Origin of the sequence: Marinomonas phaeophyticola (genome assembly GCF_026966905.1) — a bacterium.
In the GTDB taxonomy this organism is placed as follows: Bacteria; Pseudomonadota; Gammaproteobacteria; order Pseudomonadales; family Marinomonadaceae; genus Marinomonas; species Marinomonas phaeophyticola.
In genome coordinates, this window is record NZ_JAPUBN010000010.1 from 173014 (window position 1) to 230684 (window position 57671).

Genomic DNA, 57671 nt, shown 5'->3' on the forward strand with positions numbered 1-57671 from the left:
CGTCTTCTCCCATGCAAATTGCAGCTGTAATAGCGGCTAAATTAAATGCAAACCCACCAAAAGGCGCGAGTAACATACCTGTAATTCCCGTCCAACTAATAAGTGGTGATGAAGATGTTTTATACCCATGGGATCTTAATACGGCTAACCCAGGGACATTTTGAGAAGCCATGGTGACGATAAATAATGGTATGCCAATACCTAGAATACTTTCTATTGAAAAGGTGGGGTTGATCCATATAGGGCTTGATAACTGTAATGTTATGCCTTCATAGATGACTAAATCTTGGCTTGATGCGATGACTACTCCGATGATCAAGACAACTGGAATAGCATAAATAGGCCAAAACTTTTTTAAAATAAAAAAGGTCAAAATCATAGAGCCTATTAATGATGTATGAGTACTGAGTGCACTAAAACCATTTAAAGCAAAGGGAAATAAAACACCGGCTAACATGGCGGAAGCAAGAGTATGAGGCACATAGGACATGACTTTTTCAAAAATGCCTGTTACACCACAAAGGGTAATTAAGGCGGAGCAAAAAATGAATATCCCGATTGCTTCTTCTATATTTGTGCCTGCTAATCCGGTTGCAAGCAATGCCGCACCAGGAGTTGACCAAGCTGTAAGAATGGGGGTCTTATAATATAGAGATAATCCAAAGCTGGTTGTTCCCATACCTACTCCTAAAGCCCATAGCCAAGAACTAATTTGGTCACTGTTTGCTCCAGCCGCTATTGCCGCTTGAAAGATAATAGCGACTGAGCTTGTGTATCCAACTAAAACAGCCACAAAACCAGAGGATATATGAGAAAGTTTTGGTGTATCCATAAAAAGTCATTGTTTCCTTTAATAAATGAAGTCTAAAGGTTATAAGTTGTGTACGCTATAACAGTTGAAGTGATATTAGCACTTGTGCGCAATAACGCACAATAAAAAATAGTATTAATAAATGTATTAAATAGAATGTTTGAGAGTCATTTTGAAATTAATAAATCAATATTTAGCGTCTAAGTTAAAAGAAGAGCGAGCTCGACGGAAATGGAGTTTAGATAAAACCTCTCTTGAAACCGGTGTCAGTAAAGCGATGTTAGGCCAAATAGAAAGAGGGGAGTCTAGCCCTACAGTGGCCACGCTCTGGAAGATTGCTACGGGCTTTCATTTGTCTTTAAGTCATTTTTTAGCGCCTATTCATGACGCTTTAGATCAGAAAGAAAATAATGCCACAAAAGAAGCTTTAAATAAGGTGCATGAAATATCGAATGAGGGGCTAAGTATAAAAACCTTGTCTCCATACGAAAAGCAATTGGGCTTTGAGTTATTTGAATTAATATTGCAACCAGGGTTTGAAAGTATATCTGCGCCGCATGATAAAGGCGTTATTGAATTAGTAACTGTGATTACTGGTGTCATGGAAATTTGTATAGACGGGAAATGGACCTCTCTGTCTAAAGGTGAGGTGGTGCGGTTTTCAGCAGATAAACCTCATGGGTATAGAAATAAATCGATGGATATAACGATATTTCATAATATTATTCATTACTCATAACGTTATGACCGCAATTGATAGTTGGACATTTAAGGATATTTTCTTGGAAAAGCTTAACACTATAATAAAATGTTAATCATGGACTATGCTTAAAATCACCTCTTTTTTAAATTTGAGCGACTGCTTTCGGAGCATAAGGTCATAAGATGAATGGAAAATCTGCCGCAATAGGTAAAAATAAGTTTGCAATTGCCTGTCTAGTTTTGGGACTTACTTTAACCTTTGCTAGCGCTTTAAGTGTTTCAAAAAAAATAAGCAATACATACTCGATGCGGCTCATGAAGCGGCAGATAAACGAATGGAATCAACTTTAACTCGGATTCAACTGTATGAATACGGTTTAGCCGGAGCGCGAGGCTCTTTGATCGTTGTTGGTAAGGAAGCAATGACACGTAATGCTTTTAAAATGTACAGCCAAACTCGTAATGTTGATAAGGAGTTTCCTGGGGCAAGAGGGTTTGGTTATATAGAAAGAGTTCTACCTAAAGATGAATTACGTTTTGTAGATGAATCAAGAGTAGATGGGTGGCCAGACTTTACGGTAAGGGAATTAAACGACAATAGTGATGAGCGATTTGTTATTAAGTACATCGAGCCAGTCGTTCGAAATATGAGTGCGATAGGATTAGATATTGCTTCAGAAAAGCATCGAAAGGAAGCCGCATTGAGTGCGGCTATTTCAGGGAAAGTTCAAATAAGTGCACCTATTACGTTAGTCCAAGCAACGGGTAAGCCTCAGCAATCTTTTCTTATTCTAATGCCGCTTTATGAAGGGGGAGACTCCTGATTCTGTTGAAGAGCGAAAGGAAAAAAGTTATGGCTGGAGTTATGCGCCTTTGATAATGGAGGAAGTATTAGCGGACCAAACGATAAACCAAGAGTTTGAACACTTTTCACTTAGTGATGTAACGATCCCAAACTCCCCGCATGTTTTTTATGACAGTGATTTAAATGGTGGGGAACAAAATTTTGTATCTGTCATTAAGAAAAAAATGAAGTTTTTGGTCGTATTTGGGAGAGCGAATACGCAATAAAACCTGCTTTTGTTGATGCTATGCATTTAAGTTCTCCTAACGTGGTTGCGTTTGTTGGTTTGCTTTTAAGCTTTTTGATCTCCGCATTAGTTGGTGCAATGAATCAAACTCGGCAAAATCGTAATCTGGTGATTCAAGAGCAAGCCAAGTTAGCTTCAATTATTGAAAGCACATTGGATGCGGTGATCGGTCAATCATTGGAGGGTTCTGTTACGAGTTGGAATAGGGGGGCTCGTGAGCTGTTTGGCTATAAAAGGGATGAAGTTATTGGTAAAAAGCTAATGGATCTTATTGTTACTCCATTAGATAAAAAAGATGAGTTAGACAATATTGAAAAAATTTCTCAAGGTAACAGTATTACTCACTTTGACGCTGTTAGGCAAAGAAAGGATGGTACTTTAGTCGACGTGTCAATTGCGGTATCCCCCATTACAAATGAGAACGGAAAAGTGATTGGCTCCTCTGTTTCCTGTAGAGACATTACGGATCAGAAACAGAATGAACAGATGATTTTAGAAATCAATAACAATTTGGAGCAACAAGTTGAACAAAGAACATCAGAACTGGCGGCGGCAAGTAATCATTTATTAATGGCGGCGGAAGTGGCGGAACTGGGGATTTGGACGTGGGAAATCGCCTCTAATAAGATCACCTGGAATAATAAAATGTACGAAATTTATGGGTACGATGTTTGTGAACTTCCAGAGAATTTGAATTATGATCATTGGTATTCTCGGTTGCATCCAGAAGATTCTGTTGAAGCGGAAATCGCTTTGCAGGAAGCTGTTTCTGGTCATGGTGTATTCAATCCTGTTTTTCGGATTATTCAGCCTAATGGAGAGGTGCATCACATTCAAGCTGGAGCTTATATAGAAAGGTGCAAAGATGGGTCTGCTATAAAGGTAACAGGTATTAATCGTGATATTACCTCTCAGGTTGAATTGGAGGCGTGGCTGCGCCATGCAAAAAAACAATCTGATGACGCGAGTAAGGCAAAATCAAACTTCCTTGCAAATATGAGTCATGAAATAAGAACGCCAATGAATGCTGTCTTGGGGATGCTGAACCTTATACAGCGTACAGAACTGACTCGTAGACAAAAAGATTATGCTATTAAAGCCACTTCGGCTGCGAGTTCGTTACTGTCATTGTTAAACGACATATTAGACTATTCTAAAATTGATGCTGGTAAGTTGGAACTGGAAACACATTCGTTTGAGCTTGAATCTGTTATGCAAGAGCTCTCAACTATTTTATCTGGTAACCAATCGGATAAAGCCGTAGAGATTTTGTTCGATTTACCTATCGATATCCCCGCGACTCTGATCGGTGATCAGTTACGGTTACAACAAGTACTGATCAATTTGACTAGCAATGCTTTCAAATTCACAGAGGAGGGAAACATTGTCTTGAAAGTAGAGGAGCTACTTAGAACGAATACTAGTACCACTTTACAGTTTTCTGTTACCGATACTGGCATCGGTATTCATCCTGAGCAAATGGATAAAATATTCCATGGATTCAGTCAGGCCGAAGCATCAATTGCTAGAAAATTTGGCGGGTCGGGTCTTGGTTTGGTTATTAGTAAAACGCTGATTGAATTGATGGGAGGAGAATTAAAAGTAGAGAGTGAAATAGGTAAAGGAAGCACCTTTAGTTTTTCCATTACTTATCAGTGTGATAAATATTCAGTTTATGAAAAGCATAAAGAATACTTAGATCATCAACTGGACGTTCTGATTGTTGATGATAGTCAGGTTGCTCTCGATGTTCTGGCCAATATGGTTAGAAATCTAGGATGGCATGCGGATGTTGCAAATAATGGCGTACAAGCATTAGATTTAATTCGTAGCTTATCAGATGAAAAGCGTGCCTATGATGTGATTTTATTAGATTGGCAAATGCCTAACATGTCAGGAATTGATATGTTAGACGTCTTGATGAAAACAGAGGGTGAGGCATTCACGTCAAAAGTGATTCTTATTACTGCATTTGCACAAGGCGCCTTGTCAGAAATAAAAAATCTTAATAAATTGCCAATTGCTGATGTGATTAATAAACCATCAACACCTATTCAATTATTAAACTTAGTGCATTCTGTATTAAATGATCAAACATTGTCACCCGATTCTATCGTCATACCATTCAAGCAAGAGTCAAAATTAGATGGGATTAATGTGCTATTGGTTGAAGATAATGCTTTAAATCGTCAAGTAGCGACAGAGTTATTAGTAATGGAAGGGGCGAATGTAGATATTGCCGAGGGTGGTATTGAAGGGGTTGTAAAAGCCACTGCAGAAGGTTCGACTTATGATGTCGTGCTAATGGATATGCAGATGCCTGATATTGATGGGCTTGAAGCCACGAGAAGAATTCGAGAAAATTCTCGTTTAATAAACTTACCTATTTTAGCTATGACAGCTAACGTTTCTTCTGTTGATATCAAAGCTTGTTTAGATGCAGGTATGAATGATCATTTAGGTAAACCAATAGAAATTCAATTTGTTGTAGAAAGAATTTTATTTTGGACTCAAGAGAAAACCAACGAAATGGTTTATTCGTTTATTGCTGAGGACATTGATGATGACGATATAAAAACGGAATCATTACAAGCGTTGTTGCAACGATTCTCTGGTAACAAAGTATTATTTAAAAAAGTCATGGCTACTTTTGAGGAAGATGCAGGGTCTCTCTTTCAGCAACTTAGAGACGCAAATAACTCGAGTAATAAAGAGCAAATAAGTGCAGTGTTACATACTTTTAGAGGAGCCGCGAGCACGATAGGTGCTATAAGCGTAGTTGAAAAGCTCAAGTATTTAGAACTTACTATGATGAAGACGGGTGAAAAAGAGGTCTGTCCATTCGAGGACTCAGAGCTGGATGACTTAGAGGTGATGATTCAATTAAGTTTGTTTAAGCTTAATTCACTTTAATAAAGTGAATTAATAAACGCAGAATTTTTGAATTGAGCACGAAAAAAGCGGTGAAAAGATCTATTGGCAGATGCTCACCGCGCTAGATTTACTTTATACAGAAAGGCCAATAGGGCAAGATACCCCTGTTCCTGATAGACCGCAATAACCAGTAGGGTTTTTGTGAAGATACTGCTGATGGTATTCTTCTGCATAGTAGAAGGTGTCAAGAGGTTCTCTTTCTGTGGTGATCATAGACATACCGGCATCAATTAAGCGTTGTTGATAAGAGGCAACACTCTTTTCAACAATCTCGGTTTGATCTGGACTTGTTGTATAAATGACTGAGCGATACTGGCTACCAATGTCGTTTCCTTGTTTCATACCTTGTGTTGGGTCATGATTTTCCCAAAAAACTTGCAGCACTTCTTCTAGAGACGTAATCGTTTTGTCATAAATGACTTTAACGACTTCAGAATGACCAGTTTGACCAGTACAGGTTTCTTCATATGTCGGGTTTTCAGTATGTCCGCCAGCATACCCTACAGCGGTTACCTTAACGCCTTTAGTATTCCATAATTTACGCTCTGCACCCCAAAAACAGCCCATGCCTAACACTATCATGGCTTCACTCTTTTCTGGCTGACGAGTCATATCATCTTTTGTTATAATGTGAATACCTGTGATTTTTATTGCTTCTTTTCTTCCAACTATGGCTTCTTCTTTAGATGGTATAGCTGACTTTTTAAGTATTGCATTAATTGACATAAATAATCCTCTTAATGGAAATTTTTTAAACGTATCATACAGCAAGCTTTTTGCAAGATATTGTGAAAATGAACAAAAAAACTGTTAAGTCAGAAATCACCTACTATAATTAAAAAATATCTTTCGAGAATGGAATAACATGCATAATGTGATGTTAATTTGGGATGCACGTGGTGCAACGAGTTCGTTGAAGAGCTTTATACGTGCTTTTGATAAGAAAAGTGCTGACTTTCAGGTGCGTTTAAATATTACGCAAATTGATTGCGAGCACGACATTCGTGCTGGAAAAATTCGATATGGAATGAGGCCTTTGCTTGATCAAGTTCATAGAGTTAGTCCGGATATTATTATTGCATTTGGGGCCCATGCAAATGTATTAGTAAAACTGTTAAAACCTGCTCTAAAAGTCCCTGTAATTTGTAACTCGCTTCCGGATTACTTAGATTCTGTTGTTTGTACTTCCGCTGTGATTGACAAATATACTCAAAAATTTTCTGAGCACTTTAAATGGAAAGCCTCAGAAGAAACGTTACATTTTATTCCGACAATGTCTGAAAAAATAAAATTTTTTGGTAAAGTGGGCGTTATTTCTGATGATCCTAATGGCCCTGTTTTAGCCACCATTATTAAACAATATCATTCCAGTGTTCGTTCTTTAGAGAAAGCGTCTATTCTATTGCACGGCTATAATGAACTCGAAGATATAGACCTTTTAGTCTTTTCCAGTCGAATTTGTCATGATGGACGGCTTATTCATTGCGCTAACGCTTGTGGTATCCCTGTCGTATTTGTTTGTAATTCTCCGATTTCTCAGATAGTTAAGGAAAACTACAATGGTTGGCTCATAACCACAATAGAGGACTCAAGTTTAGTTCGTTGTCTTCAGCATTGGGGAAGGATGCCTAAGGATGCAAAACAAGTTTTATCCAGCTACGCTCAAGAGATGCAATCTAAGTCTAATGGCATTCATCACTTTTTTAAGATGATTGGTTTAAAAGAAGTCCCCCAACAACTATCTTCTAATAATATAGACATATTTCATAGAAGTGCTTGACTCTGATTATCCTATCTATATAATACGCACCTCGTTGAGACAGCAAGTAGCAAATGACCAGTTTGTATTTATTTGCCAACGAAAGATAATTAGTCGCGGGATGGAGCAGTCTGGTAGCTCGTCGGGCTCATAACCCGAAGGTCGTAGGTTCGAATCCTGCTCCCGCAACCAATTCATCAAATGAAATTATCACTAAAGTAAGCAGAATTAATTTGTCGCGGGATGGAGCAGTCTGGTAGCTCGTCGGGCTCATAACCCGAAGGTCGTAGGTTCGAATCCTGCTCCCGCAACCATTTATATTAATTTAGCCACATAATTTCTCTAGCACTAAAAGATAAAATCTAAACTATATCAATACTTTAGTATGGCGCGGGATGGAGCAGTCTGGTAGCTCGTCGGGCTCATAACCCGAAGGTCGTAGGTTCGAATCCTGCTCCCGCAACCAATACTAAATATTAATTCAGTTACATTTCTTATCTTTATATTTTGAATAATAAACTATATTAATCAATAGTTTAATCAGTCGCGGGATGGAGCAGTCTGGTAGCTCGTCGGGCTCATAACCCGAAGGTCGTAGGTTCGAATCCTGCTCCCGCAACCATTTCTTATTTCCTCTCTCTTTTAAGGAAAGTAGCTCAATCTGAGCTAGGATTCTTTTTTAATTCATTCAAAGATTGATGTTAAAAAACATATTACAAGATCTCCTTATTAATCTTAGTACTTAATTGAATGAACGTTTCTGACCTAATTACTCCTTCAATCTTACCGATATAATCCAGCTCCCTATCTAATGTCTCAGTCGAGTCTACTCGTAGAGTTACTTGCAGGTCAAATGTTCCCGATAGCGTTACGACTTTCTGAATATATTGTGATTTTTTTAGACTAGAAAATACTATTGTGGCTTTTTCTTGGCTCATTTTTATTAGCACGGTAGCCGTTAACCACCCACTATATTCAGTAGAGCTTAGCTTTAATGTATAACGTTCAATTACCTTTCTTCTTTCTAGTCGCTCAAGTCGATTATTTACAGTCGTTCGAGCTACATTCATTTTTTTAGCTAACTCTGAAACAGGGGTTCGTGAATTTTCTGATAACAAATTTATAAGTTCTTGATCAATAGAATCGAGAGTTTTCATCAAAATGACCTTTTATGGTTTTTTTGTATATATGTTAAATCAATATTGGATAGCTTATCTGCTCTATATGACAAGTCTAATTGCTATCATCTTAAGACGCTAACTAAATAAAAGGAAACAATGTATGAGTTCTAGCTCTACAAAAATATATTTGTTAGGTCTTCCTCAAGATAATAATTCTAGTTATCTAAGTGGCCCAGCAATGGCTCCTGCTCGAATTAGAGAAGCCTTCCATTCTTCATCGGCAAATATGTTTACAGAGACAGGTGTTGATTTAAATGATAGTGATATATGGTGTGATGCCGGTGATGTAGAGTTAAATGGTTTAAAAGGCTCTATAGCTTATGACACAATTAAGCAAAGCGTTAAGGACATCATTGATGATAGTCAAAATAAAGTATTAAGTTTAGGGGGAGATCATTCTGTAGCGTTTCCTGCTATAGCAGCACATCTTGAAAAGTATCCGAATTTAAGTATTTTACACTTCGATGCCCATCCAGATTTATATGACAATATGCAAGATAATCTGTTTAGTCATGCTTCCCCTTTTGCTCGTTTGATGGAAACAGGAAAAGTAAACCGCTTAGTACAAGTGGGTATAAGAACTCTAACGAAGCATCAAAGAGAGCAGGCGGCACGTTTTAATGTAGAAATTCATGAAATGCGAGACTTAAATGGTGTTGGAAATCTTTGTTTTGATGGCCCTGTTTACCTCTCTTTTGATTTGGATGCTTTAGACCCTGCGTTTGCCCCTGGTGTTTCTCATTATGAACCCGGTGGCTTAAGTGTTCGAGACGCTTTAAACATCATCCATAACTTTAAAGGCACGCTTGTTGGAGCAGATTTAGTTGAACTAAACCCATTACGTGATCCTTCAGATATAACTGCTATGGTGGCGGCTAAAATCAGCAAAGAGTTAATTGGGCGACTCCTAATGGATAACGCATAAATATACTTAGCTTAATAGTTAGGCTGAATATATCTGTCACTAACTTAACAATAATACCTTTGGTGATTATCAAAGGTATTAAGTGCGTATTAAATAATGCTGTTGTAGATATCGGTTAAAGTGAGTTTCCAAATTTACTTACTGCCTCAACGACTTCACTCGATCCGACTTTGATTTCAGACATCACTTTTCCAGATTCAGTAGAGAGCTCTAAGCCTTCATTAGTAATAACCATGCCCGCTTGAATTAAGTTCACAGCATTCTGAGTAAGCGATTTATTTTCTGTTACAACAGCAATTATTTCTTCTGTAGAGGAGGTTGTGCGTGATGCTAAGTTTCTTACTTCATCCGCCACTACAGCAAACCCACGCCCTTGCTCTCCGGCACGTGCGGCTTCAATGGCTGCATTCAAGGCGAGTAAGTTCGTCTGATCGGCAATGCCACTTATGTTTGAAACTAGGTCGCTAATTTTGTCAGACTGCTCGTTTAGGCGTGCTATGCCATCGCTAGCGGCTTCCATTTGTTCAGTAAGTTCTTTCATTTTCGTAATGGTTTTATCGATTACGGAGCTTCCAGCAATGGCATTTTGGACCGTGTTTTTAGAAATGTCATTGGCTATCTGAGATGCTTCATTGATAGCAATTTCACGATTCACTAAATCGGTGATCACTGTGGCAAACTTAATTACTTTATACAGACGTCCATTCTGGTCATGTATTGGGTTATAAGATGCCTCTAACCAGACGCTATTACCTGAAGCGCTTATTCTTTCAAACCTAGAAGAAACGAATTTTCCAGATTGAAGGTCCTTCCAAAATGATTGATATTCTGGAGATTTGGCTTCTTCTTGAGTGCAGAACATTCTATGGTGTTTTCCAACGATATCCTTTAGAGGATATCCCATAGATCTGATGAAGTTATCATTCGCCGTAATGATTGTCCCATCAAGGTTGAACTCTATTGTGGCTGTAGATCGGTTTAGGGCAGTAACTAGATCTTTCATTTCGTACGACTGAGATATCGTCTTTGTAAGCTCAGCTGAATACACTTTAAACTGAAATTCGCTTGAATTAGGTTTTGCAATTGGCTGCACAATGGACCTAAGCCAAATTCTATTTCCATTCTTAGAATCGATCTTAAGCGCACCATGCCAGTGTTTTTTTCTTGAAACAGCACCAGTTACGCCCTCAACATTTTTCTTATTGTCTTTTGATGCTGGTAACATGTCTGATAATGATAGGCCTTTAAGTTCTTCAAGAGTGTATTCTGTCGATTTTAAGAAGAGACTATTAGCATTTGTTATTGCCCCGTTCTGATCTAATGAAAAATAGAGCATATTTGATTGCAAATTTTCTTCTACTGATTGAGACTCAGCCAATCTTTGCTCTAGCTCAATAATACGAGCCTGTAATTTTTTTTTGCCAAAAAACATGTGTTAACCTTATATGGAAGCTAGAAAAATGGGTTGTTCGATACTTTAATCTAATTGGTTGTATTAGAAAATGAAAATTACAGTGAATGTTTAAGTGTTTTATGGGGATATACTTTCATTACGGAACAATACTTTAGAATGCTTACTTCAAATTAGCTCTTTAGGGCGCAGTACTTCATTAGGACGTCGCTCGACCGATACAATTAACATGTGACTTAGGTTAATTTGAAATAGTGTGGTTTTGCATTAAATAGATAGGTTGAGAAGTAGAAGATCAATAAAACATCAATAAAATGATGGACGTTTTATATTATCTTTGTATTGCCTGCCTCTGTCTCGTATCATCTTAAATAATAAATACAGACTTCCCATTTTATTCCATACGACCTAGACTAAATTCAATTGCCAAAGAGGATTACAGGTGTGAAAAAAGTTGCCGATTTAATGATAAAAAACGTGACAACGCTAAAAGAAGATGATTCTTTAGCTGCAGCGAAAGCATTAATGCATGAAAAAAATATTAGAAATATCCCTATCGTCAACGATAATGGGGAATGCGTGGGAATGCTGACACAAAGGGAATATTTGCGTCACGCATTTTATCTAGTGAGCCAATTTGGCACACAGAATATCAGCATAAAAGAAGAGCAAACGCCTATTTCTAAAGCAATGAACAAAGATATACTCACCATCGCACCCAGCATAGATTTAAGTACAGCGGCTGAATTTTTTATCGAAAATAAATACGGTTGTCTGCCCGTTGTTGAGAACGACAAACTTATAGGTATACTCACACCAGTAGATTTTGTAAAGTTTGCTCACAAAATGCTAATTGAAACAGATTAAGTACCAAATAAAACCTATCACTGGAATAAGAGGCTGGCGACAGAGCCTCTTATTCTATTTTAATTTTTAATAATCCAACGCCATTTTTGCCATTTTCATTGTATTTTCAAACGAGGCACAGCCTGCGATAAATAAACCGTTATGACAGAACATGGCATCCTCTAAACCGGTTACGTCTTGTAATTCTTTTGCAGACAGTCCTGCCCAAGATTCGGGAAGTTTTTTACGGTCTTCAAACGAGCCTAATTCGACTGGCACGGTTTGTATGCGCCACTCTCCTGTTTGGGATGGATAAATCATAAACAAGGCGTCTTGCGAGAACTTAAGCACCGTGGTCTTCCATGGCGTGTATTGTTCTAACACAATTACTCTTGGATCTGCCGCTTTTTCGATGGCCGTGGCGACGATGGTTTTTGCGTTTACGCCACCACTTGCTGCCGCAATGAATCGAGTTAATATGCGTGATGCGAAGATCACGGCTTCATCAAAACAGGCGTTTAGATCGTCTTTTTCTTGCCATGTAGGATTAAACATTGAGATGGTTTGACTCAGGCTAATTCCTGTTGCCACACCTTCTACATGTCCACAATCTATTGCGTCGATGGCGGAGACTAAATTTTTATCCAATGAGTGGGCGACTTCTTGGTTGCCTGCGCATATTTCTAGACCGTATTTTTTCCACATGAGCCCAAAAGATGAAAATGGGATGCCGTTCTCACGTGCGCCTGCTCCTCCTTTTTGGTGATGATCAAAGCGGTTTTTTTCGGCGTCGTATATTCCACCGACATCTAGCACAATATCGGCTTTGGCTATGACGTCTAAGTCACGTGTGCGTATTAATTCTACAGAGGGAAAAATATGTTTAAGTGCGGCGACAGCAAAGACGTCATCTGCATGAAAGTTGCCATTGTGCGTTGCGATTACTTGAACTTGTTTGGTCATTCTAAAGTCTCTTTTATGAATATCATTTCACTTAACAGCACTCAGGTACTAAAAAACAGAATTTTACGGGGTTTTAATCTTGGGTGACACCGTTCATTTGAGAAAATCTAAGATAGGTCTCGTTAAGAGGGATATTTTTGGCTAATGGTATTGAAGTACGGGACAGTGACTTAATGAGTAGTCCTTCATCCTATTTAGTTTCATTTTATCCGCTAATTAAGGTGTTATTGCTATTTAGATTATCTCTATATCGGAATAGACTGAGCACATAACAAGCATGTTAATTATAAGCCGCTAACGTTTAGCATTGAAAGCGCCTCATCTTTTGATAGATAGCGTTCCATGATTGTTTGTAGACGGCCATTTAATCGAAGCGTCTCAATAACTCGTAACCAATTTGCTGTTTGTGCACTTGAAAATCTATGTTTAGCTAACATTAATGAAACGGTAGTCGGAGTCCCAGGAGAGATGTCTGCTATCCTTAAAGGTAACGGCTCTTCTCCTTTTGCAAAGAATAGGCGGTATACTAGCGGTACGCTCAATGTGGCATCGACTTCTCCATTTAATAGTGCGACGACGGTTTTTCCGTAATCAGGATAGCCTCGTACCATCCCCAATGATTCCATTTCTGATAGGTGGTAATTGAAATAGGTTCCATACCCACTTCCTGTTGCTCGAGCAATACTGACCCCTTCGAGTTTTTTGAATTGTTCTAAACTTGATATAACAGGCAGTCTATTTTCATTGGTCAATAATAAAATTCTGACCTCATAGTAAGGGATAAACCAAGCAAATGATTCTCGATGCGGCTCTCGAGTTGTGCTAGGAACTAAGTCTATTTTTCCTTGCTCCACTAAATGGAAAGCATTTTCTCGTGAGATGAGCTTTAGATGGAACTCACAGAGAGTAATTTCTCCTAACAGTTGAATCAGATCAGCGTCTATACCTTTCCCGTCATGATACATGACACCTGAATCCGTGACCCCAACAGTAATTATTTTGCCATTGCATCCAAATTGATCTGAATTAGTAGCGGAAGCGTCCGTAATGCATACCAAGAATAATACACAGGTTAGAAGGAGTGACCGCATAGAAAAGCCCTTACAGCTATCAGCTAGAAAGAATAATAATCCAGATTTTGTAAAAAATAGTCAAATAATATTGGTTTTTTGTGCATACTAAGATAAGAAATAGAAATGCAGTCAATCAGAAAAAATTCACTATTTAGGTAATTAAAATAAAAGGACTTTTTGTTCCCATGTCAAACCGTAAGCCGACAAAGTTGCTTGTTTCTATTCAGACGTTACTTATTGCCGCCAGTGTTACTCTAGCTCTGGCTATTGGAGGTACGATACTTTCTCTTGGGTATAAGGGCGTGAATGATGCTCTGACAGCCGCACTGGAAGAGCAATTTGAGACGATTGGCATGATGGTTCGTGAGCGAGCTCGAAGATTAATTGACCCCGTCCAATCGCAACTGGGTATCCTAGTTCATGATCAAATTACGATTGCGTCGGATTTAAGTACTCGTTTATCTAGGTTACCTGTATTAGCAGACGCACTTAAAAGCAACCCTACCATTAGAAACATTTATGTTGGCTATACAAATGGAGAGTTCTTTCTTATCAGGAAAATAGATAATGACGAGCTTCGGTCGTTATTTCAACTGAAACATAGCACGACGTACCTTGTTCAAACGATTACTCTAGGTGTGGATAGTAAGAGGATAGGAGAATACAGGCTGTATGATTCAAATCTTCGATTACAAGAGGTTCAGTTAAAATCAGACTATGCTTTTGATCCTCGTGAGCGGTCTTGGTTTCAGGCTAGCGAGAGTAGTCTAGAGTCGACTATGAGCCCACCGTACGCATTTTTTACTACTGGAGAAATTGGCGTTACGATTTCACAACGTTCAGTGAGTGCTTCCTCCATTGTAGGCTTTGATACCACGGTAGGTCAGTTAACATCCGAAGTACAAAACTTTAGATTGACACCAGATTCTGAAATTGCGATTACAGAAGGCGATGGTACTTTGATCGCGTATCCAGATCTTTCTCAAGTCGTTAAGCAGGCTCAAACCGGAAAAGTAGTTCGCCAGAATATTTCGAACTTAGAGTCGCCTATTTTAAATAAAGTAGCTCAGGAAATAGGGCTTTCTGGACCCTACAAACACGGTGTGGTTGAGTTGATGGGGAGGGAGTGGATTGTTTCCAGCAGGCCTTTAGATTTTGGGATGGAAACAGACGTTCGTTTATTGCTTGCGGTACCCGCGGATAATTTGTTTGCTACCACGAGAAAGGTCATTCGAGATCAAAGCATTGTAATTATCGTTATTCTGCTTCTCTCTATCCCATTTGGCATTCTAATCATTCGCCAAATTACTAAGCCTTTGAGTCAGTTATCTAGTGAGGTTCAGAAGTTTGCCTCCTTTGACTTTACTAATCCTATCGCCGTGCGCTCTAGGGTTAAGGAAGCATCTGAATTAGCCTATGCGATTGAACGATTGCGGGTTACGGTATCTCGTTTCCTAGAAATCAATCGTACTATTGCGGCCGAGGAAGATTTTAATACTCTTCTAGTAAAGATATTGGATGAAATAATCGCTACTACAGAGACTCAAGCAGGCGTCCTTTATTTGACGGATAATGATGAGACCATGTTGGTTCCATTTGCTTCTCGTATCGCCAAGGGAAAATCACTTGAGGTAAAAATACCCACAGTACCACTTTCTTTAAGAGATTCATTGCTTGTGCGAGCAACCACAAAAAAAGTGGCAGAGAACATGGAAGTGTCACGTGAAGAGCTTGACAATATGGGGTTAGGGGAGTTACGGGACGCTTTGGAGGTCTCGCCATCGCATTTGCTGGCAACCCCCTTATTTAATAGAACGAATGAGCTTATTGGTGTCATATTGCTTTTTGAAAGGGTCAATATAGACCCTGCTTTAGTGCGTTTTACTGAAGCTCTTTCGGGGTCGGCCGCTGTATCAGTTGAAGCTCGACGTTTAATTGCGGCTCAACGTGAGCTATTTGAAAGTTTTATTCAACTTATCGCTGGTGCTGTTGATGCAAAAAGCCCTTATACTGGGGGCATTGCGCTCGAGTCCCCGAATTAACCAAGATGATTGCAAAAGCGGCTAATGAAGCTGACGATGGGCCGTTCAAAGACTTTCGCTTATCTCGCGATAACTGGGAGGCGATTCATGTTGCCTCTTGGTTACATGACTGTGGGAAGGTAACAACCCCAGAATTTATCGTCGATAAGGCAACGAAGTTAGAAACCATCTACGACAGAATCCATGAGATTCGTATGCGGGTGGAAGTGATAAAACGCGAAGAAGAAATTCGTTTTTTACGTCAAGCGCTCAATATAGCTGCTATTCCGCTTAATGAAGAGTCATTAAATGTAGCGCTTTCTCAACTCGATGATGATTTTGAATTTATTGCTAATCTGAACCAAGGGGGGTATATTTAGATGAAAGTAAGCAGGGTCGTATGAATGATATTGCTAAAAAAACATGGACTCGAACCCTAGATGACCGTGTTGGAATTTCTCATGAAGAATTAGAAAGAAAAAGTAAAGTGCCTGCTTCTGCATTACCTGTTGAAGAGCCTTTGCTGGCAGACAGAATTGAACATATTTTTGAGAGACCAGAATCTCAGAAGTTACCAGAAGGGAATCAATGGGGGTTCAAGATGGAGGTTCCTGAGCTCCTCTATAATCGTGGAGAAATACATAACCTTTCAATACAGCGAGGAACGTTGACCCCTGAAGATCGCTATAAAATAAATGAGCATATCGTTCAGACCATAAAAATGTTAGAGAATCTGCCCTTTCCCAAACATTTGAGAACCGTCCCTGAGCTTGCTGGTGGGCATCATGAAAAAATGGATGGTACAGGATACCCTAAACGTTTGACTCGAGATGAGATGTCTCCAGTTGCTCGAATGATGGCAGTGGCCGATATTTTTGAGGCATTAACGGCCGTAGATAGACCTTATAAAAAAGGGAAAATGCTTTCTGAAGCAATTAAAATCATGTCCTTTATGGTAAAAGATCAGCATATTGATCCAGAAATATTTCGATTGTTTTTAGAGTCTAAGACTTATTTGATTTATGCTAAAGCATATATGAACTCTGATCAGATTGATGATGTACAAATTTCTGACTATCTTACATAACGGTAAGTTTTACTCTTTGCAGGGTGACAAGAAGGACTTTTCATCCTCTTTCATATTTAAGTTTAGAATGGTTACGTGCTTGCCTTCGATATATATACATTCTTTTTTGTGTAATTTAGTCATCGCACGACTTACTGTTTCAACCGTCAACCCAAGGTAGTTTCCAATTTCGTTTCGGGACATCGGCATTTTAAAAGGGTGTCCTATACCATTTTGCCTTTCGTACCGAGAGGCGACATTTAATAAAAATGAGGCAATGCGTCTTTCCGATTGCACTTTTCCTACCTGGCTAATGACGTGTTGATTTTCATGTATCTGATGGCTCATGATTTTAAATAGATTATTTTTTAAGTTTGGTGTTTTTCTGTCCAATTCTTCTAGCTGGTTAAAGGCGATTTTATAAAAAGAGGTTGTTTCGAGTGCTTTTGCAAAGTCTGGGTAAGTGTCAGAATCAATCGAATTTAAGCCAACAAGATCGTTTGGATAGTAAAAGGAGGTGATTTGTTCCTCTCCAGATTGGCTTATCGTGTAGGTTTTAACGGTTCCAGAAAGGATGATATAAATGTACTGAAACGCTTCCCCTTGACGAAAAATCATCTCCCCTTTTTTTATTGTCTGTTTTACTTCTATTATCTTTTCTAGATAAGTACTCTCGTTACCACCTGAATGGCTGTTTGGGCATAGTATGCTTGGATAATCGTCATGGTGGGTATTATGTGATGAATCAGATATTGCTATTTTGTTCGTCATGTAATTTCTATCGATCCTTTAAATACGAGTAATCTGAGGTTTTGCTATCATAATGATGATTATTGGAGTGCTAGGTGCCTTATATTCATAGATTGACTCTTTTGGACAGGTCTTGAAAGGCTTGGTATTGAGATAGATACACTTTTCCACTTAGGTGCTGTAGGAGGCCGCTGTATTCTAAATGATCCATTACTGGGCCTTTTACTTCAGAGAGGGACAGGCGGACATTTAAAGTGGCAAGTTGGCTATTTAACGCTTCCAACATCTCTAAGGCACTAAAATCAATTTCATTTACTGCGCTGCATTGAATCACCACGTCAGTAATTTCTTTTCTAAGGTTTATGCTGTCTATTATATGATCTTCTAAGAAAGCGGCGTTCACAAAGAATAAGCTCTCATCGGGACGTAAATTCAGAAGATGGGGATAGGTCTTCACATCGTAGCGTTTTACATTACGAAAATGTTCCGTACCTTCTATTAAGCCAACCTCTGCCACATGGGGTCTTGATGTTCTAGATAAGTGAAGCAAGATGGATAAACCAACGCCAGAGGCGACTCCTATTTCAACTCCTAACAATAAGGTAATCACTATGGTGGCTAACACAGCGTAAAAATCACTGCGGGAGAAGGCCCATGTTTTTTTAAGAATGGAGAAATCAATTAAGCTTGTTACGGCGACAATTATAGTCGCGGCTAATGTTGCTTTCGGGAGAAAAAATAGGATAGGGGTCAATACCAGAGAGGCTATCATTATACCTATTGCCGTCATGACACCAGCAAGTTGTGTTACGGCTCCTGCATCGAAGTTAACAATAGAACGTGAAAAGCCGCCAGTAACAGGGAACCCACCTGAGATACTAGATGCAATATTAGCCGCCCCTAAACCAATTAATTCTTGGTTAGGCTGTACCTTTTCCCGTCGCTTTGCCCCTAGAGTTTTACCTACTGAAATGGATTCGACATAACCAATGATGGATATCATCAAGGCAGGTAAAGCGAGGTCACGAATTAATTCAATTGATGGGAAAGTCAGACCTAGCTGCGGCAGGCCAGCGGGAATATTTCCTGTAATTGCCACTCCGTGAGATTGAAGGTTATAGGCATAAACAATCGCTAAACTGGATAGCACACCAATAATAGGTGCTGTTTTTGATAAAGAGGTGGCATAGTTTTCAGGTATGTTGAGCATCAGTAATAATTGTTTCGCATAACGTCGTGCTAATAAAAGAAATAAGACGACAGATATTCCGACCGCAAAGGTTACTGGTTTGAACTCCCCAATGCTCTCTAACATACTAAGAGATTGAGTAATGACATTGTCTCCATGGGCTTGAATACCCAAAATATGCTTGAGTTGGCTGAGAGCGATAATAATGCCTGATGCAGAGATAAAACCAGAAATGACTGAGTGGGATAATAGATTAGTGACCATGCCAAGCTGCATCACTCCCATCATAATGAGCATACAGCCTGATAGTAGGGCTAAGGTGATGGCCCCAGTTAAATAACTGACTGTTCCTTGGTCTGCAATGGCGGCCAGTGAGGTTGCTGTCATTAATGAAGCAACGGCAACTGGGCCAACAGACAAGGACGTACTGGTACCAAAGAAGGCATAAAGTACTAATGGTAAAATACTGGAGTATAAGCCCACTTCAGGAGGTACTCCAGCCAACATGGCATAAGCGAGAGATTGAGGGATCAGTAACATGGTTACAATGAACGCCGCCGTTGCATCTTGGCCAAATTGTGTTCGTGTATAGCTTTTTAGCCAAGACAGAGCTGGAAATATGCGATCAATTGTCATCTTTAGAATTCCATTATTTACGCGTTTCAATATATATTAAGAGTTTATTTAAACGCATTTAAGGGGATTTTTAAGTAAACTAAGCCGTTATCTTCCGCTTTAGGCATATGTCCAGCACGCATATTAATCTGTAGTGAAGGGAGGATCAGCCTCGGCATAGACAGCGTTTTATCACGAGCTTCACGTACCTTCACAAAGGTTGATTTATGGATATCGCTTTTTACATGAATATTTTCTTCTTTCTGTGTTTTTACGGTTGTTTGAAACTCCAATTTACGGCCATTTGGGCAATAGTCGTGACACATGAAAATACGATAATCATCAGGTAGTGCTAAAATTTTCTGGATGGAATCGTAGAGTATTCCCGCATCGCCACCAGGAAAGTCTGCACGAGCGGTGCCCGCATCAGGCATAAACAAGGTGTCGCCCACAAATACGGCATCCCCTAACACATGGGTAAAGCAGGCGGGTGTATGTCCAGGTGTGTGAATAGCAATACATTGCATTAAACCGATATCGTATAGCTCTCCATCTTTGAATAAATGGTCGAATTGAGCCCCGTTAGCTTTAAAATCAGAACCTTCATTAAATATGTGACCAAAGGTGCCCTGTACTTTAGTAATGTGCTCACCAATTCCAATTTTCCCACCTAATTTTTTCTGTAGGTAAGGTGATGCGGAAAGATGATCTGCGTGAACATGAGTTTCAATTAGCCATTCAACTTTTAGTTTGTGAGTGACGACATAATCTATGATCTCATCAGCACTGGTATTCGTCGTGCTACCAGAAGCGTAGTCAAAATCTAAAACGCTATCGATGATGGCGCAGCTGAATGAATGAGGATCCTTCACAACATAAGAAAAAGTATTAGAGTCTTTATCAAAAAAAGCAGCGACATTGGGTTTGATTACTGTATTAATCATTATTTGTATCTCTCTATTTTGTCTTATTACTATGTAAGAGCTGGATTGTTCTATGATTTAAATATAGCAGTAAGCATGCCAATAACTTCTAATATTTTAAGTTGTTGAAATATTAGAAGTTATTTTTAATTTTTTGATCTCTTCTTTAATTAGTTTTGACTAATGTTGTTTTTTTTGACAGATTTGGTTTTTGATTTGACATTGGCGACAAAAAACTATGAATATCATTGCATCGGATTACCCTTCACATGAAGGGTTGGTAGGTATGCTAGAGGGGTATGATTGTCCCGCTATTTTGGTTTCAGTGGATTATCAAATTTTAGCAACCAATCAGCTTTATCAGAATGAATTTGGCGCGATGACCTTAGATAGAAAACATCGCTGCTATGAAGTGTCTCATGGCTATTCTGTTCCTTGTGACGAGGCTGGGGAGGATTGTCCATTATCTACGGTTCTTAAAACAGGCCATAAAGAGCGGGTGCTTCACATACATCAAACACCGAGGGGAAAAGAGCACGTAGATGTAGAAATGTTGCCTATTAATGACTCTCAAGGCCGGCTACTTTTTTTGTTGAACTGCTGAAAACCATTAACGTGGCCAGTGCTGAGAGTATGGGTGATAAACTCGTGGGGACAAGTAAGCGCTTTAACCAAATGCTAGAAAAGATTGCTCGAGTGAGTCGAAGTGAGGCGTCTGTTTTATTACTAGGGGAGTCGGGGAGTGGTAAGGAGTTAGTCGCAACAGCGATACATCAAAGCAGTAAGAGAGCGAACAATGCCTTAGTTACATTAGAATGCGCAGGCCTTACGGACTCATTATTTGAAAGTGAGCTATTTGGGCATATTAAGGGCTCGTTTACCGGAGCGAATAATAATCGAACAGGATTGGTTGAACTGGCGAATGGCGGTACTTTGTTTTTGGATGAGATAGGTGATGTTCCTCTTTCCATGCAAGTGAAGTTATTGCGTCTTATTGAAACTGGTTCTTTTCGCTCTGTTGGATCGTCTACGGTTAAGCATACTAATTTTCGCTTAGTGTGTGCGACCCATAAGAATCTCATGCAAATGGTAAAAACCGGCGAGTTTCGGCAGGATTTATACTATCGCATTAATGTATTCCCTATTTCTGTTCCCTCGTTACGTGAACGCAAAGAGGATTTGTCTGTGCTTATAGAAAGCTTATTACGTCGAATTAGTGAGAAAAAAGAGTACCATCTGACCAATTCCGCTTTTCAGCTGTTAACCTTATATGATTTTCCAGGAAATATTCGTGAGCTTAGCAATCTACTGAATAGAGCGATTATTTTAACGGATACCAACCTGATTGAGCGTAGAACTATTCAAGAATGTTTGAGTATTGATCATGAGCAAGAGAAAGCATTTCGTTTTTCAGAGCCCCAACCTGTTTCTAAACAAAGTCATAAAAAAGAGGCTGAATGGGTTGATTTAAAAACCGCGGAAAAACGCTACTTGTTAGATCTTATGACGTTCTATGATAACGATAAAGAAAAAGTAGCGCAGATAGCGGGTGTGAGTTTACGGTCTTTATATCGTAAATTAGGATGACTTTTACGCGTTAATGGTATGGAAATAGAAGGAGTCAGATGAATGAAATTTCTCGTTTTTTTAGGCACTGTTCGTGATAGTACACCGCCAAAACCTGCTCGTTTAGGTCTAAGAGTATTGAAAGCGTGCCTTGCTTGTTTGAATACTAGATATATAGGCCATGAAGTGGAATTTGTGGATGCCTTAGATTACCCATTAGACAATGTATTTAAACCGCATTTTGCTTATCAAAAAGGCAAGGCTCCCTCCTCATTGAATGCGTTGGCCGAGAGAATAGAGTCCTCCGATGGATTTATTATGATAAGCCCCGAATACAATCACTCAATGAGTCCTGCGTTGATGAACTTATTAAATCATTTTGGTAGTTCATTATTTTCGTATAAACCTAGCGCCATCGTAACCTATTCTGCAGGTCAATGGGGAGGCATGCGTGCAGCGATTGGTATGCGAACGTTTCTTTCAGAACTTGGCTGTCTTCCTGTTTCTGCAATGGTACATATCCCAAAAGCACAAGAAGCTTTTGCGGAAGATGGGTCATTGATCTTAGAAGAGGAGCAGGACTCTTGGTTTAACTATTTTGATCGCTCTTTTAGTCAGCTAGAGTGGTGGGCTCAGGCATCAAAACAGCATCGAGCGGAGATTAATCCTCATGGAAAAATTATGGATTTTAAATCAAATCCTTCTGAGAGGAATGCGCCATAAAGGCGATATTAAATAAGTAAATATAAATGATTATGGTTATCATTTGTATTTACTTGCTCTTTTTCGATAGGTAGAATGTCCCTCTGAAGTCATTCATCGAGGGATAAAAAGTGATTAGTTTAAAGTGTTCGTTTATTAAAAAATGTGTGCTGCCGGTATTTTTAGGTGTGGCTTTTAATGCATTTGCTGAAGTAATAGAAGTAACGGATATTGCTGGGCGTAAAGTCAGTGTAGACCCTGACAAGATTCAAAATATCGTTTTAGGTGAAGGGCGTTTAGCCTATACCTTGGCTTTATTAGATAAGAAAAATCCTCTTGCTAGGGTGGTTGGGTGGAAAGATGATTTGATTCAATATGACCCGGATGCTTATCGAAAATACCTTAATGCGTTTCCAGAAATAGCGAAAATTGAAAACCTAGGGAGTCCATATACAGGCGATTACAGCTTAGAAAAAATTATCACTTTGAATACGGATCTTTTTATTTTGAATCTAGGAAATCTACTTAAAGCACAGGAAAGTGGATTGCTAACAAAACTAGATAAAGTGGGAATTAAAGTTGTCTTTGTCGATTTCCGTCAAAGACCGACACAAAATACGGTTCCCAGCCTGCTCATGCTTGGTAAGGTTCTAGGGAGAGAAAAAGAAGCCAATGCGTTTATTGATTATTACGTAGAGCAAATGCGATCTGTGAACTCTGTAGTGTTAACTAAAACACCAGAAGAACGACCTATGGTGTTTATCGAGCAGGCGGCAGGTTATAACCCTGATAAATGTTGTAACACCTTTGGTGCCGCTAATCTAGGTCGCTTAGTTGATGAAGCGGGTGGTATCAATTGGGGAAGTCGTAAAATCCCAGGATTTAGTGGTAAGGTCAATCCTGAAGTGATTTTTACCGATAAGATTGATTACATTATTGGGACTGGTGCAAACTGGTCCGAAGCCAATCCAAATACAGCCGCTGTGCTTTTAGGTTATGAGGCCACGCCAGCGTTGGCACAAACTCGCTTAAAAGCGCTGGCAGATCGAAAGGGGTGGTCTGAATTAGACGCCGTTAAATCAAAGCACTTTTACTCAATGTATCACCAGTTTTATAACAGCCCATATCACTTTATTGCACTGCAGACTTTTGCAAAATGGTTTTACCCAGAAGACTTTAAAGACTTAGATCCCGAGGCAAAGTTCGTCGAGCTGCACGATAAGTTCCTTCCTATAGATTACAGCGGTGTTTTTTGGCAGAAGCTAGATTGATGCATCGATGATGTGATGATTTCCCTTTTGATAAATTGCATACGCAAATGCCTTTTATCAAAAGGGGAGCTGATACCACATAAAGTACTGTGATTTAACGAAAGATATTCCTTTAAAAGTCGGGTTAGTTATATGGATAGCAAAATGAAAGTATCCAACCAAGGTCATGAAATATTACAAAAGCAACATGATCTAATTAGTGGTTTTGTGGCAAGTGAGAGTAAGAAAATACAAATGTTAACCATAGTCGTTGTCTTACTCGCCATCAGTTTGGTTCTGGACGTCAGTATTGGTCCAGGAAATTTTTCTTTCTCAACCGTTCTTGACGTGCTGATGAATAGGGAATCGCACGGAATTAAATTAGAAGTGATTATTTGGGATTACCGCCTTCCTATTGCCGTAACAGCGGTGATTGTGGGTGCTATGTTGGGGATTTCTGGCGCCTTAATGCAGACATTATTGAATAACCCATTAGCAGAGCCTTTTACTCTAGGTGTGTCGTCAGCCGCCAGTTTTGGCGCGGCGCTCGCCATCGTAACGGGTATTGGTTTTGTGGCGAATGTCGGTTCTCTACTGGTTACGCTAAATGCGTTTATTTTTGCATTAGTTACGTGTGGTTTACTGCTGTTACTGATGCGTATAAAAGGGGTTGGGACTCAGGCTATTATACTTTTTGGTATCGCTATATTTTTTGCATTTAATGCCATGTTGGCCATGATGGAGTACGGTGCTTCTGAAACGCAATTACAAAGAATTGTATTTTGGATGCTGGGTTCTTTAAATCGAGCGAGTTGGATGCAAATATTTTGGGGTACCAGTCTATTAGCCATTATTATGCCTTTTTGTATGATGCGTACATGGCGATTAACTGCCTTAAGATTAGGGGAAGAGAGTGCATTAAGTATGGGGGTAGACTTAGCTCGATTGCGCATTGAAATATTAATATGTATTTCTTTACTGGCGGCTACAGCGGTTGCTTTTGTCGGTACTATCGGTTTTGTTGGTTTGGTGGGGCCGCATATTGCTCGATTGTTAGTTGGTGAAAATCAGCGTTATTTTATTCCCTTGTCGGCCTTATTAGGGGCCTTGATGTTGAGCGTTACTTCAATTGTAAGTAAAGCGCTAACGCCAGGAATTATTTACCCTATAGGCATTATCACCGCGCTTATTGGCGTCCCTGTTTTTCTTGCCATTATTATTAGGCACTCAAAGGAGCAAAACCTATGAGTCTATCTGTTTCCAATTTAACCGTGAGTTACGGTTCCCATGTCGTTCTAGATCAATTGAGTATTGAAGGTTTACATCGTGGAAGTTTTACCGCGCTATTGGGCCCTAATGCCGCAGGTAAATCGACACTATTTAAATCTATAGCGGGCTTGATTCCAGTGCATTCCGGAGACGTTTTTTTGGGGGACAAGAATCTTCGTACTTGCGCAAAAAAGGAACGTGCTCGGGAAGTCATCTATTTGCCACAAGCTTTCTATAGTAGCTTAGCCTTATCTGTGTTCGAATCTGTACTTGTGTCTCTCAAGCAAAATGTAAGTTGGCGCGTAAAATCATCCGACGTACACCAAGTCGCCCAAGTACTGGAGTTGCTTAATATTGCTCATCTTGCTGAAAAAAATATCAGTGAATTGAGTGGTGGACAAAAGCAATTAGTGGCTCTGGCACGCATTCTAGTGGTCAATCCAAAGATTATTTTATTGGATGAACCAACCAGTGCACTCGATTTACACCATCAGCTTTCAATATTAACCATTATTAAAAAGCTCACTATTGAAAGAGGTTTTATTACCGTGGCAGCATTGCATGATGTAAATCTAGCGGCTAAGTTTTGTGGTCAAATAATGCTATTAGACAAGGGAGAAATACAAACTCAAGGGAATGCCTCGGATGTACTGGCAATGCCTTTATTAGGTGAAGCTTATAAAGTAGAGACGAGCTTGGAGCGTAGTCGTGAAGGGCAATTATATCTTGATGCAAAATTACTAGAAAATTCAAACTTAGCCATGGCTTAATGTGTCGTGTTACAAGCTACAACGTAAAACCTTATGATAGTCAAAGGGGCCACCCGAAAAAGGGCTGGCTCCTTGATTTTTGTCGATTTAACGGTAGTGATCTATTCATTCAGGTGTGTATTTATTAAATCGGCTTTGAAAGAGACTCTTGTTATAGCGGGTTACGATAGACCCACAAAAGCATTCTTTATTCCCATCTCCTTTTCCTTTTAAGCCCATGTGTATTCAAGTGTAATTGTTTTATTTTCTCTGAAAAAATGATAGCTAAAAATTCAGTGACCTTTGATTGGAGGGTTGTCGATTTCCTCATTTAAAACAACGATATTATTTTGCTATCGAAAAGGTGTTGTTATAATATAATAATACAATTAAATTGATGATTAAATTTTCATTGATGTTTTAATCGCTAGGGGAATAAAAATGACAAAACCTATTATTGGATTCATCGGACTTGGCCTAATGGGCGGAAATATGGTTCAGAACCTTCAGAATAAAGGCTTTGAACTTGTTGTTATGGATTTGAATAAAGAGGCCGTTGCTGAGTGTGTTGCTCGTGGTGCGACGGAAGCTGGATCCGCTAAAGAATTGGCTGCAGCGAGTGACATCGTTATGCTGTGTTTGACGACTTCGAATGTAGTGGAATCATTGGTATATGGTGAAGCTGGTATTTTAGCGGGTATCAAAGAAGGAGCCGTATTAATCGATTTCGGTACGTCTATTCCTACTTCTACTTGTAAAATAGGTGCCGATTTGGCCGCCAAAGGTGCAGGTATGGTTGATGCTCCTCTTGGTCGTACTCCTGCTCACGCTAAAGACGGCTTATTGAATATTATGGCCGCGGGTGATAAAGAAAACTTTGAAAAAGTTAAACCTATCCTTGAGCAGCAAGGTGAAAATGTATTTTATTTAGGTGCATTAGGTGCGGGCCACACAACTAAGCTGATCAACAATTTCATGGGCATGACAACGGTTACGGCAATGTCTCAGGCGTTCGCTGTTGCGGATCGAGCGGGAGTAGACCGTCAACAGTTGTTTGACATCATGTCTACCGGTCCATCTAATTCACCTTTTATGCAGTTTTGTAAAAATTACGTCGTCGATAACAATAGTGATTTAGGTTTTTCTATTGCCAATGCAAACAAAGATTTAGGTTACTTCTTGAAAATGGTGGAAGATCTAGGAACTCGTTCTCTAATCGCTGAAGGGACTTCTGCTAATCTTCAGGCTAGTGTTGATTTAAATATGGGGAATGGCAATGTCCCTGAAATATTTGACTATTTCATGGAGCTAAAGGCAGATTGAAGGTTGAATAGTTACAGTGACGTAAATTTAATTGCTAAAATACAGCTAGTCTGAATAATCGCTGTATCTAATGATATTCTGCCCTACAGCAATGTGGGGCAGAGGTCTTATTTTCAAGTGAATGTTTTAACTCCGTTACAACCCAGCGTTTAATAATACTTGCATTGGTTCTATCTAAAGAGCCGCTAAATTCTGCAACTCTTCTTATATTTTTATTCATTTGGTTAATACTAAATAAGCGTCATGACTTAACCGGATTACTTTGTTCTAAATAGATATAGATGGATGTGATGCGACCTTTTGAGGAATGTAATAGCAATTTAATCAAGATGTTTAGGTTTCTCAGCGACTACTAAAGTGATGCCGAGAAACCTAAACGCATTGTCATGTCGTCTTTTTATTTCTTCTGATGGTTGACCATACTGAGAATACAGCCAGCATTATAAAGGCTAATGCGATCGGCCTTTCATATAAAAATGCCCAACTCCCGTCAAACATGAGTAATGACTTTCTTAAATTCGTTTCAGCCATTGGGCCCAGTATAATGGCAAGCAATATGGGAGAGGATGGAATTTCTAGTTTACCTAAAACAAAGCCCAGAATGCCAAACACGATGGCGATCCCCACATCAAACATCGAGTTGTTTATTGCATAAGCACCAACTATCGATAAGAAAATAATGATTGGAATCATTAATAGCTTAGGCACTTTAGATATTTGGCAAAAAAAGCGAATGCCCAATAAACCAATGACCAGCATAGCAATGTTAGCAACTAGCATAGAGCTAAAAATGCCATAGACAATTTCTGGGTTTTGGCTGAATAGAAGAGGGCCAGGCGTTAACCCTTGAATAATTAATGCGCCTAATAATACTGCCGCAACCGCATCTCCAGGAACGCCAAGAGTCAATAAAGGGACTAATGAACCACCGGTTACGCCATTATTACCTGATTCGGCAGCTGCTAGACCTTTGATTGAACCGTTGCCAAACTCTTCAGGTTGCTTGGATACGCGCTTAGCTTCGTTGTAACATACAAATGCAGATATATCGGCTCCAGCACCTGGTACAGCGCCTATTGACGTACCAAGTAATGCACTTTTTATAGAGGTTGGGAGGATACTTTTAAGGTCTTTTAAGCTCATTAATTTGTTACTAAATTTTTCTGCGATTTGTGCTTTTACCCCCAACTTTTCCAATTGATTTAATGCTTCTGAAATAGCAAATAAACCAATTAATACGGGAATGACATTGATGCCACTATAAAGGTCCATTACGCCAAATGTGAATCTAGGAACGCTGCTTATAGGGTCAAGACCGACGGTTGAGATGAGCAATCCAATCGTACCAGCGAGTAATCCTTTGAGTATATTTCTGGAAGAGATACTGGCAATAATGGTTAAACCGAATAGAGCCAATGCGAAATATTCTGGCGCATTAAATCGAAGCGCAAATTTCGCCAACGTAGGGGCAATGGCAATTAAAATAATGGTACTCACCAAACCACCAATAAATGAAGCTACAGCAGAGATGCTTAACGCTCGGGCGGCCTGACCTTGTTGGGTTAGCGAATAGCCATCTAACACAGTGGCAGCAGATGCGGGTGTTCCTGGCGTCTTTAATAAGATTGCAGAGATAGACCCGCCATATATACCACCAATGTAAACCCCAATAAGCATAACCATCGCTGCGGTTGCTTCCATTCCAAAGGTAAAAGGTAATAATATGGCTACCCCCATCGTGGCTGTTAGACCAGGCAATGCACCCAGAATGATACCGCCTAATACACCAAATATTAAAACAGGAAATACGGCTAAGCTAAACGCAGCGCCAAGGCCGCTTAATAAATAATCAATCATAGAAGCCTCTACAAGATACCTTCAGGAAGTGAAATTAAAAAAACTTGACTGAATAGGTAATAAATTACAACAACAAAAAAGTAAGCAAATAGGTAATAAGAGGCCTTCTTGGTTTTTAAAAAAATCAAATAGAGTGTGAACATAATTAGGCTAGCAATCAGATAACCAAGAAAACTTATTAACACGGCATACGCTATTAAGAAGCCTAAGCCAAATAATGACATCTTTGAAAATATACTTGCGGATGCGGTTGTTTTAAGTTGTTTTATTTTCCGTTGTGCCAGTAACGCAATACAAATTATTATTTGTAAGATGGCTAGAACGGTAGGAAAAAATTTTGCGCCTACGCTGGCATCTTGCTGACCATAAGACGGAATTGAGAATTGAGGTATGAGCGCTAAAACTGTGGCACTAAAAATAATGATAAGCACAGGAAAAACGATGTCTCTATTAAACATAGAACGAAACCCTTTTGAGATAAACTACACTCAGTAACGACGAAGGAGTCGACAAAACGATATTGGCGACTCCTACCTTAGTTGTCGTTACTGTATTAATGTACTTAAAGATTTAGTATCGTCTTTAACAAATTGAGTGAACTCAGCCATATCCATGTTATGAATAGTCATTGCACCTTGCGCCATGAATTTTTTAAAATCATCTGAAGCCATGGCTTTATCGAATGCGTTACCTAGTGTTGTGATTATTTCATCTGGCGTATTTTTAGGAGCGGCAATGCCTCTCCATGTACCACTTGTTACATTAACACCTTGCTCTATTAAAGTAGGGACATCTGGAATGTAAGAAATACGATCTTTGGACATTACGCCTAATGCTTTTAATTGACCTGATTTTAGTTGAGATATAGCCTCACCAGGAGTAACCATAGTAACTTCCGTATGCCCACCTAATACGGATGGAATCGCTTCTGAAGAACCATTGTAAGGGATGGCATTAAGTTGAATACCTTGGTCTTTTTGAAGCGCAATTAAATAGAAGTTTGGCGCTGCAGTTGACGCAAACTTTACTTTTCCTGGATTAGTTTTCGCAGCTTCTATTAAATCATTAATACTGTTGAATTTACTGTCTTTACTGACAAGCACTACAGCAGGATCTAGATTGACCATACGGATGAGTTTGAAATCATCTGCTGTATGTTGCATTAACCCCATTTGAGGCAATGAAGCAATTTCACGAGTAACAACAGTTAAGGTATAGCCATCAGCTCTCTGTTGAGCACCAAAACTCATCCCTACTGCACCCGCGCCACCCGTTCGGTTCATGACGGATATGTTTGTACCAAGTATGTCTTTAGTACTATTAGCAATTGTACGACCGACTGAATCCGTACCGCCACCTGCGCCGAAAGGAACAATTAAGCGTATATTTTTACTTGGGTAATCAGCCGTGAAAGCCGATGCAGAGGCAAAAATACCAGCCATAACAATGATGTTTTTCATTATTTTTTTCATAAATTTAATCCTATATTTTTATAGTTATTTTCTTAGTTTTTTTATACGCTTTAGTTGGGTTGTCTATTTTGGTTTGTTGGTAGTCGTTTATGGCTAATTGTTCAAAAGCGAGAGCAATCCAACCACTAATGAGCATATCAAACCACGGTTCAACACCACTGCATGCGACAACAATGTTTCCATAGACAAAGGAACCATAAAACAGCACATCATCATTACGTAGAGACGAAGGATGTAATGTTTGATGATTAATATTTGCACTTTGATCACGCCACGCTTGGACGGCTTTTTTTCTAGCAAGAACATCGAACGGGATGCTCCATGAAGAATTTTTAATGGATTCTTCATGCAAAATTGCATTTTCAAACGTTGATTCCCAAGGCTTTATCCTAGGATCCATAATCACAATATGCAGTTCTTGCCGATTGGTCTGGTTAAACAGCTTTTCTATCGAGGGTTTAGCCAGCTCTATAGCTTCTTTAGCAAGCTGCTTATGATCTATTTCCATTTCAAACTCCTGCCAGATCGTACGCTCAAACTTTTTATAACGTCAAAAAAGACCGGGTTGAATACAAGTATTTACATTATAAAAATCTGAGTGCTTTTCATTATTTTTTAGAAGATTACTAGGCTGCTCACTTCATGTAAAGTAAAATACTATAATACTACAAATAAAATTATCAATGGAATTAGCAATTTTTTTGTATAAATGAAAAGTAAAGAAGGTTGTTAATATCAAGTTGAGGCTTCAACGTTAATCTGAGCATATCGTCAAAATAGTAAGAGGATAAATTGAGTAAAAGAGAGGAGCTTGTCAGTAAGTATTGATTTTGGGGCTAATGGTATTGTATTTATGAAGGTCCGCAAATCTCTGATATTACAGCGTCACAATACCTTGGATGTTATTAACGGTTATATTAAGTACATGATTCATTAAAACCTCTTAAAAAATTGAAAAAACGCTTGGGAATAATCTTATTAAGCTTATCTCCTAATGTCTTGCTAAAATGTGAAGCAATTGCATAAGTTGAGACCTTTCATGACAATAGGCCTCATTCGCCTCTTATTTGAAGTAGGCTAAAAGTGGATGCGATACATAATTAGTATTTCAACGGACCGCCTTGATCGAATACATTATCAGCAAGACATCCGAACTCTCATTTATAACGTATAGTTTGTAATATAAGAGTGAAATACTGGTCTATTTTCAATAAACGGTTGAGGTTTTGTATGATTAAGGTTCATCATCTAGAGAACTCTCGTTCTCAGCGTATTTTGTGGTTGCTAGAAGAGCTTAACTTAGAGTACGAAATCATTGAATATAAGCGAGACCCTGAAACGGCTTCTGGACCTGAATCTTTAAAAAAAATCCATCCGCTAGGAAAGTCTCCGGTGATTACCGATGGTGATTTAATCGTCGCAGAGTCTGGTGCGATTATTGAATACCTGTTGGATAGATATGATACCGAGAAACGCTTGAGACCGACAGAGGGTCAAGCGTTGTTGGATTATCGCTATTGGTTACATTTTGCTGAAGGCTCTTTTATGCCTTTGCTGGTAATGAAGTTGGTTATGATGAAGATGTCGCAAGGTCCAATGCCTTTTTTTATAAAGCCTATCGCAAAGGTACTGAGCAATAAAATTCAAGAAAAATTTATCTTGCCACGTATTGGGCCCCAGTTAGCTTTTATTGAAAAAACATTAGGTGAACATACTTGGATATTAGGAAAGGAATTAAGTGCTGCAGACATTCAAATGAGCTTTCCTTTACAAGCGTCGAGTACTCGTATGGATTTAACTAAATTCCCTAATATTAATCGTTTTATTACTCAGGTCGAAGCCAATCCTGCGTATCAAAAAGCGGTATCAAGAGGTGGGACTTTTACTACTTTGTAAAGGGTGATAGATAGAGAATATGATGACTGTTAAGCCTTTCATTATGACATGAGCTCGTCATAATGAAAGGCGTTTTATTCTATCTTGGCGATATTGAGTTTAAATAATGAGCAAAGACACTAGGGTCGAGGAAAGATACGTTTTTAAATCAAGGTTTTTAAGAAAGTAACTGAATGGCGGTCGGATAATTCTTATCTTCAATAATACGTGCCTTCACACCAAAAATATCTTCAATAAACTCAGGTGTAATTAAGTGTTTAGGAGAGCCTTCAGCAACAATACAGCCATCCTTTAAGGCAATAAGACGATCACAATGTAGCGCATGGTTTAAATCGTGTAATGCAATCAACATAGTGCGCTGAATGCGTTTTAATAAAGAAAGAACAACCAGTTGATTTTTAATGTCTAGATGGTTCGTTGGCTCATCCATTATAATGAGGCGAGTGTCTTGCGCTAATGCCCGAGCAATATGCAACCGTTGTTGTTCCCCCCTGACAGGGTATGCCAGAGTTGGTCATATTTGTGCCACATACCTACTTGATGGAATGCATCTGTAACAAAACTTTGATGTTTTTCATCCCAACGTTCGAAAGGTCTTAACCAAGGAGTCCTCCCTAAAGCAACCACATCTTCCGCTCTAATGCGGTCTTCCGTATTGGATTTTTGTTGCACGAAAGACATTAATTGGGCTAAATGGCGCCGAGAATAGTGGCGTAAGGGGAGGTCATCCAGAAAAATTTGCCCATGAGACGGCTTTGTTAATCCACTAAGCAACCGCAAAAGGGTGGACTTACCTGAACCATTTGGACCGATTAATCCCACTTTTTCACCCTCTTCGATTTGGAGGGACACCTTATGGATTAACGGACGTTTAGCCACGGAAAAAGAAAGGTTTTGGGTCGTTAGCTTCATTTTCTTTGACCTCTAATAAGGACAATAGCAAAGCAAGGGGCTCCTATCAGGGCGGTCACAACACCGATAGGGAGAACTTGACCTGGAATAACAATACGTGAACCTATATCACAGATTACTAAGAAGACAGCGCCTGTTATTGCGCAAGTAGGGATCAATGCAAGATGTTTTGTGCCGACAAGAAAGCGCGCTGCATGCGGTATCACTAAACCAACAAAGCCGATTGCTCCAACCATTGAAACCATGACGGCCGTCATCATCGCAGTAGAAAAAATTAACAGAGTTTGTACTCGCTTTACGGGAATACCAATAGAAGCGGCGGCATCAGAGCCGAATAAAAAAGCATCTAAGGAACGGCCGTGCCAAATAATCACTAATAAACCAATAAGGAGAGTCGGAATGGCTAAGCTGACCTCGGGCCATCGAACGCCGGATAAATTGCCTAATAGCCAAAACATGATGCCTCTGGCTTGCTCTGCATTAGCCGACTTCGCAATAACAAAAGCCGTCAGAGCGTTAAACAATTGTGATCCAGCAATGCCCGCAAGAATGATTTGCGTTGAGAGGTTCCCCATGCGATTACCGGAGGCTAACACCGCTAAGATCACGACAAATGTAAACGCTAAAATAGCTCCGATCAAGGCGCCGGCGGACAAGGTTAAGACGCCAACACCTACGCCAGCAATGGTTACCATGACGGCTCCAGTTGAAGCGCCTGCTGAAATCCCTAATAAATAGGGGTCGGCTAATGAGTTTCTTAATAGAGATTGTAGTACCAAACCTGTTACCGCCAAGGCCGCACCACAACAGGCGGCGACTAAGGTTCGAGTTAAGCGATAATTCCAGATGATGCCTTGGTCAATCGTATTAATAGCATAGGAGGCATTAAACAGTTTGTTTGCTAATGACTTCAAAACAGTATTGAACGCAATATTTGTTTCACCAATGGAAATGCCACAAATTAATGCTAATAATAACAATAAAAAAGCGATCAATGACACGGAGTAGGAGTGCTTTAGCGTAACAGTAGGAACCGAAAAAGGCGTCATATTAGTGTTTCACCACGGCCTCTGTTAGCGTTTCTAAGCCATTTATAATTCGAATGGTCGCATCCATCTCCAAGGCATCAATGATGACAATACGATCGTTTTTAACGGCTTGCATTTCTTTGGTGACAGGGTCTGTTTTTAGAAACTCGATTTTTTTCAAGTAATCATCCGCTGGGAAGCGGCGACGATTCATTTTGGCAATGACAATCATGTCAGGGTTCGCTTTGGCAATGGTTTCCCATCCGGTTGTTGGCCATTCTTCATTGGATTGAACGACATTGTTTATGCCTAATGCTTCCATTAAATAGGCGGCTGGCCCTATTTTTCCAGCGACAAAAGGGTCTGTATTCATGGCGGAACTTGAGAACCAGAAGACGGCGGAAAACTCTTGCTTTATTGAGCCTTGCTCCTCCATAGCAAGATGGGCGCGTTTGATGGCTTTTTCTTCACGTTCTTTTAAATGATCAATGATACGGTTCCCCCGTTCGGTAACATTAAAAATGGCGGCCAGTTGATCGATGCTTTTGTAGAGTGAGTCCGTAGAGAAAGGATTCAAGCGAGTGCCATCTAAGCCAACGGAATTGTCTTTGTGGTCGCAATCCATTGGTAAAATATAAGTAGGGATTCCCATGTCATGGAACTGTTCGCGGGTTGCGACCGTGCCTTGCTTACCAATGTGCCATTCGTATTGAGCCACCACCAGTTCTGGGCGTTTAGAAAGTACAGATTCAAAACTAGGGTCGTTTTTTGCTAATACGGGAATGTGCTGGTTCTCTTGTGCAAATTCAGGTAAAACGTCATTAAACCAGACGGAGGTTCCCTTTACCTTAGTGGACAAACCTAAGCTATAAAGAATTTCAGTGGCGGCTTGCCCAACAGAAACAAGTGCATTAGGCGCTTTGGAATAGGTTTGACTATAGCCACAGTTTTCAATAGTAAGTGGGTAATCTGAAGTAGCAAAAGAGACTGATGAAAAGCATGCAAGGGAGAAAACCGCGCCGGAAAGAATTGCTTTCAATGTGGAGTCCTTATCAAGATAATGATGGTCTGAAAGAGATGGTAGAGAGAAACTGTCTAGAAAGAAAATGCTTTTATTCTTGATCTGTATGAGAATTTCTCATTTAAAATAAAAGAGGGAGAATAGCATTAAAAGCGCCGCAACACATGTGTGTTTGAGAATGTTACTTGAATAGCCGCATAAAAAAACCCTAACACGTTTTTCCGTTAGGGTTCAAAAGGGTGATCGGTCGTGTTTTAACCTAAAGACAGCTTTATTTGTCTTTTATGTGTTTTAAAATAGTATCTGTATACCATTCAAGGAAGTTAACCACACCAAATTCATAGGTTTCAGAATAAGGACCTGGTTGGTAGGCAATGGAGTTAATTCCTAGTTGGTTTTGCTCCCCTAACACTCGGTCTTGTTCATTAGTGGCATCCCAGACTTTACGCAATCGTTCAGGATCGTAGTCAACACCTTCAACCGCATCTTTATGGACAAACCATTTCGTTGTGACCAGTGTTTCTTGAGCTGAAATAGGTAACACACGAAAGACGATAAAATGATCTGACTGCATGTGATTCCATGAGTTTGGTAAATGCAGGATTCGCATGGAGCCTAATTCTGCGTTTTTCACCCGCCCCAGCATTTTGTTGCAGCCATGACCTCCATCTATAGTCATGACTTTAGTGCCTTTCTTCAGTGGCATGCGCACAATGCGATTGCGTAGTCCTGGGCCAAAACTTTTGTGTTGATGGGGAATATTTTCTTCATCCCATTTATCCGACTGTGCTTGGTAATGATCCAGAAAATCTTGTGGGGCTCTTGGGTCCTGGGTATCATCCCATTCAAGTAAGGTATTCAATAATTCAGGGTGATTTGCTGCACAGTGGTAACACTCCCTATTATTCTCAAGCACCAGTTTCCAGTTTGCCCTCTCGTACATATTGGACTCAATAGCCAATTTAGTGTTTTCTACATCATAAGGTTCCATGTATTCTTCTAATGTGTGTAGAAAATCATCGAAATCGCCTTCAGGGGCGTCATCCGCTAAGCAAACGAAAACAAATCCTCCAGCGGTTTTACAGTGTGCGCGTTTCAAACCATGTTTCTGCTTATCAAAGCTATCACCCATTTCTGTACCAGCAAATAGCAAGTTGCCTTTTAAATCATAGGTCCATTGATGATAAGGGCAGACGAGATTAGCGACTTTTCCTCTGTGTTCTGTGCAGATACGAGAGCCACGGTGACGGCAGGTATTATGGAAGGCGTTGATGGAGCCATCGGCATCACGAATAACCAGTACCGGGTTTTGACCTATTTCCACCGTAAAATAATCGCCCCTTTTTGGGGCTTCGCTTGTCATGCCCACGAATAACCACTCTTTTTGGAATACTTCTTCCATGTCAATACGAAACATATGCGGGTCGTTATAAAGAGGCGCATCCAATGAATGGTTAGCCGCACGAGAAGAAAGTAAATTCGACATCTCATCGCGTGCTTCTTTTAGTGTTGCATGGCGTAAATTTAGCAAATCATTTTGGTTCATCTTTTTCGGCCTTAATGACAAAAAGAGTGGTTGTTATTCTTTTCCTTCGGAGGACAAGCATGGTGTATAACTTAGTGAAGTCCGTAAATTGCTCTGCACTGTATATATCGCAATCCTCACACAAGGTTCGAATTTTAAAATGACTGTTAACGACATAGGTCAGACAAAAATCGACTCACTTTTGAGCATCTAAGTAGTTTCAGTTAAGGAATGGTCACTATGAGCAACAAATTGTCGTGAATGGTTAACTGCAATAATAAGAGTCGACCGACAATGCAAAAATGAAGTGACGCAACGATGCTGTGAGAGAGAATCATCATGACAAATTCAAATACCACTGGAGTTAATGTCGACTACTTTGTACCCGTTAATACACAAACTTGGGTAAATGGTCGCCACAATGTTCGCTGTGTAAAGGTTATCCAAGAGTCTTGGGATGTATGCACCTTTTGTTTTATGGCACAGCAACCCATTCTGTTTTTCTTTAAACCAGGACAATTTGTAACCTTAGAGCTTGAGATCGATGGTAAGCAAGTCATGCGTTCGTACACCATATCGAGTGCACCGTCTGTTCCTTATAGTTTTTCTATTACTGTTAAGCGGGTTCCTGGTGGTGTGGTTTCAAATTGGTTACATGACAATATGGATGTGGGTGCAGAACTGGCTGTTCATGGTCCAATTGGTAATTTTAACTGTATTGATAACCCATCTGAAAAAGTGTTGCTTTTGTCAGGTGGAGTAGGCATTACGCCTGTTATGTCTATGGCTCGCTGGTGGTTTGATACTAATGCGGATGTAGATGTAACGTTTGTTCACAGTGCACGTACCCCTAGAGATTTAATTTTCCCTAGAGAGCTGGATCATATGGCGTCTCGGATAGGTAATTTTAGTCTGCATATGATTGTTGAAAGAATGCATAACGGTTTAACTTGGAATGGTTATCGTGGCTTCTTGGATTTTGCAAAGCTGCAAATGATTGCTCCTGACTTTTTGGAAAGAGAAGTCTTTTGTTGTGGTCCAGAACCCTATATGAAAGCGGTGAAAGCGCTTTTGCAAGAAAAGGGTTTTGATATGAGCCGTTATCATGAAGAATCTTTTGGAGCGACGCCAAACTCAATTGTAGAAGATGCTATCGAACTTGCTGAAGTGGCTCAAGCCGAAGCCGATTCGATCAACCGAGAAGACTTGCTAACCGTTGAGTTTGCAAACTATGGTAAAAGTATTCAAATCGCGGAAGGAGAAACGATTCATAATGCGGCGGCGAAGCTGGATCTGCACATTCCTAAAGCATGTGGTATGGGGATTTGTGGTACCTGTAAAGTGCTTGTTAAAGAAGGTGAAACACAAATGGAACACAACGGTGGCATTACAGATGAGGACATTGCGGACGGTTATGTTTTATCTTGTTGTACCGTGGTGAAATCAAACATCAGTGTGGAATATTAAAAATATTGCTTTTGTGTTAAAACCGAGTTACAAGTGTCGTTATTAGTGCGCTACATTCTATAAAATAAGCTAACCTCTTATTGTTTGTTTAGCGATTAAATTGCCGCTCTCTCCATCGAGTCAGCGGTAATAACTATGAAATTACCTAGTTGATTAAAAATAATAAAAAAAGTGTTCGATTGGTTTGTTTTTTGCTTCATATCGAAAACACTTAATTAAGAGGGCATAAATATGATCAACGTAACTGGTTCATCCCCATCTCCTAATAGTAAACCAGCCACTCGAGTTGGTTTTTTACTACTTGATCATTTTACTATGATTGCTTTAGCCTCTTCTATCGAACCATTGAGAATGGCAAATCAGTTGTCGGCTAAGGAGCTTTATACTTGGCATGTCATGACGGAAACAGGACAACCTTCGTCGGCTAGTGATGGTCTGAGTTTAACGCCGGATTCTTCTATTGAAGACGCTCCGGATTTAGATATGATAGTCGTAGTTGGTGGCGTTAATATCACTCGAAATTTCAGTCCTAAGCAGGTGAGTTGGCTACAAAAGCAAGCTCGTAAAGGTGTTCGACTGGGGGCGATTTGTACTGGTGCTTATGTATTGGCGTATGCTGGTTTGCTTGATGGTTATAATTGCAGCGCCCATTGGGAATGCCTCACGATATTGCAAGAAAATTTTCCTAAAGTGAACTGTAATAACAGACTCTTTACGATAGACGATAAGCGTTTTACCTCTTCTGGTGGCAGTGCACCTTTAGATATGTTCTTGACATTAATCGCCCGTGAACACAGTTCAAAATTGTCGAGTGCGGTTTCTGATATGTTTATTTGTGATCGTATTCGTACAGAAATGGATCAACAACGTGTTCTATTACGTCAAGTGAACAGTGGTGGAGGCTTCAAACCTAAGTTAGTTGATGTCATTGAACTCATGGAAAATAACTTAGAAGAGCCTATTGATCTAGATGAATTAGCCGTGTTTGTGGATGTCTCTAGACGGCAGTTGGAAAGGATGTTCCATAAATATTTAGATTGCTCCCCGTCGCGTTATTATTTGAAATTACGCCTTGATAGGGCAAGACAGCTACTCAAGCAATCAAGTATGTCTGTTGTGGAAATTTCGGCGGCCTGTGGCTTTATTTCTACTCCGCATTTTAGTCGATGCTACCGTAAACATATTGGTACATCACCAAGAGACGAACGTAAGATGGTTTGGTCTAATGATAACTTTAAACCAATTTATCAAGACTCAAATCGTTTACCAATGGATGAAAAGCATCAGCATGCCTCTTTAGCCTTGAATAAGGCGCAAGCTGAGCCGAGTTATGGCAGTGTTGATCTAGGGAATGATTTAAGCTGTTCTAGTATTACGTACTAGTTATATTCACAATGGGATGATATAAAAATCATAAGAAAAGTGCATATAGGCATGAGCAGTATGCACTTAATATTGGTTTGTCCTGGAAGTGTAGAACTATTTTGATTCAAGTTTGGGTATTTCAGAAGTAGACTTAAAGCCTTCATTTTCTCTTTCCCTAACTTTTTCGTTAAGCGTTCATAGGCTAAATCAACTTTAGGACTAATTTCCTCAAATACCTCTTTTGCCTGATCACTTAACGATAGTAGGGTGATTCGTTGATCTTGAGGCGACCTATTACGAATAATCAGACCCTCTTTTTCAAATCGGCTAATAATACGGGTTAGGCTTGGGCTTAAAATACAGCATTTCTCTGCTAACTGACGGGCTTCAAGCTAGCCATTATCATTTAATACTCGAATGACGCGCCATTGCTGTTCTGTAAAGCCAGTTTTTTAGGTATTGAGCGGAAAAACATCATTGCGGAGTCACCCACCATAAAGGAAATAGAGATACTAATTCTTCTTCTGTTGGATTTGATGCTAATGATCCCAATGCTATTTTATTGCTGCAATTTGATGGATTGAAATACACTACAAAAGTACCGATTCCAGTCATTTTGGACAACTTAGTCGCAAGTAATCAACTGCCTCCTGTGGCGGCGATTTTTATTGATAACGCAAGTCGCTTGTCTCGTGGTCATGAGTTACCAGATAACCCTGTTTTTGCTAAAGCGCTTGTAGAAGAGGTGCTCCCCTGGGCAAAACGTGAGCTAAAAATGAATATTGATGCTCAACACACTGTCCTTGCTGGCTCCAGTTACGGCGGACTTGCTTCCAGCTCAATTGAATTACGTTACCCACACATTTTTTCTGTAACGTACTTTCTATGTCGGGCTCTTACTGGTGGTCACCAGCAAATACCTTACCCGAAAATGAGGAATACATCGCCAATTGGGTCGCCTCTACCGATGTGAAGCCGATACGCTTTTTCTTGAGTGCCGGTGTCTTTGAATCAGGTAAGGGAAGTGGTATTGGTCTATTAGAAAGTAATCGTCATTTGCGTACAGTATTGCATTCTAAAGGCTATAGCGTCACTTATAAAGAATTCGCGGCAGGACACGACTATTTTAGTTGGCGGCAAGCGTTTGCTGAAGTCATGCTAGCGTTATTTGGCGAGAAAGAAGTTGATCAAAAGGTCAGATTAATTGCCCCGATGAGACGGGTTTTATTGTAGAATTGCCGTCCAAATTCATTAAGGATGTGACATGACTCAGTCTGTACCTAATACTCATACTCAATGGTTAGAAGTGATTTTTTTGTGGATAGCGGGTGTGAGTGCGGCCATGCAATTTGCGAAATTATCTATTTCTTACGATGCGGTGATGATGCATTATCAGACAGGAGCGACGTTGACTGGCGCAACCCTGTCTGTAGTGGGTATTGCAGGCCTTCTATTTGGCGTTTTCGCCGGTATGATTGCTAATAAAATAGGTTATTTAAAAGTCTTAGTTAGTGCCTTGTTTTTAGGTGGGATATTGTCTTTTATTCAATCTTTATTACCTCATTTTAGTGTGTTTATACTGACACGTGTCCTAGAAGGTTTTTCTCAATTGGGGGTTGTGGTGGCGGCACCAACCTTGATTGCAAAATTAAGTGCCCCCCAGCATAAGTCATTGACTATGGGGTTATGGGGCACTTTTTTTGGCGTCGCCTTTGCTCTTACTGGTTGGCTGGGTAAAAGCATGTTGGATCAGTTGGGATTACAAGGATTATTTTTGAGTCACGCCTTTTTAATTAGCTGTGCCGGCGTGGTTGTGTACTTCCTTTTAAGAAAAAATTCAGTGCTGGATTTTGTCCCTGTGATTGGAGGGCAAAGTCGAATTATTTCTCAAATGCTAACGATATACCGTAATCCTCGAGCTTTACTTCCGAGTTTGGTTTTTTTGTTTTATACCTGTACTTTAGTGTCATTATTGACGTATGTTCCTCGTTTTGTAGAGGCAGAGCGGATTCGAGCTACTATGCTAGTGGCGTTGCCTCTCATTAGCACAGGGGGCACTTTTCTAGCGGGTGCTTTGGGGCAATATATCATGCGCCCTCAAAGGGTGGCGCTGATGGCTTATTCTGGTGTTGCCCTAAATGCACTGCTGTTGCCATTTTTGCTGGATCAGACCTTATTGTTTAGCGTGATAGTTGGGGTGACTGTATTATTTCTTGGGATGATACCGGGCGCGTCGTTAGGCATGATTCCGATGCTTGCACGTAACCCCGTAGAACAAGCTCAGGGCTATGGGTTAATTGCTCAGTTCGGAAATTTAGGCGCGACGTTAGGCCCGCCCACCTTCGCGACGGTGATTACTGCCTATGGGATTAGCGGTTTTACCGGCTTAGTACTCATAATTTGTTGTTGTGGTGTTGTGTTTAGCCTCTTAGCAGGTCGAATACAAACCACTCGCTAAGCTGATTTATACAGACTTTATGGTCTTCGAGGTAGGCTATTGTCTTTGGAATAGGTTGAAGTGTTAATATTTTATCTATCTTCTTCTCTCAGGTTTGCTTTCAGCTTATGTTGCTATAAAGTGATTGTTCTGCTTTCCAATTCACTTCTCATAGTCTGTAATTTGTATAGGCTATAGCGATTGAGGCCCCTGAAAATGACCAACCGAATTGTCTATTTTTTTATACTGACGCTATTTAGTATGAATGCCATGAGTCAGCAAAACAGCGATTCACTCAAAGTGGATCAAGTGGCTCAATTTGATGGCACCTTATGGGGTCTGAGTCTCCTAAATGATCAATATGCCATTGTGACGTTGAAGAAGGGTGAAGCCTACAGGGTTAATCTTATTAATGGGGATAAGCTGGCTTTGAGTGGTTTACCAAAGGTCGATGCCAGAGGGCAAGGTGGTTTATTGGATGTCGCTAAATCTCCTAACTTTAAAAAGGATGGATGGTTGTATTTTACCTATGTTAAACCAACGACCCAAGGTGCGGCGACTACGCTTGCCAGAGCTAAGCTGGAAGCGGGAGCATTAAACCATTGGCAAGACCTTTTGGTAACCGACTCGGCCAATTCAACAACCAAGCACTATGGTAGCCGAATCGCGTTTGATGAGGAAAATCATGTCTTTTTCTCAGTTGGCGAAAGAGGAAAGCGAGAAAATGCTCAGGATGGCGCTAATCATGCGGGTAGTATATTGCGATTAAATTTAGATGGTAGTGTGCCTGCGGATAACCCCTTTATAGCAAATGATGTAATAAGAAATGAAATATGGAGTTATGGTCATAGAAATCCTCAAGGCGTATTTTTCGATCTAGAAACACAGACATTGTGGGCGAATGAGCATGGCCCCCGAGGTGGCGATGAGATTAATCAAATTCGAGCAGGCGCAAACTACGGTTGGCCGATTGTTTCTCATGGTAAAGAATATTGGGGACCGATTAATGTAGGAGAAGGTCAAGAGAAAGCAGGCATTGAAAAGGCGATTAAGGTATATGTTCCTTCAATTGCACCTAGCAGCCTGCTACGTTATCGAGGTGCTTTGTTTTCAAATTGGGAGGGGGACTTTTTGTCAACGGCACTCGCGTTACGCCACCTCAATAAAGTGAGTCTTGATGAAAATGATGAAACAACGGAAGTACGTTACTTGGAAGACTTGAATGAAAGGTTGCGTTCTCTTGCGCAAGATTCAAATGGCGTGCTTTATATAGGTACTGATTCAGGAAAGTTATTGAAGGTATTGGGAAGAGTGAAAGAGTAGCTTTACCTATTTATGTTATTGACATAAGGACTTGATTTTTCCAATTTTATCACATTCGCAGGTCTGCCAACGGACTATTAGAGAGTTAAAAAATTAGGTGTTTTTAACTCTCCATCTCTTACTTCCTACTTCTATTGATTCTTTTCATAGACATGGTCTCATCTATATTTAGCGGCCTTAATATATGGATTCGGATTGTATCAACATATATGTTTTTGACAGTTTAAATTGTAATAAAGCGTAAAGCTGTCAAAAAAGTATCTATATTGGTTGTTTATGTATTAGAGAGTCCCATGTTCCTCGCCTATAGTTATTGCACTTGGTAATAATATCCAAGATTTGGTAAGACTATAAAAACAAATACTCCAAATGGGGAATGACCTATGAATATCTTTGCTAAAAGTACAGTTACCTGTGCTGTTTCCTTCGCTACGGCAATTATGGCAACTCATGCTGCAGCAGCCACAGAAATCACCGTCGCCACAGTAAATAATGGCCACATGATCGAAATGCAAAAACTCACTCCAGAATTTGAAAAAGCATATCCAGATATCAAAGTAAAATGGGTGACTTTGGAAGAGGGCGTACTTCGTCAGAACGTAACACAAGATATTGCTAATAAAAGTGGCTTATACGATGTCATGACTATTGGTATGTATGAAGCACCAATTTGGGCAGAGCGTGATTGGTTACAAGCAATTGACGTGAGTGGTGATTACGATGTTGAAGACATTCTTCCCTCTATTCGCGGTGGTCTGTCTTATAAAGATACTCTGTATGCGGCACCTTTCTATGGTGAAAGTTCCATGGTTATGTACCGTAAAGACCTAGTTAAGAATGCGGGTATGGAAATTAACGATCGCGATAGCTGGGATCACATTCGTGATGTAGCGGCAGCGGTGCATGACCCAAGCAATGGTGTTTACGGTATGTGTCTTCGTGGTAAAGCAGGCTGGGGCGATAACATGGCCTTTATGTCTACTATGGCCAACTCATTTGGTGCTCGCTGGTTTGATGAAGATTGGAAGCCTCAACTTGAATCTGCAGAGTGGAAAAGTGCGGTTAACTTCTATGTTGATCTACTGAATAAATATGGGCCTCCAGGTGCCAGCAGTAATAGCTTCAATGAAAATCTTGCGTTATTCAATGAAGGTAAATGTGGTATGTGGATTGACGCTACAATCGCTGCTTCATTTGTAACCGATCCGAAACAAAGTAAGGTGGCTGATCAGGTTGGTTTTGCTCAATCTCCATACAAGGTTACTGAGAAGGGGGCCAATTGGTTATGGGCTTGGTCTTTAGCCATTCCGGCTGCGACTAAGAATGCGGACGCGGCACAAACGTTTATTCGCTGGGCAACGTCCAAAGAATACATAGAGCTTGTTGGGAATAAAAATGGTTGGGCGGCGGTTCCTACAGGAACGCGTACTAGTACCTATGAAAACCCTAAATTCCAAGCCGCGGCTGTCTTTGCTGAGGCGGAGCTAAAAGCCATTAACTCCGCTAACCCAGCGGATAGTACATTAAAGCCGTCCCCTTATGTCGGAGTTCAGTTTGCAGCCATTCCTGAGTTCCAAGCCATTGGTACAACAACAGGGCAGATGGTCTCTGGTGCATTAGCAGGCAGTATGACGGTTGATCAAGCATTGAAATCAGCGAATGTTTCGGCTGATCGTCAAATGCGTCAAGCTGGTTACTACTAGAATGAGTAGCTAGCTGAATACTCCGGAAGGTTTGGGATTAAAGCCTTCCGGAACTCATCGAAAGCGTACGGCTTTTTCAAGATTGGGTTGATATAGCTGCCCGCTGATAATTGTTTTCTATAAGAGATACTCACCATGAAGCGTTCTATTACTCGCTTATTAATGGCGCCATCAGTCATTTTACTGTTGGTTTGGATGATAGTTCCGTTATCCATGACCATTTATTTTTCAACGATTCGTTATAACTTACTTTATCCAGGACAAAACAACTTTGTCGGCTTGATGAATTTCGAGTTTTTTATGACGGACCCAGGTTTCTTACCTGCCATATTTAATACATTAACTCTTTTATTATCCGTACTGATTATCACTGTAGTACTCGGTGTCGCGTTATCTGCGTTAATCGATAAACCGTTTTTTGGTCGTAGTATTGTCCGTGTTTTGTTGATTTCACCTTTTTTCATCATGCCAACAGTGAATGCACTGATTTGGAAAAATATGATGATGAATCCTGTATATGGGGTTTTTGCTTGGATATCTCAAACACTCGGATTTGAGCCGATAGATTGGCTCTCTGATTTTCCCTTGGGGTCCGTCATTATGATGGTCAGTTGGCAGTGGTTACCCTTTGCAATATTGGTTTTTGTTACGGCTTTACAATCGCAAGATACCGAACAAAAAGAAGCGGCGGCAATGGATGGCGCGACTAGTTGGGATATCTTCCGTTATCTAACGATTCCACATCTAGCTCGACCTATTGCAGTGGTAGTGATGATTGAGACCATCTTCTTATTGGCTATTTTTGCGGAGATATTTGTCTCTACAGGTGGTGGCCCTGGTTATGATAGTACCAACCTAGCGTATTTAATCTATAACCAAGCTCTACTTCAATATGATGTTGGTGTGGCATCGGCTGGTGGACTGTTCGCCGTCATTCTCGCAAACATTGTGGCTTTCTTTTTAATCCGTGCCGTTGGCAAGAACCTAACGGTATAAGGTGGTTATTATGACGCTTAATCAACAACGTAAATTTAAAACGCTAATCATTGGCTTTTTCTCTTGGTTAGTCGCTTGTTTGTTATTTTTCCCGATTTTTTGGATGTTTATTACCTCCTTTAAAACAGAGCTGCAGGCTATTTCAATACCACCAACACTTTTCTTTGAGCCAACACTGGATAATTTCAGTATTGTGCAAGAACGTAGTGATTATTTGAAACATGCGATGAACTCTGTGGTTACCTCTTTTGGTGCCACCATTATTGCGCTCATTATTGGTGTACCAGCGGCGTACTCAATGGCGTTTTCACCGACTAAAAGAACGAAAGACATTTTGCTTTGGATGCTATCAACCAAAATGTTGCCAGCGGTAGGTGTGCTTGTCCCTATCTATATTTTGTTTAGAGATAATGGGCTATTGGATTCACGTATTGGTTTGGTGATTATTTTCACTCTAATGAATCTACCTATCATTATTTGGATGCTGTTCTCTTACTTTAAAGATTTGCCAAAAGAAATTTTAGAAGCCGCAAGAATGGATGGTGCTACCCCATGGGATGAAATGATGAAAGTAGTGTTGCCATTGTCTATCGGTGGTATCTCATCTACTGGTCTATTGTCTATTGTTCTCTGCTGGAATGAAGCTTTTTGGTCACTTAACTTGACGGCCTCTGAAGCGGCGCCTTTAACCGCGATGATTGCCTCTTATTCCAGTCCTGAAGGGTTATTCTGGGCCAAGCTATCCGCAGCATCAACGCTAGCTTGTGCTCCTATCGTTATCTTTGGTTGGTTCTGTCAGAAACAACTTGTCCAAGGCCTTACTTTTGGCGCCGTAAAATAATAATTAGGAATTTACATCATGTCTTATTTAGCCATTACTGAACTACAAAAATACTATGACAGTTACCATGCATTGCGCGGCATTAATTTATCCATAAAAGAAGGTGAGTTTGTTGTCTTCGTTGGTCCTTCTGGTTGTGGCAAGTCGACCTTGCTAAGAACCATTGCCGGTCTAGAGTCCAGCTCTAGCGGCTCGATCAATCTAGATGGTCGGGACATTACTGAGCTTGCTTCGTCAAAAAGAGATTTGGCAATGGTATTCCAATCTTATGCTCTTTATCCACACATGACAGTGGCGGAGAATCTATCTTTTGCTCTGCGGTTAGCGAAAGTGCCGGATGAAGAAGTTAAAGAAAAAGTTCGATCTGTATCCGCTTCATTGCAACTTGATCCATTACTAGAGCGTAAACCAAAAGAACTTTCTGGTGGTCAACGTCAAAGGGTTGCCATTGGTCGTGCCATTGTTCGCCAACCTAAAGTCTTTCTATTTGATGAGCCTTTATCAAACCTAGATGCCGCATTACGTGTACAGATGCGTTTAGAGTTAGCTAGATTACACAAAAAGCTCGGTACTACAATGATTTATGTAACCCACGATCAGGTTGAGGCGATGACGCTAGCGGACCGAGTGGTGATTCTTAATGCAGGATCGATTGAGCAAGTGGGTACACCATTAGAGCTATATCGTCAGCCAAACAGTCGTTTTGTGGCCGAATTTATTGGTACACCTAAAATGAACTTGTTGCCAACGGAAAATATGATTCGTCAAGAAAATGAGTTGGTTTTCCAATTAGGTGCTGGTGAAATTCGTTTCCCAACGGCTCGTATTAGTGGCCCTATACCAAGTTCAATTGTTCTCGGTATTCGTCCTGAGCACATGAGTTTATCAGAAGAAAAAGGTGAGCTTAATGGGCGTATAGAACTCATTGAGCACTTGGGGTCAGAAGCCTACGCGCATATTCAATTGAGCAGCAATCAGACCATTATTGTGAAAGTATCTGCACGCAGTGACATTAAAGATGGTCAGTTAGTAAATATTAATATTGATCGTGATGAAATGATTCTTTTCAATGAAAGTGATCGAGTTATTTCGCTGCTTGCTGAGGAAGTTGAAGATGTCTGATTTTCTCAAAATTAAACGCAATGCAGAGCGGATGTCGACGCAGAATTATGTGCGTGATGACATTACGGCGGGTGTCATGCATCTTGGAGTAGGGGCTTTTCATCGAGCTCACCAAGCGGTTTTTTTGACCGTTTATTAGCACTCCCGGCAGGAAAAAATTGGGGATTAGTTGGCGTTAATATTCGCTCTCAAGATCGTGTTGGATTTTCACAATTAGAAAAACAAAAAGGCGAGTACGTTCTTAAAACTATGTCGGCTGATGGGATAGTAGAGTACGAACATATTCGTTCTATTGTGCAGCTTGTTGACGGCTCGTTTGCCCCTAGTTCAGTAGATGAGTTAATGTCTAAGTCTACTATACAACTGGTGACTTTTACCGTCACTGAGGGCGGTTATTATCTAGATGAAAACAAAAGACTGATGCTGGATAATCCTCTCATTGAGGAAGATATTACGTCTGGTCGGAATACTTTATATGCCTTTCTTTATGCCGGTTTAAAGCGTCGCAGTGAGACCTCTAAATCTAAGATTACGTTACTAAGCTGTGATAACCTTCGTCATAATGGAAAATTATTAAAAACAGGATTGATTCAATTTTTGCAGGCTAAAAATGATCCTGCATTAATAGACTGGGTTGAAGATAACGTGTCTTTTCCATGTTCCATGGTAGATCGAATTACCCCTAAGCCAAGTCAGCAACATGTTGATGATGTACAAGTACGTTTTGGCATAGTGGATGAAATGACCGTAATGGGTGAAGATTTTATTCAATGGGTTATTGAAGATGATTTTGCGGGTGAGAAGCCTTTATTAAATGAGGTCGGTGTTGAGTTTGTCTCGGATGTCACTCCTTACGAAGAGGCTAAAATTCGAATTCTAAATGCAGGCCATACGGTTGTGACTTATCAGGCCGCCTTAAAACAGCTTACGTATTTTGATGAAGCGATGCAGGATGTGGCATTAAAGCAATACTTTTCTGACTTTATTAAACAAGATTCCATTCCTGCTATTGGGGAGTCAATTGTCGATCTACCTGCTTATTATGAAGTAATTGCTCAACGTTTTAGTAACAGTAATATTGGTGATACCGTAGAGCGAATTTGTACGGATGGCTACGCGAAGTTTGCCATTTTTGTTTACCCCACATTAGCTGAAATTTATCGTTTAGGAGGAAACCCTCGTAAAACGATAGAAGGCATTGCTAGCTGGTTTGTGTTTATCAATAAGGTGACTAAAGGTGAACTATCGATTACTTATAATGAGCCTAATATTGATAAGTTATCGCCTTTTACGGATGACGAGGCAGGAATCAAAGCGTTTGTTACAGATCGTTTTTTATGGCAGAAGGTTCCGGAAGAATACCCTAACTTTGTCAAGGATCTAACCAGCGCTATTAAAGCAGCTCTATAAAAAATCGCCTTATAGAACGAGATGCTATCTACAGATTATGGTTATTCATATTTAGGTAGCAAACTTACCCTTTGCAGAGAATAAAGGATCATAGTATGCAAAAAAGCAATCAAGATTTGACAAATAAAGTTGCTCTTATCACTGGTGCCGCAGGCGGTATTGGCTTGGCTATTGCCGAGACCTACTTGGCTAACGGTGCTCAGGTTATGTTAACGGATTATCCCCAAAAGCGGCCTGAGACCATGTCTAAATTATTAGAGAAATACCCTGGCCAAGCTTTGTATATCGGATGTGATGTATGTGACTTTGATGGGGTGGATCAAGTAATTATCGAGACACTTAATGCATTTCAAAAAATTGATATTCTTGTAAACAATGCGGCTGTATTCGATTTGGCGCCTGTCATTGAGGCGACTGAAGACAGCTTTGACCGTCTTTTTAGTATTAATGTAAAAGCGCTCTTTTTTATGATGCAAAAAGTCGCGAGGAAAATGATTGAGTTAGGTGTACAGGGAAGAATCATCAATATGGCATCTCAAGCAGGTCGTCGTGGTGAGGCGCTCGTATCGCATTATTGCGCTACCAAAGCCGCTGTTATTAGCTATACTCAATCGGCTGCCTTAGCCTTTGCAGAGCATAAAATTACCGTAAACGCGATTTCACCAGGTGTTATTGATACGCCAATGTGGGCTGAAGTGGACGCATTATTTGCAAAATATGAACACCTTCAATTAGGTGAGAAAAAAATTGCGGTGGGTGAGGCTGTTCCTTTAGGCTATATGGGACAACCAGAAGAAGTTGCTTCTGTTGCTTTGTTCTTGGCTTCTGCTGGGGCTAGCTATATTACCGCGCAAACATATAATGTAGACGGTGGTAATGTTATGAGTTAACAACTGTCTTTCTCTGTTGTTGTTTTCTTTTTCTAGGAGAGTATGACGTTCTCTGAGTATTTTAGGAATCACAATGTCTAGTACAAAAAACAAAACACCTGAATATGAAATCCTTGGTGATACTATTGATACTATTCGATATCTAGAACATGGCTTTCCTAGCGATTTGGTTCGTTGGCATGCTCACGATGATTATGAATTGCATTTAATCGTATCAACTAAAGGGAAAGTGTTTGTTGGCGACTATATTGGTTCATTCTCTCCTGGGCAGATTATATTAGTGGGCCCAAGATTACCGCATAATTGGGTCTGTCAAAATGATCAAGACCCAGTTGATGTGCGTGACATGGCGATTCGCTTTGATCATCAATCTTTCTCTGAAGGCATGAAAATAATACCTGAATTTTCTGAATTATTGCCTCTCTTGGCAAAGGCCAAATCCGGTATAGAGTTCCTTGATCTGGATTTAAACGAGCTTATTCGAAGATTTCAAGAAATACGCGATGCTCAAGGGTTAAGTAAGTTGCTCTCTACGCTATCTTTATTACACCGCTTGGCAAACTGCCAGAATTACCGTTTACTCTCTACAGCCCAAATTGATCAGAAAACCAGTGAAGTCCAGCAGCGTAAAATTAATACCGTTGTTGATTACGTCTCTCAGTACTACGGCGATGAAATAAGCTTGTCTACTGCAGCAGAGCTAATTGGTATGTCAGATAGTCACTTCTCCCGTTTCTTCAAAAAAGCGACAGGCAATCGGTTTATTGAATTTGTAAATCGAGTACGTATTAGCCGGGCGTGTAATCTTTTGGCTGAAACGGATTCCCAAATTGCGACCATTTGTTTTCAAGTCGGATTTAATAATATAGCCAATTTTAATCGCCGTTTTCATGAGTTAAAGGGAGTGACCCCTAGGGAATTTAGATCTCAACAATTGAATAATAATGATATGGAAATTGAACACTAGTTATCGTAAGTAATTTTATAAAAGAATATACATTGTTTTTATACGATTACTGTCCATTCCATGAATATACAAAATATTAAGTTAAAGTAATCAGTTTATTTGTCGATTCATAATTATAGGAGTTAATTATGTTGGTTTTTATTTCTATATATGTCATTTATGATATGACGTATATTTAAATTATGCAGAATTTGAATATATAGACTACCTTTAGCTGTTGCTTCTATTCATTTTATAGATAGCCTGTAATGGAAAGCGATTTATGTCTGAAATGAAAAACCAATCGAAAATGTCAGGGATGGGTATACGACTGTCTCTTTTAAAAGGTCCTTTTCAAAATAATGGAGCTTCTCCTTGGTACGCTGAAATTAATCTGGGGACTCCAGAGCAATTACTGAAGTTTTCTTTTGATACAGGCAGTAATTTCATTTGGGTCACTTCCAGCTTATGCGATAACAACACCTGTCATCATTATGGGGGAGGTCAATTCAACTACAGTAAATCTTCCTCTTTTCATTGGCTTTCGAGTACAGATCAAACCGTTGACTTTGGTCCTTGGGGAGATATGCAAGTTAGATCTGGCAATGATATTTTTACTCTTCCTAACATAGATGCTTTTACTGGCGATAACGTTCAACTCACGTCAGATATCTACCTTTCTAAAAACTATGAAGGGACACAGTTTGAAGCTTTAGATTGGGATGGCGGCATAGGTATGCCGAGTTTGACGACAAGCTCTCAAAACGATGATGTCAACACAAAGCTATTTTCTTATCGAAATAGGGGACAGAAAAATGGTGAGGAGTCGTTTCATTTTTTAGCTAGTTTGATCGCAACAGGCTACGTTAATAAAAACAAAGCGTATTTAGCCTTTGAAACAGACCAGAGTTCAAATCTGGGTACTGTTTCTATGGGGGTATTAAATCCGTCCTATAAGGATTCTCTAGAATACTGTTTTCTACCTTGGAGCGAATATAGTGAGCCAGGAGGTGAGTATCTTTGGACGACAAAAATGGCCGAATTTAAAATGGGTGATCATAGCCTAGCTAAAGACATCTTATTTGCTCTTGATACAGGGTCTTCTCAGTATAAAGGGGCCCCGAGTGCCATGTATGACGCTTTTTTAATGGCCTTATTACAAACAGAAGACCTGACTGTCATTTTAGAGGGTGATGATCCTAATAATAAACCTACGCTAACGTTGCCGTCATCAACCTATAATGTAAAAATCGAAGAGGGTATGTTTCAAGGGCATGTTATCCCACAATTCCGCCCCTTGAATGGTGTAGAAGGGCTTATCCTTGTCGGCTCTGTATTAATGGATTTTTTGTATACGGTCTATGAATATCAAGCGGTTGAAAAAGTGAATGAAGGCATTACGCTTATACCGATTGGTATGTGGCTATTTAATAAGCCAGATGGACCTAAAATCATACAGAATAGGCAATCAACGGTGGCATCTATTTTTTGTTCTTAAGAGGATACAAAGTAATGACTGTGACAATAAATGGATGCTGGGAAAACAGTTATGGTTCAAAAATGAACTTGATTGTATTGAGTGATGGGTGGGTGTTTGGTGATTATACTTCGACTACAGGAGCGTCTGGAACGTATTTTGTACTTGGTCGAGTGAGTCATCAACCCGTCACCAAAGACGTTGGACAGGCGTTAGTACTTTCTATTTTTTGGAAGCCTATCCATAAAGCACCGCCCGATAATAGCTGGCATTGGGTCTCTTCTTATTGCGGACAATTGCAAAGTAATGGGACGTTAACGGTTGTTAATTCTTTGGTAGTATCGATGGAATATGAGGGTATTGCGATAGGAAGTTATATTGATAATCTTACCTTTAAAAAATCAATAAGTACTTCTTCTTCTCTTCCTCAGCCTTCTTTTTTTGATCTATTTAATTGCTCTACATCATGCCTGCATAAATGTGCTCTAACAGGGCTATGGCAGGATACTGAAGAGGGAATATCGTTAAATTTAGCCACTTTTAATGTTGAGATTGGTCTCATTAAAGGGACATTAAAATATGAGGGCGAAACGATTGAAATGCGCGGTTTTTATGATATGAATGCCGATTCAATAGGGTTGCAGTCGATCACATTAAGTGGATGCTTATCAGGTAATCCTATCGCACTAAGTGGGTCGTTAAATACTGAAAAAAACACACTAACTCTATTTCGTTGGTTGGCGTGTGGAACCACTAGCGAAGAAGTCTTTTTACAAGCTAATGCTAGTGGCTGGATTTTAAATAAACAATCATCTGACTCAGAAGAAAATAAGGAATAGCTTCATGCGCTTACACCAAGTGTTTGACCAAGCTGAACATGATGGAATGGTTATTGAGTGTTTTCTGCAGATGTGGAAACACTCTGCGGATTTGATGTTCATCATGGCAGTAGAAGATAAAGGTGAATTTACTCTATTTGATAATAACCCTGCTTCTAAGAAAGTTATGGGGTTGGATGCGGATCTAAATGTACATCGTTTAGATATCAGAGCGATTTTTGGTGATGAAGTTACCGAACAAGTTTATGAAACCTATCGAGAAGTGATACTGGCGAAAAAGCCAATATCAATTGAGCAAAATGGCATTCGAGGTGATGGCTCTAGTATCTATTTTGATACCCTTTTTGTTCCTATATTTAGTGAGCAAGGAGAGCCTTTGTTTGTTTGTGGTGTCAGCCGTGATATTACCAAAATAAAAGAGGCCGAACAGGTTGCGATCAAAGCGAATGAGAAGTTAAAAGAATACAGTTACGCATTAGAAGAAATAAATCAAAATTTAGATAAAAAAGTCCAAGAAAGAACGATTGAACTGGAAAATTCTAAAAAAATTGCCGAAGAAGCCTTACAGGCAAAATCTTCTTTTGTTGCCAGAATGAGCCACGAGATACGTACCCCCATCAATGCTGTCATCGGTTTGAGTGATTTAGCGTTAAAAACAGAGCTAGATAGTAATCAGAAAGATTTTATTGGTAAGATTTTAGAGTCTGGGGAAACCTTGTTAGAGCTTGTGAATGACGTTCTAGATTTTTCAAAAATGGAAGCCGGAAAACTGCTCGTTGAAAGAATTCCATTTTCGATAGAAAAGATAGCACGAAGAGTTTGCAATATGAACTCTATTAAAGCAGAAGAAAAGCAGCTAACATTTCTTTGCCACATCGATGAAAAAGTACCAAAAGTTCTTATAGGTGATCCACTTCGTATCCAGCAAATTATAGTAAATTTAACCAGTAATGCGATTAAATTTACTGACCACGGAGAGGTGTGTTTACGTATTACATCTGAAGAGTATGAAGAGCAAGGGATACTTTTACAGTGTGAAGTGTCAGACACGGGCATAGGTATTTCTAAAGAACAAATTGACCGGTTATTTCAGTCTTTCAGTCAGGCAGATACGAGTATCACACGTAAATTTGGTGGCACGGGTTTAGGTCTTTCTATTTCACAACAGTTATGTGAGTTGATGGGTGGGCAAATTCACGTATCGAGTGAGCAGGGCGTAGGGACTAAGTTTACAATGTCTCTTCCTTTATTTTCCGGTTCTACTGCTTCCCATTCGACACATAAAGATCCGCTGGATGGGTTAGATAAAGTAGAAAGTGTTCCTGATTTATCTGGATGTCGTATCTTATTGGTAGATGATCATCCGATTAATCGTCATGTGGCTATAGGGTATTTAGATGAAACGAAGGCTTCGATTGATACTGCAATTAGTGGTCTACAAGCATTGAAAAAACTACAAGAAGAAGAGTTTGATGTCGTCCTATTAGATATCCAAATGCCTGAGATGGACGGCTTTACTGTCGCTAAGAAAATCAGAAATGATTTGAAATTACTGACTTTACCTATTATTGCTATGACGGCTCATGTGGATGAGAGCTCGATACAAGACAGTTATAATAGTGGTATGAATGATCATATTGGTAAACCTGTTAATAAGTATGTTTTATACGAAACACTTCAAAAATACTTGAGAGTAAGTATCGATAATACCAAGCTTGATACGGACGTTATTGATATTTCAGAAAAGAGTGTGCCGAGTGAATATGAGGCCTTATTCGTTGGTATAAAAAAATTGAATCCATAAATGTAGATAAAGCAATACAGAATATGGGGAGAATGCCTCTTCTTTATTTGGATGTAGTGCGTTTTTTTATAAACAGTATAGCCAACAAGTTGACTCTTTGTTTAAAATTGAAGTTGGTAAAGATAATGATCAAATTTTAGAGTTTGTTCATACTCTAAAATCAAGCGCAGCTTATATTGGTGCCTTTGAATTATCGACGAGCTGTTCTATTTTAGAGGAAGCGTTATTAAATGGTAATGGAACGAATGCATTTTTAGTCTCAGTTTTGCATTCTCTAGATAGGTATATTGGTCAACTAAGTCCCTTATTTGAAAATGAACTTAGTCAAAAAACTATTCCTAAGTCTGGTTACCCTGATTCTAATGTTGGAAAGTTAAAAGAAGTTTTGATTGAACTTTTGCCTCTTTTACAAACATCTGATTTTTCAGCTGAAAACTATTTTGATTCGTTACATTCTTTAGTTGCCAACACAGAACATGTTAGTCTTGTTGGGGAGTTAGTATGGAACGTTGAAGAAGTAGAGTATGAAAGAGCCGCTGAAATTGTCCAACGGTTGTTAGCGCAAATTCAAGGTACTCAGTAATGACAGAAACTCAACGAGTGTTAGTTATTGATGATGAAAAAATAAACTTGAAAATCATCAGCGATATATTACGTGGAGACGTAGACGTTACCCTTGCTAAAAGTGGTTCGCAAGGAATTCGAAAGGCCATTGAATTAAAACCTGACCTCATTTTACTTGATGTTTTAATGCCAGATATGGACGGCTTTGAAACAATGGCGATTTTAAATCGAGATGTACGCACCTGTGCGATTCCTGTTATTTTTATAACCGCTTTAGATGATGCTAGACATGAAGAAAAAGGCTTGTTACTTGGTGCAAGTGATTATATACAAAAACCTTTTAATGCAGAGATTATTAGGGCGCGAATTAACTTACATTTACAACTCTCGCAGCAGCGTAAAATGTTAGAAAGATTAGCCAATATTGATCCTCTTACTTCGCTAGCGAACAGACGAAAATACCAAGAAAGATTATTTCAGGAATGGGATTCAGCATTAACATCAAAATCCCCATTATCCTTAGTTGTGATGGATATCGATGACTTTAAACAGTTTAATGACCATCATGGCCATGCAGAGGGGGATAAAGTGCTTCAGCAGGTAGCGAGAGTAATATCAAGTCAATTTCAGCGTTCTATTGATTTAGTGGCTCGTTATGGTGGGGAAGAGTTTGTTGCCCTACTGCCTAACTGTAATAAAGAGTATGCCATGGAAGTGGTCGGTTCTTGTGCAAAAGCAATAGAGAATTTACAGCATACATACCACCATAATGATAAAAAATATACAGTAACCATTAGTTCTGGTGGTGTTACTTATGTACCTGACTCATCTGGAAAGGTCGAAGATTTATTTAGTGCGGCAGATAAGATGTTGTATTTAGCGAAACAAAAAGGGAAAAATTGTGTTCTTTGGACAAATAATGACTTACTGACGTCCTTATAAAAGAAGCCTGTTTATTTGCTTATTTTATCTATACCACTATTCGAACTGTTTATCCCTTTCATGTTTTATAAAATGAATTGGATTCTTTGGATCACTGATTTGGCTTATGAATGTTGGTTGTCCCTGTTCGTTTAGAATAACCAAACCAATTCCTGAATGGTTCATTAATCTTTCTCCTCTTGAGGCATTGCTCGGCTTTCTGGCTGAGACCCACATGCCGCGTCTTTTAGTAAACCAGTTTAAAGGTGACCAAGGTGCGTAAAGCCAACGGTTCAGTCGGTCAAACCAATCCAATAATGTCGTGGGGAATTCATTTTTGATGCCACTGCTCGTAATCTGCCAGATATTAGGGCTATTTTTACGACCTTTCAACTTAATGTCATAGACAAACGAGTAATGTACATCGCCTGATAAAATAATAAAATTATGAGGCGTTTTAGGGTGGCGAAATAAATTCATTAGTGCATAGGCAGAGCCAGGATGTGCCATCCAGTTTTCTGCGTCGACCATTAACGGATGTCCAAACCAGGTGAATATACGCTGTACCGCTTCGATTAGTTTTACTCCAAATATAGGCGCGGGAGAAACCAGAATAACCGCGTTTTCATTATCTTTTAAGATCAGTTGCAAGTCCGTAAGTGCTTCCCAGTCCATAAGGCCTGAAGGCCGTTGGGGATTTTTTCAGACACCCATCTACGGGTTCTTGTATCTAATA

General features: G+C 39.7%; 56 protein-coding genes, 4 tRNA genes and 1 pseudogene (2 of these 61 only partly in view). 41 read left to right on the forward strand and 20 right to left on the reverse strand.

Annotated elements, in window-relative coordinates; translation table 11 throughout:
* A protein-coding gene (locus tag O1D97_RS03455) for a benzoate/H(+) symporter BenE family transporter (protein ID WP_269122832.1) crosses the window boundary here: on the reverse strand, nucleotides 1-832 show its 5' portion. 329 nt of this gene lie to the left of the window's left edge; only the first 832 of its 1161 coding nucleotides appear in the window; it begins with the start codon at nucleotides 830-832; the stop codon falls past the left edge of the window.
* Nucleotides 833-983: 151 nt separating this feature from the next.
* On the opposite strand from O1D97_RS03455, the gene O1D97_RS03460 reads away from it, so the two are divergent.
* The 4 genes from O1D97_RS03460 (at nucleotide 984) to O1D97_RS03475 (ending at nucleotide 5517) form a co-directional block, all read left to right on the forward strand.
* Nucleotides 984-1550 (forward strand): helix-turn-helix domain-containing protein, encoded by a 567-nt coding sequence (locus O1D97_RS03460; protein ID WP_269122833.1) that lies wholly within the window; start codon nucleotides 984-986, stop codon nucleotides 1548-1550.
* Nucleotides 1551-1848: 298 nt separating this feature from the next.
* On the forward strand, nucleotides 1849-2337 hold the full coding sequence (locus O1D97_RS03465; protein WP_269122834.1) for a CHASE domain-containing protein: 489 nt from the start codon (nucleotides 1849-1851) through the stop codon (nucleotides 2335-2337).
* Nucleotides 2318-2584: a hypothetical protein gene (locus O1D97_RS03470; protein ID WP_269122836.1), complete on the forward strand. Its 267-nt coding sequence runs from the start codon at nucleotides 2318-2320 to the stop codon at nucleotides 2582-2584. Before O1D97_RS03465 ends, O1D97_RS03470 begins: the two co-directional genes overlap by 20 nt.
* Before the next feature lie 20 nt (nucleotides 2585-2604).
* On the forward strand, nucleotides 2605-5517 hold the full coding sequence (locus tag O1D97_RS03475; RefSeq protein ID WP_269122838.1) for a hybrid sensor histidine kinase/response regulator: 2913 nt from the start codon (nucleotides 2605-2607) through the stop codon (nucleotides 5515-5517).
* Nucleotides 5518-5610: 93 nt separating this feature from the next.
* On the opposite strand, the gene msrA is transcribed toward O1D97_RS03475, so the two are convergent.
* Nucleotides 5611-6264 carry a peptide-methionine (S)-S-oxide reductase MsrA gene (gene msrA / locus O1D97_RS03480; RefSeq protein ID WP_269122840.1) on the reverse strand — a complete coding sequence of 218 codons (654 nt, stop codon included), beginning with the start codon at nucleotides 6262-6264 and terminating at the stop codon, nucleotides 5611-5613.
* A 139-nt stretch (nucleotides 6265-6403) separates the two neighbouring features.
* On the opposite strand from msrA, the gene O1D97_RS03485 reads away from it, so the two are divergent.
* The 5 genes from O1D97_RS03485 (at nucleotide 6404) to O1D97_RS03505 (ending at nucleotide 7919) form a co-directional block, all read left to right on the forward strand.
* Nucleotides 6404-7318, forward strand: a complete 915-nt coding sequence (locus O1D97_RS03485) for a glycosyltransferase family protein (protein WP_269122842.1) — start codon at nucleotides 6404-6406, stop codon at nucleotides 7316-7318.
* 94 nt (nucleotides 7319-7412) lie between these two features.
* A tRNA-Met gene (locus O1D97_RS03490) sits at nucleotides 7413-7489 on the forward strand.
* A gap of 45 nt (nucleotides 7490-7534) precedes the next feature.
* Nucleotides 7535-7611, forward strand: a tRNA-Met gene (locus O1D97_RS03495).
* Nucleotides 7612-7686: 75 nt separating this feature from the next.
* Nucleotides 7687-7763, forward strand: a tRNA-Met gene (locus O1D97_RS03500).
* A 79-nt stretch (nucleotides 7764-7842) separates the two neighbouring features.
* Nucleotides 7843-7919: transfer RNA gene (locus O1D97_RS03505), tRNA-Met, on the forward strand.
* A gap of 91 nt (nucleotides 7920-8010) precedes the next feature.
* On the opposite strand, the gene O1D97_RS03510 is transcribed toward O1D97_RS03505, so the two are convergent.
* Entirely contained in the window at nucleotides 8011-8454 is a 444-nt protein-coding gene (locus O1D97_RS03510) for an Lrp/AsnC family transcriptional regulator (RefSeq protein ID WP_269122844.1), read from the reverse strand.
* 124 nt (nucleotides 8455-8578) lie between these two features.
* On the opposite strand from O1D97_RS03510, the gene speB reads away from it, so the two are divergent.
* Complete coding sequence (gene speB, locus O1D97_RS03515) at nucleotides 8579-9403, forward strand: agmatinase (protein WP_269122845.1); 825 nt, start codon at nucleotides 8579-8581, stop codon at nucleotides 9401-9403.
* A gap of 115 nt (nucleotides 9404-9518) precedes the next feature.
* Here speB and O1D97_RS19995 read toward each other — a convergent pair whose 3' ends face one another.
* The gene (locus tag O1D97_RS19995; RefSeq protein ID WP_330221432.1) at nucleotides 9519-10835 is read right to left on the reverse strand and encodes a methyl-accepting chemotaxis protein; all 1317 of its coding nucleotides are present in this window, start codon (nucleotides 10833-10835) and stop codon (nucleotides 9519-9521) included.
* A 423-nt stretch (nucleotides 10836-11258) separates the two neighbouring features.
* Here O1D97_RS19995 and O1D97_RS03530 point away from each other — a divergent pair, with 423 nt between their 5' ends.
* Nucleotides 11259-11681 (forward strand): CBS domain-containing protein, encoded by a 423-nt coding sequence (locus O1D97_RS03530; RefSeq protein WP_269122847.1) that lies wholly within the window; start codon nucleotides 11259-11261, stop codon nucleotides 11679-11681.
* Between the two features lie 66 nt (nucleotides 11682-11747).
* Here the strand turns inward: O1D97_RS03530 and O1D97_RS03535 are convergent, their stop codons facing one another.
* Together O1D97_RS03535 and O1D97_RS03540 are read right to left on the reverse strand one after the other, a co-directional pair.
* The gene (locus O1D97_RS03535; protein WP_269122849.1) at nucleotides 11748-12623 is read right to left on the reverse strand and encodes an MYG1 family protein; all 876 of its coding nucleotides are present in this window, start codon (nucleotides 12621-12623) and stop codon (nucleotides 11748-11750) included.
* 284 nt (nucleotides 12624-12907) lie between these two features.
* On the reverse strand, nucleotides 12908-13714 hold the full coding sequence (locus O1D97_RS03540; RefSeq protein ID WP_269122850.1) for a substrate-binding periplasmic protein: 807 nt from the start codon (nucleotides 13712-13714) through the stop codon (nucleotides 12908-12910).
* A 167-nt stretch (nucleotides 13715-13881) separates the two neighbouring features.
* On the opposite strand from O1D97_RS03540, the gene O1D97_RS03545 reads away from it, so the two are divergent.
* The 3 genes from O1D97_RS03545 to O1D97_RS03555 are packed head-to-tail and all read left to right on the forward strand — an operon-like array spanning nucleotide 13882 to nucleotide 16804.
* Entirely contained in the window at nucleotides 13882-15738 is a 1857-nt protein-coding gene (locus O1D97_RS03545) for a hypothetical protein (RefSeq protein WP_269122852.1), read from the forward strand.
* Nucleotides 15739-15743: 5 nt separating this feature from the next.
* Nucleotides 15744-16097 carry a hypothetical protein gene (locus O1D97_RS03550; protein WP_269122854.1) on the forward strand — a complete coding sequence of 118 codons (354 nt, stop codon included), beginning with the start codon at nucleotides 15744-15746 and terminating at the stop codon, nucleotides 16095-16097.
* 20 nt (nucleotides 16098-16117) lie between these two features.
* Nucleotides 16118-16804 carry an HD-GYP domain-containing protein gene (locus O1D97_RS03555; RefSeq protein WP_269122856.1) on the forward strand — a complete coding sequence of 229 codons (687 nt, stop codon included), beginning with the start codon at nucleotides 16118-16120 and terminating at the stop codon, nucleotides 16802-16804.
* 9 nt (nucleotides 16805-16813) lie between these two features.
* Here the strand turns inward: O1D97_RS03555 and O1D97_RS03560 are convergent, their stop codons facing one another.
* The 3 genes from O1D97_RS03560 to O1D97_RS03570 form a co-directional block, all read right to left on the reverse strand.
* Nucleotides 16814-17554, reverse strand: a complete 741-nt coding sequence (locus O1D97_RS03560; protein WP_269122857.1) for a cyclic nucleotide-binding domain-containing protein — start codon at nucleotides 17552-17554, stop codon at nucleotides 16814-16816.
* 85 nt (nucleotides 17555-17639) lie between these two features.
* The gene (locus O1D97_RS03565; RefSeq protein ID WP_269122858.1) at nucleotides 17640-19358 is read right to left on the reverse strand and encodes a SulP family inorganic anion transporter; all 1719 of its coding nucleotides are present in this window, start codon (nucleotides 19356-19358) and stop codon (nucleotides 17640-17642) included.
* A gap of 44 nt (nucleotides 19359-19402) precedes the next feature.
* Nucleotides 19403-20281, reverse strand: a complete 879-nt coding sequence (locus O1D97_RS03570) for an MBL fold metallo-hydrolase (protein WP_269122860.1) — start codon at nucleotides 20279-20281, stop codon at nucleotides 19403-19405.
* Nucleotides 20282-20498: 217 nt separating this feature from the next.
* Here O1D97_RS03570 and O1D97_RS03575 point away from each other — a divergent pair, with 217 nt between their 5' ends.
* The 7 genes from O1D97_RS03575 (at nucleotide 20499) to O1D97_RS03605 (ending at nucleotide 27119) form a co-directional block, all read left to right on the forward strand.
* A complete protein-coding gene (locus tag O1D97_RS03575; protein WP_269122862.1) occupies nucleotides 20499-20864 on the forward strand; it encodes a PAS domain-containing protein in 366 nt (121 codons plus the stop codon).
* 29 nt (nucleotides 20865-20893) lie between these two features.
* Nucleotides 20894-21847 (forward strand): sigma-54 interaction domain-containing protein, encoded by a 954-nt coding sequence (locus tag O1D97_RS03580; protein ID WP_269122864.1) that lies wholly within the window; start codon nucleotides 20894-20896, stop codon nucleotides 21845-21847.
* Between the two features lie 42 nt (nucleotides 21848-21889).
* Nucleotides 21890-22549, forward strand: coding sequence for an NADPH-dependent FMN reductase (locus O1D97_RS03585; RefSeq protein ID WP_269122866.1), 660 nt, complete (start codon nucleotides 21890-21892; stop codon nucleotides 22547-22549).
* 110 nt (nucleotides 22550-22659) lie between these two features.
* Complete coding sequence (locus O1D97_RS03590; RefSeq protein ID WP_269122868.1) at nucleotides 22660-23799, forward strand: ABC transporter substrate-binding protein; 1140 nt, start codon at nucleotides 22660-22662, stop codon at nucleotides 23797-23799.
* A 144-nt stretch (nucleotides 23800-23943) separates the two neighbouring features.
* Nucleotides 23944-25026: a FecCD family ABC transporter permease gene (locus O1D97_RS03595; RefSeq protein WP_269122870.1), complete on the forward strand. Its 1083-nt coding sequence runs from the start codon at nucleotides 23944-23946 to the stop codon at nucleotides 25024-25026.
* A complete protein-coding gene (locus O1D97_RS03600) occupies nucleotides 25023-25817 on the forward strand; it encodes an ABC transporter ATP-binding protein (RefSeq protein ID WP_269122872.1) in 795 nt (264 codons plus the stop codon). The genes O1D97_RS03595 and O1D97_RS03600 overlap by 4 nt, the downstream gene beginning before the upstream one ends.
* Nucleotides 25818-26237: 420 nt before the next feature.
* Nucleotides 26238-27119: an NAD(P)-dependent oxidoreductase gene (locus O1D97_RS03605; RefSeq protein WP_269122874.1), complete on the forward strand. Its 882-nt coding sequence runs from the start codon at nucleotides 26238-26240 to the stop codon at nucleotides 27117-27119.
* Nucleotides 27120-27503: 384 nt separating this feature from the next.
* Here the strand turns inward: O1D97_RS03605 and O1D97_RS03610 are convergent, their stop codons facing one another.
* The 4 genes from O1D97_RS03610 to O1D97_RS03625 all read right to left on the reverse strand — a co-directional run bounded on the left by O1D97_RS03610 (nucleotide 27504) and on the right by O1D97_RS03625 (nucleotide 30956).
* The gene (locus O1D97_RS03610; protein ID WP_269122875.1) at nucleotides 27504-28976 is read right to left on the reverse strand and encodes a tripartite tricarboxylate transporter permease; all 1473 of its coding nucleotides are present in this window, start codon (nucleotides 28974-28976) and stop codon (nucleotides 27504-27506) included.
* A gap of 8 nt (nucleotides 28977-28984) precedes the next feature.
* Nucleotides 28985-29434, reverse strand: a complete 450-nt coding sequence (locus tag O1D97_RS03615) for a tripartite tricarboxylate transporter TctB family protein (RefSeq protein ID WP_269122877.1) — start codon at nucleotides 29432-29434, stop codon at nucleotides 28985-28987.
* A gap of 87 nt (nucleotides 29435-29521) precedes the next feature.
* A complete protein-coding gene (locus O1D97_RS03620; RefSeq protein WP_269122879.1) occupies nucleotides 29522-30448 on the reverse strand; it encodes a tripartite tricarboxylate transporter substrate binding protein in 927 nt (308 codons plus the stop codon).
* Between the two features lie 10 nt (nucleotides 30449-30458).
* Entirely contained in the window at nucleotides 30459-30956 is a 498-nt protein-coding gene (locus O1D97_RS03625) for a hypothetical protein (protein WP_269122881.1), read from the reverse strand.
* 722 nt (nucleotides 30957-31678) lie between these two features.
* On the opposite strand from O1D97_RS03625, the gene O1D97_RS03630 reads away from it, so the two are divergent.
* Nucleotides 31679-32344: a glutathione S-transferase gene (locus O1D97_RS03630; RefSeq protein ID WP_269122883.1), complete on the forward strand. Its 666-nt coding sequence runs from the start codon at nucleotides 31679-31681 to the stop codon at nucleotides 32342-32344.
* 157 nt (nucleotides 32345-32501) lie between these two features.
* On the opposite strand, the pseudogene O1D97_RS19790 reads toward O1D97_RS03630, so the two are convergent.
* From O1D97_RS19790 to O1D97_RS03655, 4 genes and pseudogenes are all read right to left on the reverse strand, one after another.
* Nucleotides 32502-33256 (reverse strand): annotated as a pseudogene (locus O1D97_RS19790) (ABC transporter ATP-binding protein).
* Nucleotides 33253-34305, reverse strand: coding sequence for a FecCD family ABC transporter permease (locus tag O1D97_RS03645; RefSeq protein WP_269122889.1), 1053 nt, complete (start codon nucleotides 34303-34305; stop codon nucleotides 33253-33255). Before O1D97_RS03645 ends, O1D97_RS19790 begins: the two are co-directional and overlap by 4 nt.
* Nucleotide 34306: 1 nt before the next feature.
* Nucleotides 34307-35323, reverse strand: coding sequence for an ABC transporter substrate-binding protein (locus O1D97_RS03650; RefSeq protein WP_269122890.1), 1017 nt, complete (start codon nucleotides 35321-35323; stop codon nucleotides 34307-34309).
* 253 nt (nucleotides 35324-35576) lie between these two features.
* A complete protein-coding gene (locus O1D97_RS03655) occupies nucleotides 35577-36851 on the reverse strand; it encodes an aromatic ring-hydroxylating oxygenase subunit alpha (RefSeq protein WP_269122891.1) in 1275 nt (424 codons plus the stop codon).
* Between the two features lie 318 nt (nucleotides 36852-37169).
* On the opposite strand from O1D97_RS03655, the gene O1D97_RS03660 reads away from it, so the two are divergent.
* Together O1D97_RS03660 and gbdR are read left to right on the forward strand one after the other, a co-directional pair.
* Nucleotides 37170-38297, forward strand: a complete 1128-nt coding sequence (locus tag O1D97_RS03660) for an FAD-binding oxidoreductase (protein WP_269122892.1) — start codon at nucleotides 37170-37172, stop codon at nucleotides 38295-38297.
* A 231-nt stretch (nucleotides 38298-38528) separates the two neighbouring features.
* Nucleotides 38529-39680, forward strand: coding sequence for a choline metabolism transcriptional regulator GbdR (gbdR, locus tag O1D97_RS03665; protein ID WP_269122893.1), 1152 nt, complete (start codon nucleotides 38529-38531; stop codon nucleotides 39678-39680).
* On the opposite strand, the gene O1D97_RS19795 is transcribed toward gbdR, so the two are convergent.
* Nucleotides 39677-40021, reverse strand: coding sequence for a MarR family transcriptional regulator (locus O1D97_RS19795; protein ID WP_428981087.1), 345 nt, complete (start codon nucleotides 40019-40021; stop codon nucleotides 39677-39679). The two genes, gbdR and O1D97_RS19795, sit on opposite strands and share 4 nt — an antisense overlap.
* Nucleotides 40022-40224: 203 nt before the next feature.
* Here O1D97_RS19795 and O1D97_RS03675 point away from each other — a divergent pair, with 203 nt between their 5' ends.
* From O1D97_RS03675 to O1D97_RS03760, 17 genes are all read left to right on the forward strand, one after another.
* Nucleotides 40225-40635, forward strand: a complete 411-nt coding sequence (locus O1D97_RS03675) for an alpha/beta hydrolase (protein ID WP_269122895.1) — start codon at nucleotides 40225-40227, stop codon at nucleotides 40633-40635.
* Nucleotides 40632-40895, forward strand: a complete 264-nt coding sequence (locus O1D97_RS03680) for a hypothetical protein (RefSeq protein WP_269122897.1) — start codon at nucleotides 40632-40634, stop codon at nucleotides 40893-40895. The genes O1D97_RS03675 and O1D97_RS03680 overlap by 4 nt, the downstream gene beginning before the upstream one ends.
* 31 nt (nucleotides 40896-40926) lie before the next feature.
* Nucleotides 40927-42120, forward strand: coding sequence for an MFS transporter (locus tag O1D97_RS03685; protein WP_269122899.1), 1194 nt, complete (start codon nucleotides 40927-40929; stop codon nucleotides 42118-42120).
* A 195-nt stretch (nucleotides 42121-42315) separates the two neighbouring features.
* Nucleotides 42316-43422 carry a PQQ-dependent sugar dehydrogenase gene (locus tag O1D97_RS03690; protein WP_269122901.1) on the forward strand — a complete coding sequence of 369 codons (1107 nt, stop codon included), beginning with the start codon at nucleotides 42316-42318 and terminating at the stop codon, nucleotides 43420-43422.
* Nucleotides 43423-43805: 383 nt separating this feature from the next.
* Entirely contained in the window at nucleotides 43806-45125 is a 1320-nt protein-coding gene (locus O1D97_RS03695; RefSeq protein ID WP_269122902.1) for an ABC transporter substrate-binding protein, read from the forward strand.
* 135 nt (nucleotides 45126-45260) lie between these two features.
* Nucleotides 45261-46121: a carbohydrate ABC transporter permease gene (locus O1D97_RS03700; RefSeq protein WP_269122904.1), complete on the forward strand. Its 861-nt coding sequence runs from the start codon at nucleotides 45261-45263 to the stop codon at nucleotides 46119-46121.
* A 10-nt stretch (nucleotides 46122-46131) separates the two neighbouring features.
* Nucleotides 46132-46962 (forward strand): carbohydrate ABC transporter permease, encoded by an 831-nt coding sequence (locus tag O1D97_RS03705; protein WP_206696851.1) that lies wholly within the window; start codon nucleotides 46132-46134, stop codon nucleotides 46960-46962.
* 18 nt (nucleotides 46963-46980) lie between these two features.
* The gene (locus O1D97_RS03710; protein ID WP_269122907.1) at nucleotides 46981-48084 is read left to right on the forward strand and encodes an ABC transporter ATP-binding protein; all 1104 of its coding nucleotides are present in this window, start codon (nucleotides 46981-46983) and stop codon (nucleotides 48082-48084) included.
* Nucleotides 48077-48223, forward strand: a complete 147-nt coding sequence (locus tag O1D97_RS03715) for a hypothetical protein (RefSeq protein ID WP_269122909.1) — start codon at nucleotides 48077-48079, stop codon at nucleotides 48221-48223. The genes O1D97_RS03710 and O1D97_RS03715 overlap by 8 nt, the downstream gene beginning before the upstream one ends.
* Before the next feature lie 41 nt (nucleotides 48224-48264).
* Entirely contained in the window at nucleotides 48265-49494 is a 1230-nt protein-coding gene (locus O1D97_RS19550; protein ID WP_330221434.1) for a mannitol dehydrogenase family protein, read from the forward strand.
* 95 nt (nucleotides 49495-49589) lie between these two features.
* Nucleotides 49590-50384 carry an L-iditol 2-dehydrogenase gene (locus O1D97_RS03730; RefSeq protein ID WP_269122911.1) on the forward strand — a complete coding sequence of 265 codons (795 nt, stop codon included), beginning with the start codon at nucleotides 49590-49592 and terminating at the stop codon, nucleotides 50382-50384.
* A 73-nt stretch (nucleotides 50385-50457) separates the two neighbouring features.
* A complete protein-coding gene (locus tag O1D97_RS03735; RefSeq protein ID WP_269122913.1) occupies nucleotides 50458-51351 on the forward strand; it encodes an AraC family transcriptional regulator in 894 nt (297 codons plus the stop codon).
* Between the two features lie 262 nt (nucleotides 51352-51613).
* Entirely contained in the window at nucleotides 51614-52828 is a 1215-nt protein-coding gene (locus tag O1D97_RS03740) for a pepsin-like aspartic protease (RefSeq protein ID WP_269122915.1), read from the forward strand.
* A 14-nt stretch (nucleotides 52829-52842) separates the two neighbouring features.
* Nucleotides 52843-53646 carry an avidin/streptavidin family protein gene (locus O1D97_RS03745; protein ID WP_269122917.1) on the forward strand — a complete coding sequence of 268 codons (804 nt, stop codon included), beginning with the start codon at nucleotides 52843-52845 and terminating at the stop codon, nucleotides 53644-53646.
* Between the two features lie 4 nt (nucleotides 53647-53650).
* Nucleotides 53651-55450 carry an ATP-binding protein gene (locus O1D97_RS03750; protein ID WP_269122919.1) on the forward strand — a complete coding sequence of 600 codons (1800 nt, stop codon included), beginning with the start codon at nucleotides 53651-53653 and terminating at the stop codon, nucleotides 55448-55450.
* A gap of 97 nt (nucleotides 55451-55547) precedes the next feature.
* Complete coding sequence (locus O1D97_RS03755) at nucleotides 55548-56033, forward strand: Hpt domain-containing protein (RefSeq protein ID WP_269122921.1); 486 nt, start codon at nucleotides 55548-55550, stop codon at nucleotides 56031-56033.
* A complete protein-coding gene (locus O1D97_RS03760; RefSeq protein ID WP_269122923.1) occupies nucleotides 56033-56956 on the forward strand; it encodes a diguanylate cyclase domain-containing protein in 924 nt (307 codons plus the stop codon). Before O1D97_RS03755 ends, O1D97_RS03760 begins: the two co-directional genes overlap by 1 nt.
* Before the next feature lie 36 nt (nucleotides 56957-56992).
* Here O1D97_RS03760 and O1D97_RS03765 read toward each other — a convergent pair whose 3' ends face one another.
* Entirely contained in the window at nucleotides 56993-57610 is a 618-nt protein-coding gene (locus tag O1D97_RS03765; RefSeq protein WP_269122924.1) for a metallophosphoesterase family protein, read from the reverse strand.
* Between the two features lie 55 nt (nucleotides 57611-57665).
* A protein-coding gene (locus O1D97_RS03770; RefSeq protein WP_269122926.1) for a metallophosphoesterase family protein crosses the window boundary here: on the reverse strand, nucleotides 57666-57671 show its 3' end. Its footprint extends 1272 nt past the window's final position; only the last 6 of its 1278 coding nucleotides appear in the window; its start codon lies beyond the right edge, outside the window; its stop codon occupies nucleotides 57666-57668.

Excerpts from the sequence above, each read along its gene's own strand:
- O1D97_RS03700 (WP_269122904.1), top strand. The coding sequence starts at position 45,261 with ATGAAGCGTTCTATTACTCGCTTATTAATGGCGCCATCAGTCATTTTA.
- O1D97_RS03540 (WP_269122850.1), bottom strand. The coding sequence starts at position 13,714 with ATGCGGTCACTCCTTCTAACCTGTGTATTATTCTTGGTATGCATTACG.
- O1D97_RS03655 (WP_269122891.1), bottom strand. The coding sequence starts at position 36,851 with ATGAACCAAAATGATTTGCTAAATTTACGCCATGCAACACTAAAAGAA.
- O1D97_RS03765 (WP_269122924.1), bottom strand. The coding sequence starts at position 57,610 with ATGGACTGGGAAGCACTTACGGACTTGCAACTGATCTTAAAAGATAAT.
- O1D97_RS03610 (WP_269122875.1), bottom strand. The coding sequence starts at position 28,976 with ATGATTGATTATTTATTAAGCGGCCTTGGCGCTGCGTTTAGCTTAGCC.
- O1D97_RS03705 (WP_206696851.1), top strand. The coding sequence starts at position 46,132 with ATGACGCTTAATCAACAACGTAAATTTAAAACGCTAATCATTGGCTTT.
- O1D97_RS03690 (WP_269122901.1), top strand. The coding sequence starts at position 42,316 with ATGACCAACCGAATTGTCTATTTTTTTATACTGACGCTATTTAGTATG.
- O1D97_RS03580 (WP_269122864.1), top strand. The coding sequence starts at position 20,894 with ATGGGTGATAAACTCGTGGGGACAAGTAAGCGCTTTAACCAAATGCTA.
- O1D97_RS03535 (WP_269122849.1), bottom strand. The coding sequence starts at position 12,623 with ATGACCAAACAAGTTCAAGTAATCGCAACGCACAATGGCAACTTTCAT.
- O1D97_RS03565 (WP_269122858.1), bottom strand. The coding sequence starts at position 19,358 with ATGACAATTGATCGCATATTTCCAGCTCTGTCTTGGCTAAAAAGCTAT.
- O1D97_RS03615 (WP_269122877.1), bottom strand. The coding sequence starts at position 29,434 with ATGTTTAATAGAGACATCGTTTTTCCTGTGCTTATCATTATTTTTAGT.
- O1D97_RS03555 (WP_269122856.1), top strand. The coding sequence starts at position 16,118 with ATGAATGATATTGCTAAAAAAACATGGACTCGAACCCTAGATGACCGT.
- O1D97_RS03600 (WP_269122872.1), top strand. The coding sequence starts at position 25,023 with ATGAGTCTATCTGTTTCCAATTTAACCGTGAGTTACGGTTCCCATGTC.
- O1D97_RS03470 (WP_269122836.1), top strand. The coding sequence starts at position 2,318 with ATGAAGGGGGAGACTCCTGATTCTGTTGAAGAGCGAAAGGAAAAAAGT.
- O1D97_RS03735 (WP_269122913.1), top strand. The coding sequence starts at position 50,458 with ATGTCTAGTACAAAAAACAAAACACCTGAATATGAAATCCTTGGTGAT.
- O1D97_RS03575 (WP_269122862.1), top strand. The coding sequence starts at position 20,499 with ATGAATATCATTGCATCGGATTACCCTTCACATGAAGGGTTGGTAGGT.
- O1D97_RS03645 (WP_269122889.1), bottom strand. The coding sequence starts at position 34,305 with ATGACGCCTTTTTCGGTTCCTACTGTTACGCTAAAGCACTCCTACTCC.
- O1D97_RS03750 (WP_269122919.1), top strand. The coding sequence starts at position 53,651 with ATGCGCTTACACCAAGTGTTTGACCAAGCTGAACATGATGGAATGGTT.
- O1D97_RS03620 (WP_269122879.1), bottom strand. The coding sequence starts at position 30,448 with ATGAAAAAAATAATGAAAAACATCATTGTTATGGCTGGTATTTTTGCC.
- O1D97_RS03485 (WP_269122842.1), top strand. The coding sequence starts at position 6,404 with ATGCATAATGTGATGTTAATTTGGGATGCACGTGGTGCAACGAGTTCG.
- O1D97_RS03695 (WP_269122902.1), top strand. The coding sequence starts at position 43,806 with ATGAATATCTTTGCTAAAAGTACAGTTACCTGTGCTGTTTCCTTCGCT.
- O1D97_RS03570 (WP_269122860.1), bottom strand. The coding sequence starts at position 20,281 with ATGATTAATACAGTAATCAAACCCAATGTCGCTGCTTTTTTTGATAAA.
- O1D97_RS03560 (WP_269122857.1), bottom strand. The coding sequence starts at position 17,554 with ATGACGAACAAAATAGCAATATCTGATTCATCACATAATACCCACCAT.
- O1D97_RS03475 (WP_269122838.1), top strand. The coding sequence starts at position 2,605 with ATGCATTTAAGTTCTCCTAACGTGGTTGCGTTTGTTGGTTTGCTTTTA.
- O1D97_RS03625 (WP_269122881.1), bottom strand. The coding sequence starts at position 30,956 with ATGGAAATAGATCATAAGCAGCTTGCTAAAGAAGCTATAGAGCTGGCT.
- O1D97_RS03595 (WP_269122870.1), top strand. The coding sequence starts at position 23,944 with ATGAAAGTATCCAACCAAGGTCATGAAATATTACAAAAGCAACATGAT.
- O1D97_RS03550 (WP_269122854.1), top strand. The coding sequence starts at position 15,744 with ATGATTGCAAAAGCGGCTAATGAAGCTGACGATGGGCCGTTCAAAGAC.
- O1D97_RS03660 (WP_269122892.1), top strand. The coding sequence starts at position 37,170 with ATGACAAATTCAAATACCACTGGAGTTAATGTCGACTACTTTGTACCC.
- O1D97_RS03760 (WP_269122923.1), top strand. The coding sequence starts at position 56,033 with ATGACAGAAACTCAACGAGTGTTAGTTATTGATGATGAAAAAATAAAC.
- O1D97_RS03745 (WP_269122917.1), top strand. The coding sequence starts at position 52,843 with ATGACTGTGACAATAAATGGATGCTGGGAAAACAGTTATGGTTCAAAA.
- O1D97_RS03710 (WP_269122907.1), top strand. The coding sequence starts at position 46,981 with ATGTCTTATTTAGCCATTACTGAACTACAAAAATACTATGACAGTTAC.
- O1D97_RS03585 (WP_269122866.1), top strand. The coding sequence starts at position 21,890 with ATGAAATTTCTCGTTTTTTTAGGCACTGTTCGTGATAGTACACCGCCA.
- O1D97_RS03605 (WP_269122874.1), top strand. The coding sequence starts at position 26,238 with ATGACAAAACCTATTATTGGATTCATCGGACTTGGCCTAATGGGCGGA.
- O1D97_RS19995 (WP_330221432.1), bottom strand. The coding sequence starts at position 10,835 with ATGTTTTTTGGCAAAAAAAAATTACAGGCTCGTATTATTGAGCTAGAG.
- O1D97_RS03630 (WP_269122883.1), top strand. The coding sequence starts at position 31,679 with ATGATTAAGGTTCATCATCTAGAGAACTCTCGTTCTCAGCGTATTTTG.
- O1D97_RS03740 (WP_269122915.1), top strand. The coding sequence starts at position 51,614 with ATGTCTGAAATGAAAAACCAATCGAAAATGTCAGGGATGGGTATACGA.
- O1D97_RS03685 (WP_269122899.1), top strand. The coding sequence starts at position 40,927 with ATGACTCAGTCTGTACCTAATACTCATACTCAATGGTTAGAAGTGATT.
- O1D97_RS03465 (WP_269122834.1), top strand. The coding sequence starts at position 1,849 with ATGGAATCAACTTTAACTCGGATTCAACTGTATGAATACGGTTTAGCC.
- O1D97_RS03545 (WP_269122852.1), top strand. The coding sequence starts at position 13,882 with ATGTCAAACCGTAAGCCGACAAAGTTGCTTGTTTCTATTCAGACGTTA.
- O1D97_RS03730 (WP_269122911.1), top strand. The coding sequence starts at position 49,590 with ATGCAAAAAAGCAATCAAGATTTGACAAATAAAGTTGCTCTTATCACT.
- gbdR (WP_269122893.1), top strand. The coding sequence starts at position 38,529 with ATGATCAACGTAACTGGTTCATCCCCATCTCCTAATAGTAAACCAGCC.
- O1D97_RS03715 (WP_269122909.1), top strand. The coding sequence starts at position 48,077 with ATGTCTGATTTTCTCAAAATTAAACGCAATGCAGAGCGGATGTCGACG.
- O1D97_RS03510 (WP_269122844.1), bottom strand. The coding sequence starts at position 8,454 with ATGAAAACTCTCGATTCTATTGATCAAGAACTTATAAATTTGTTATCA.
- msrA (WP_269122840.1), bottom strand. The coding sequence starts at position 6,264 with ATGTCAATTAATGCAATACTTAAAAAGTCAGCTATACCATCTAAAGAA.
- speB (WP_269122845.1), top strand. The coding sequence starts at position 8,579 with ATGAGTTCTAGCTCTACAAAAATATATTTGTTAGGTCTTCCTCAAGAT.